Source organism: Paraburkholderia graminis C4D1M (assembly GCF_000172415.1).
Lineage (GTDB): Bacteria > Pseudomonadota > Gammaproteobacteria > Burkholderiales > Burkholderiaceae > Paraburkholderia > Paraburkholderia graminis.
In genome coordinates this window covers 1-57,671 of the sequence record NZ_ABLD01000015.1, presented here as the reverse complement: position 1 = coordinate 57,671, position 57,671 = coordinate 1, and the positions used below count along the sequence as shown (strand labels likewise).

The 57,671-nt window shown below is 60.8% G+C and carries 45 protein-coding genes and 4 pseudogenes (1 of these 49 running past the window's edge); 29 read left to right on the top strand and 20 right to left on the bottom strand.

The genetic code is table 11. From position 1 onward, the window contains the following. From BGRAMDRAFT_RS21750 to BGRAMDRAFT_RS21740, 3 genes are all read right to left on the bottom strand, one after another. Positions 1-222: the beginning of a PhzF family phenazine biosynthesis protein gene (locus BGRAMDRAFT_RS21750; protein WP_006050985.1), read on the bottom strand. It extends 690 nt beyond the left edge of the window; only the first 222 of its 912 coding nucleotides appear in the window; the start codon lies at positions 220-222; its stop codon lies off the left edge, out of view. 86 nt (positions 223-308) lie between these two features. Continuing rightward, positions 309-833: a helix-turn-helix domain-containing protein gene (locus BGRAMDRAFT_RS21745; RefSeq protein ID WP_006050984.1), complete on the bottom strand. Its 525-nt coding sequence runs from the start codon at positions 831-833 to the stop codon at positions 309-311. A 760-nt stretch (positions 834-1,593) separates the two neighbouring features. Continuing rightward, the gene (locus BGRAMDRAFT_RS21740) at positions 1,594-2,415 is read right to left on the bottom strand and encodes an oxidoreductase (RefSeq protein WP_006050983.1); all 822 of its coding nucleotides are present in this window, start codon (positions 2,413-2,415) and stop codon (positions 1,594-1,596) included. Between the two features lie 47 nt (positions 2,416-2,462). Between BGRAMDRAFT_RS21740 and BGRAMDRAFT_RS21735 the strand changes: the two genes are divergently transcribed. Further along, complete coding sequence (locus BGRAMDRAFT_RS21735) at positions 2,463-2,888, top strand: MerR family transcriptional regulator (RefSeq protein WP_198143926.1); 426 nt, start codon at positions 2,463-2,465, stop codon at positions 2,886-2,888. A gap of 442 nt (positions 2,889-3,330) precedes the next feature. On the opposite strand, the gene BGRAMDRAFT_RS21730 is transcribed toward BGRAMDRAFT_RS21735, so the two are convergent. Then, entirely contained in the window at positions 3,331-3,945 is a 615-nt protein-coding gene (locus tag BGRAMDRAFT_RS21730; RefSeq protein WP_006050981.1) for a TetR/AcrR family transcriptional regulator, read from the bottom strand. 178 nt (positions 3,946-4,123) lie between these two features. Here BGRAMDRAFT_RS21730 and BGRAMDRAFT_RS21725 point away from each other — a divergent pair, with 178 nt between their 5' ends. After that, complete coding sequence (locus BGRAMDRAFT_RS21725) at positions 4,124-4,873, top strand: SDR family NAD(P)-dependent oxidoreductase (protein WP_006050980.1); 750 nt, start codon at positions 4,124-4,126, stop codon at positions 4,871-4,873. A gap of 637 nt (positions 4,874-5,510) precedes the next feature. Here BGRAMDRAFT_RS21725 and prpF read toward each other — a convergent pair. Further along, the gene (gene prpF, locus BGRAMDRAFT_RS21720) at positions 5,511-6,674 is read right to left on the bottom strand and encodes a 2-methylaconitate cis-trans isomerase PrpF (protein ID WP_006050979.1); all 1,164 of its coding nucleotides are present in this window, start codon (positions 6,672-6,674) and stop codon (positions 5,511-5,513) included. A gap of 161 nt (positions 6,675-6,835) precedes the next feature. Between prpF and BGRAMDRAFT_RS21715 the strand changes: the two genes are divergently transcribed. The 6 genes from BGRAMDRAFT_RS21715 to BGRAMDRAFT_RS21690 all read left to right on the top strand — a co-directional run bounded on the left by BGRAMDRAFT_RS21715 (position 6,836) and on the right by BGRAMDRAFT_RS21690 (position 15,324). Beyond that, positions 6,836-7,801: a GntR family transcriptional regulator gene (locus BGRAMDRAFT_RS21715; RefSeq protein ID WP_006050978.1), complete on the top strand. Its 966-nt coding sequence runs from the start codon at positions 6,836-6,838 to the stop codon at positions 7,799-7,801. A 99-nt stretch (positions 7,802-7,900) separates the two neighbouring features. Beyond that, the gene (locus BGRAMDRAFT_RS21710; RefSeq protein ID WP_157140639.1) at positions 7,901-8,770 is read left to right on the top strand and encodes an amidohydrolase family protein; all 870 of its coding nucleotides are present in this window, start codon (positions 7,901-7,903) and stop codon (positions 8,768-8,770) included. Positions 8,771-8,820: 50 nt separating this feature from the next. Beyond that, complete coding sequence (acnA, locus tag BGRAMDRAFT_RS21705; protein ID WP_006050976.1) at positions 8,821-11,592, top strand: aconitate hydratase AcnA; 2,772 nt, start codon at positions 8,821-8,823, stop codon at positions 11,590-11,592. A 42-nt stretch (positions 11,593-11,634) separates the two neighbouring features. Further along, positions 11,635-12,861: a porin gene (locus BGRAMDRAFT_RS21700; RefSeq protein ID WP_006050975.1), complete on the top strand. Its 1,227-nt coding sequence runs from the start codon at positions 11,635-11,637 to the stop codon at positions 12,859-12,861. Between the two features lie 45 nt (positions 12,862-12,906). Further along, a complete protein-coding gene (locus BGRAMDRAFT_RS21695) occupies positions 12,907-14,220 on the top strand; it encodes an MFS transporter (RefSeq protein ID WP_006050974.1) in 1,314 nt (437 codons plus the stop codon). Positions 14,221-14,313: 93 nt separating this feature from the next. Further along, entirely contained in the window at positions 14,314-15,324 is a 1,011-nt protein-coding gene (locus BGRAMDRAFT_RS21690; RefSeq protein WP_232292320.1) for a tripartite tricarboxylate transporter substrate-binding protein, read from the top strand. A 60-nt stretch (positions 15,325-15,384) separates the two neighbouring features. On the opposite strand, the pseudogene BGRAMDRAFT_RS33845 reads toward BGRAMDRAFT_RS21690, so the two are convergent. Both BGRAMDRAFT_RS33845 and BGRAMDRAFT_RS21685 read right to left on the bottom strand, forming a co-directional pair. Further along, a pseudogene (locus BGRAMDRAFT_RS33845) lies at positions 15,385-15,621 on the bottom strand (FAD-dependent oxidoreductase); the annotation flags it as partial. A 900-nt stretch (positions 15,622-16,521) separates the two neighbouring features. Then, positions 16,522-18,147, bottom strand: coding sequence for an acyl-CoA synthetase (locus BGRAMDRAFT_RS21685; RefSeq protein ID WP_044021635.1), 1,626 nt, complete (start codon positions 18,145-18,147; stop codon positions 16,522-16,524). A gap of 347 nt (positions 18,148-18,494) precedes the next feature. Here BGRAMDRAFT_RS21685 and nthA point away from each other — a divergent pair, with 347 nt between their 5' ends. From nthA to BGRAMDRAFT_RS21670, 4 genes are read left to right on the top strand one after another with little or no spacing between them, the layout of a single operon-like run. Continuing rightward, a complete protein-coding gene (gene nthA / locus BGRAMDRAFT_RS21680) occupies positions 18,495-19,097 on the top strand; it encodes a nitrile hydratase subunit alpha (protein ID WP_006050970.1) in 603 nt (200 codons plus the stop codon). A 30-nt stretch (positions 19,098-19,127) separates the two neighbouring features. Beyond that, a complete protein-coding gene (gene nthB / locus BGRAMDRAFT_RS21675) occupies positions 19,128-19,655 on the top strand; it encodes a nitrile hydratase subunit beta (RefSeq protein WP_006050969.1) in 528 nt (175 codons plus the stop codon). A gap of 56 nt (positions 19,656-19,711) precedes the next feature. Next, positions 19,712-19,873: a hypothetical protein gene (locus BGRAMDRAFT_RS35495; protein WP_006050968.1), complete on the top strand. Its 162-nt coding sequence runs from the start codon at positions 19,712-19,714 to the stop codon at positions 19,871-19,873. A 46-nt stretch (positions 19,874-19,919) separates the two neighbouring features. Further along, entirely contained in the window at positions 19,920-21,110 is a 1,191-nt protein-coding gene (locus BGRAMDRAFT_RS21670; RefSeq protein ID WP_006050967.1) for a GTP-binding protein, read from the top strand. Between the two features lie 79 nt (positions 21,111-21,189). Here BGRAMDRAFT_RS21670 and BGRAMDRAFT_RS21665 read toward each other — a convergent pair whose 3' ends face one another. Then, on the bottom strand, positions 21,190-22,524 hold the full coding sequence (locus BGRAMDRAFT_RS21665; RefSeq protein WP_006050966.1) for an MFS transporter: 1,335 nt from the start codon (positions 22,522-22,524) through the stop codon (positions 21,190-21,192). 300 nt (positions 22,525-22,824) lie between these two features. Here BGRAMDRAFT_RS21665 and BGRAMDRAFT_RS21660 point away from each other — a divergent pair, with 300 nt between their 5' ends. Then, a complete protein-coding gene (locus BGRAMDRAFT_RS21660) occupies positions 22,825-23,046 on the top strand; it encodes a hypothetical protein (RefSeq protein WP_006050965.1) in 222 nt (73 codons plus the stop codon). Further along, entirely contained in the window at positions 23,043-24,473 is a 1,431-nt protein-coding gene (locus BGRAMDRAFT_RS21655) for an Asp-tRNA(Asn)/Glu-tRNA(Gln) amidotransferase GatCAB subunit A (RefSeq protein WP_006050964.1), read from the top strand. Before BGRAMDRAFT_RS21660 ends, BGRAMDRAFT_RS21655 begins: the two co-directional genes overlap by 4 nt. Positions 24,474-24,524: 51 nt before the next feature. On the opposite strand, the gene BGRAMDRAFT_RS33265 is transcribed toward BGRAMDRAFT_RS21655, so the two are convergent. Next, positions 24,525-25,274, bottom strand: a complete 750-nt coding sequence (locus tag BGRAMDRAFT_RS33265; RefSeq protein WP_006050963.1) for a cupin domain-containing protein — start codon at positions 25,272-25,274, stop codon at positions 24,525-24,527. 285 nt (positions 25,275-25,559) lie between these two features. On the opposite strand from BGRAMDRAFT_RS33265, the gene BGRAMDRAFT_RS21645 reads away from it, so the two are divergent. Together BGRAMDRAFT_RS21645 and BGRAMDRAFT_RS34620 are read left to right on the top strand one after the other, a co-directional pair. After that, positions 25,560-26,498, top strand: a complete 939-nt coding sequence (locus BGRAMDRAFT_RS21645) for a helix-turn-helix domain-containing protein (RefSeq protein ID WP_006050962.1) — start codon at positions 25,560-25,562, stop codon at positions 26,496-26,498. Positions 26,499-26,543: 45 nt separating this feature from the next. Further along, positions 26,544-26,672, top strand: a pseudogene (locus tag BGRAMDRAFT_RS34620) (electron transfer flavoprotein subunit alpha/FixB family protein); the annotation flags it as partial. Between the two features lie 409 nt (positions 26,673-27,081). Here the strand turns inward: BGRAMDRAFT_RS34620 and BGRAMDRAFT_RS21640 are convergent. The 4 genes from BGRAMDRAFT_RS21640 to BGRAMDRAFT_RS21625 form a co-directional block, all read right to left on the bottom strand. After that, positions 27,082-28,386, bottom strand: coding sequence for an MFS transporter (locus BGRAMDRAFT_RS21640; protein WP_006050960.1), 1,305 nt, complete (start codon positions 28,384-28,386; stop codon positions 27,082-27,084). A 94-nt stretch (positions 28,387-28,480) separates the two neighbouring features. Beyond that, positions 28,481-29,332 (bottom strand): shikimate dehydrogenase family protein, encoded by an 852-nt coding sequence (locus tag BGRAMDRAFT_RS21635; protein WP_006050959.1) that lies wholly within the window; start codon positions 29,330-29,332, stop codon positions 28,481-28,483. Next, positions 29,316-30,089: an enoyl-CoA hydratase/isomerase family protein gene (locus BGRAMDRAFT_RS21630; protein ID WP_006050958.1), complete on the bottom strand. Its 774-nt coding sequence runs from the start codon at positions 30,087-30,089 to the stop codon at positions 29,316-29,318. The genes BGRAMDRAFT_RS21635 and BGRAMDRAFT_RS21630 overlap by 17 nt, the downstream gene beginning before the upstream one ends. Positions 30,090-30,134: 45 nt before the next feature. Next, positions 30,135-31,646, bottom strand: a complete 1,512-nt coding sequence (locus tag BGRAMDRAFT_RS21625; RefSeq protein WP_006050957.1) for an acyl CoA:acetate/3-ketoacid CoA transferase — start codon at positions 31,644-31,646, stop codon at positions 30,135-30,137. A 232-nt stretch (positions 31,647-31,878) separates the two neighbouring features. Here BGRAMDRAFT_RS21625 and BGRAMDRAFT_RS21620 point away from each other — a divergent pair, with 232 nt between their 5' ends. From BGRAMDRAFT_RS21620 to BGRAMDRAFT_RS21605, 4 genes are all read left to right on the top strand, one after another. Then, a complete protein-coding gene (locus BGRAMDRAFT_RS21620) occupies positions 31,879-32,565 on the top strand; it encodes a TetR/AcrR family transcriptional regulator (RefSeq protein WP_006050955.1) in 687 nt (228 codons plus the stop codon). A 117-nt stretch (positions 32,566-32,682) separates the two neighbouring features. Beyond that, positions 32,683-33,534 (top strand): 3-ketoacyl-ACP reductase, encoded by an 852-nt coding sequence (locus BGRAMDRAFT_RS21615; protein ID WP_332309990.1) that lies wholly within the window; start codon positions 32,683-32,685, stop codon positions 33,532-33,534. Between the two features lie 16 nt (positions 33,535-33,550). Then, entirely contained in the window at positions 33,551-34,714 is a 1,164-nt protein-coding gene (locus BGRAMDRAFT_RS21610) for a dihydrodipicolinate synthase family protein (RefSeq protein WP_006050953.1), read from the top strand. Positions 34,715-34,767: 53 nt separating this feature from the next. After that, complete coding sequence (locus BGRAMDRAFT_RS21605; RefSeq protein ID WP_006050952.1) at positions 34,768-35,616, top strand: sugar phosphate isomerase/epimerase family protein; 849 nt, start codon at positions 34,768-34,770, stop codon at positions 35,614-35,616. Between the two features lie 1,132 nt (positions 35,617-36,748). On the opposite strand, the gene BGRAMDRAFT_RS35970 is transcribed toward BGRAMDRAFT_RS21605, so the two are convergent. Beyond that, complete coding sequence (locus BGRAMDRAFT_RS35970) at positions 36,749-36,976, bottom strand: helix-turn-helix domain-containing protein (protein ID WP_006050951.1); 228 nt, start codon at positions 36,974-36,976, stop codon at positions 36,749-36,751. A 650-nt stretch (positions 36,977-37,626) separates the two neighbouring features. Here BGRAMDRAFT_RS35970 and BGRAMDRAFT_RS35485 point away from each other — a divergent pair. Continuing rightward, positions 37,627-37,910: pseudogene (locus BGRAMDRAFT_RS35485) on the top strand (Arm DNA-binding domain-containing protein); the annotation flags it as partial. Positions 37,911-38,072: 162 nt separating this feature from the next. Here the strand turns inward: BGRAMDRAFT_RS35485 and BGRAMDRAFT_RS35870 are convergent. After that, positions 38,073-38,246 (bottom strand): hypothetical protein, encoded by a 174-nt coding sequence (locus tag BGRAMDRAFT_RS35870; protein ID WP_374709758.1) that lies wholly within the window; start codon positions 38,244-38,246, stop codon positions 38,073-38,075. A gap of 202 nt (positions 38,247-38,448) precedes the next feature. Here BGRAMDRAFT_RS35870 and BGRAMDRAFT_RS33260 point away from each other — a divergent pair, with 202 nt between their 5' ends. After that, the gene (locus BGRAMDRAFT_RS33260) at positions 38,449-38,688 is read left to right on the top strand and encodes a helix-turn-helix domain-containing protein (RefSeq protein WP_006050950.1); all 240 of its coding nucleotides are present in this window, start codon (positions 38,449-38,451) and stop codon (positions 38,686-38,688) included. 18 nt (positions 38,689-38,706) lie between these two features. Beyond that, positions 38,707-38,817: pseudogene (locus BGRAMDRAFT_RS36140) on the top strand (AraC family transcriptional regulator); the annotation flags it as partial. A gap of 185 nt (positions 38,818-39,002) precedes the next feature. Here BGRAMDRAFT_RS36140 and BGRAMDRAFT_RS21590 read toward each other — a convergent pair. Beyond that, on the bottom strand, positions 39,003-39,914 hold the full coding sequence (locus BGRAMDRAFT_RS21590; protein WP_006050949.1) for a LysR family transcriptional regulator: 912 nt from the start codon (positions 39,912-39,914) through the stop codon (positions 39,003-39,005). A 165-nt stretch (positions 39,915-40,079) separates the two neighbouring features. Here BGRAMDRAFT_RS21590 and BGRAMDRAFT_RS21585 point away from each other — a divergent pair, with 165 nt between their 5' ends. From BGRAMDRAFT_RS21585 to BGRAMDRAFT_RS21575, 3 genes are read left to right on the top strand one after another with little or no spacing between them, the layout of a single operon-like run. Beyond that, entirely contained in the window at positions 40,080-43,526 is a 3,447-nt protein-coding gene (locus BGRAMDRAFT_RS21585; protein WP_044021631.1) for a molybdopterin-dependent oxidoreductase, read from the top strand. 26 nt (positions 43,527-43,552) lie between these two features. Continuing rightward, the gene (lhpI, locus tag BGRAMDRAFT_RS21580) at positions 43,553-44,488 is read left to right on the top strand and encodes a bifunctional Delta(1)-pyrroline-2-carboxylate/Delta(1)-piperideine-2-carboxylate reductase (protein ID WP_006050947.1); all 936 of its coding nucleotides are present in this window, start codon (positions 43,553-43,555) and stop codon (positions 44,486-44,488) included. 24 nt (positions 44,489-44,512) lie between these two features. Beyond that, positions 44,513-45,964, top strand: a complete 1,452-nt coding sequence (locus tag BGRAMDRAFT_RS21575) for a short-chain fatty acid transporter (protein ID WP_006050946.1) — start codon at positions 44,513-44,515, stop codon at positions 45,962-45,964. Between the two features lie 53 nt (positions 45,965-46,017). Here BGRAMDRAFT_RS21575 and BGRAMDRAFT_RS21570 read toward each other — a convergent pair whose 3' ends face one another. The 4 genes from BGRAMDRAFT_RS21570 to BGRAMDRAFT_RS21555 all read right to left on the bottom strand — a co-directional run bounded on the left by BGRAMDRAFT_RS21570 (position 46,018) and on the right by BGRAMDRAFT_RS21555 (position 51,083). Then, positions 46,018-47,580, bottom strand: coding sequence for a DHA2 family efflux MFS transporter permease subunit (locus tag BGRAMDRAFT_RS21570; protein WP_006050945.1), 1,563 nt, complete (start codon positions 47,578-47,580; stop codon positions 46,018-46,020). Positions 47,581-47,611: 31 nt separating this feature from the next. Next, entirely contained in the window at positions 47,612-48,874 is a 1,263-nt protein-coding gene (locus BGRAMDRAFT_RS21565; protein WP_006050944.1) for an EmrA/EmrK family multidrug efflux transporter periplasmic adaptor subunit, read from the bottom strand. 88 nt (positions 48,875-48,962) lie between these two features. Continuing rightward, positions 48,963-50,519: an efflux transporter outer membrane subunit gene (locus tag BGRAMDRAFT_RS21560; RefSeq protein ID WP_006050943.1), complete on the bottom strand. Its 1,557-nt coding sequence runs from the start codon at positions 50,517-50,519 to the stop codon at positions 48,963-48,965. Between the two features lie 48 nt (positions 50,520-50,567). After that, positions 50,568-51,083: a MarR family winged helix-turn-helix transcriptional regulator gene (locus tag BGRAMDRAFT_RS21555; protein WP_006050942.1), complete on the bottom strand. Its 516-nt coding sequence runs from the start codon at positions 51,081-51,083 to the stop codon at positions 50,568-50,570. Between the two features lie 356 nt (positions 51,084-51,439). On the opposite strand from BGRAMDRAFT_RS21555, the gene typA reads away from it, so the two are divergent. The 3 genes from typA to BGRAMDRAFT_RS21540 all read left to right on the top strand — a co-directional run. Continuing rightward, a complete protein-coding gene (typA, locus tag BGRAMDRAFT_RS21550) occupies positions 51,440-53,266 on the top strand; it encodes a translational GTPase TypA (RefSeq protein ID WP_006050941.1) in 1,827 nt (608 codons plus the stop codon). A gap of 392 nt (positions 53,267-53,658) precedes the next feature. After that, on the top strand, positions 53,659-56,520 hold the full coding sequence (locus BGRAMDRAFT_RS21545; RefSeq protein ID WP_006050940.1) for a 2-oxoglutarate dehydrogenase E1 component: 2,862 nt from the start codon (positions 53,659-53,661) through the stop codon (positions 56,518-56,520). Between the two features lie 143 nt (positions 56,521-56,663). Continuing rightward, a partial coding sequence (locus tag BGRAMDRAFT_RS21540; RefSeq protein WP_044021592.1) for a 2-oxo acid dehydrogenase subunit E2 occupies positions 56,664-57,671 on the top strand: 1,008 nt, incomplete at its 3' end.

Here is a 57,671-nt window from a genome sequence, read left to right as displayed (position 1 = left end):
CGACATTTCGTGGTTGGGGACCCGGAAGCGAAACTCGTAGTCGCAGCCGGAACCGGCGGGCGCCGGCAATACGAAGCCGCTTTCATGACCGTAGCGCCGGGCCACTGCCTGCATTTGCGTGTCGGACATGCCGGCGGCGTCGGCCACGATGGGCGCCGGGTTGCCGCCGCCGGGACCGGCGGCGAACACGCTTACGAGTTCGACTATGTGACGTTCTTGCATGACCGTTCAAACCCGTCTGACCGGGAATCTGTTTCCATCCGGTCAGATTACGGAGATCGGCGCGGTGGCGCGCGGCCCTATGGGCCTTACTTCTTGACCGAACGGGCCATGGTCGTGCGCAGAGCCGAAGGTGAATGGCCACCAATGCGTCGCACCGCACGCGCGAGCGCCGCGCCGCTTTCGGACCCAACGCGAAACGCAACTTCGCCTATGGGCAGATCCGTTTCGGCGAGCAGCCGGCAGGCATTCTCGTAGCGCGTGCGTTGCTGGAACTCGCCGATCGACATGCCGGTGCCTTCACGGAACAAGCGCGTGATGTGGCGGCGTGAAATGCCGAAGCGTCCTTCCAGCGTATCGAGCGGGATGGCCTGATCGGCATGGCGAATGACAAACGCCTCGAGATCGGCGACCAGCGCCATGCCATGTTCACGCGGCGAGGTGCCCGACATCGTCTTGCCGGTGACGATCTCGCCGATGCACTGCATCAGCAAGGCCGATGACAAAGCCTGGCGAACGGCTGCGTTGCCATAGTCGCTCAGATCGTTGCGCAGCGAGAGGTCCTGTAAGGCGCGAATGGCTGAGGTTTGACGCGCGAGGATGGGTGTGCGCATGCGCCGGCGGAATTCGCCCGAGCGAGCCGACTTTGGTATCAAGCTTGCGCAGCGCGTCTCCCGTCACGTAGACCGCAAGATGCGTATGGGTAGCGCATCCCGCGCGCGTTTGATGAGCACGCCCAGACGGAACCACGGCGAAACGATCCTCCGACAGCCACGTACCCGCGCGCTGGTCCTCGTGGCAAAGTTCGACTGCGCCGTGGCTGGGCTGGATGAACATGAGGCAATCGTGCCAGTGCCATGGCATCGCATACATACCACCGCCGGTTAGCGCCGCGTGCCCGTCGTCAGCAGCGACGAGCACACGTTTGTCGGCGGGCTGACAAATCTGGTCGAATGAGATCTCAGCATGGTGGCACCTCAAGGAGAACGATGTCCGTCTTCGCTGCCGCATGATACGTGTACTTTAATTCCGGCATCCGACAGCTAACCTGTCCGTCCATGAGGGAGATTGGTCTCTCTCGTTGAACATGTAGGGCGGGCACCGATTCGACTCGGTTGTTGTCGGAGACGCGCCTGCCATCGTTGAGCAAATGCCCAGGTTTTGTGGCGTCGGCCATGCACATGCCGCAGCCAGGGCACTTTGAGTATTGTCGAGGCGTCTGAAAGCAGGGATATTGCGGCCGGAGGCGGAGATTTTCCAGACAGTGTCTGGGTAATCTGCGGCTCTAAAAATTAATCGCGACCGCAAACCATGGCCTTGACCGCCGTAGTTTGACGCGCAAGCTTCGTTCTGCCAGCAAAATTTCCCAGGTCTTTATTTAAGCGCGGACATGATCAGCCAATCAAAGAGACGATCAGGAAGGCACCACTTCAAGAACAACAACGACTTTGCCATATGACCACCGGAATAGCGTACCTTTGGACGCTTTGCCTTCAGCGCAGCAACTACAAGATCGGTGATGACTTTGGGTTCAGGTTGACCAGTTTGATTCGCCAGAGCTTTCGACAGTTTTTTCGAAAGCGAGGAATAGGCATTTCCCGACGAATGCCGCTTTGCTGATTCCAGGGCAATAGTGCTCCATTCCGATTTTATACCCCCCGGTTCGATCACAATGACATCGATGCCAAACGGGCGAACCTCATTGCGCAACGCGTCTGAGTAGCCTTCAAGGGCAAATTTCGAAGCGTGATACCAGCCACCTAGAGGAAGCGCCAGCTTTCCACCGATCGATGAAACGTTGATGATGCGGCCGGCGCGGCGTTCCCGCATGTATGGCAAGCACAGTTGTGTAAGCCGTGCCGGACCGAACAAATTTACTTCGAGTTGTCGGCGTGCAACTTCTAACGGCACGTCTTCGAGCGCACCGTACTCACCAAACCCGGCGTTGTTAACGAGTACATCAATTCGGCCATGATCGCGAATGATTCGATCAACGCATGCCACCAGGTCAGAATCATTGGTAATGTCCATCAAGACCGCTATACCTCCAGCGGCCTCGATGTTGCCCATGCGCACGAGACGCCGCGCCGCGCCGTATACGACATATCCTTCATCGAGCAGGCGCAGTGCAAAGTCGTTCCCCATACCGGAAGAGGCCCCGGTAACGAGAGCGACGGGTTTTTGGATAAGGCCCACTCTGTTCACTCCAATGTGTGAATGAAAATTTCGCTGGTTAGGATAAAGTGTCGAGTAACCCCACAGTCAAGTCCATTGTTATGCTCATAAGCGAGATTTCGAAAATTGCTGGCTTGTCCAAGGATGGCATTCGCCACTACGAGAAGATGGGCCTCTTCCGTTCGACCGCACGCAGCGCAGGGAGCCGCGTCTATCGCGACTACGACCCATCGATACTTGTCACGATCGAGCACATCCGTGACGCACAACGCCTGGGCTTTTCATTAAAAGAGATTGCGCCTCTTCTGAAGGCTTATCTGGATGCTCCTCCAAGCGTGGAGCAAACGATCGAGTTCCTCGACGCAAGGCTTGTTGTCATCCGGGAGAAGATCGCTTCTTTGCAAGAGGTCGAAGCCTTCATCGTCGACAAAATGGGACGATACCGAGCAAAAGATCGAATATACCTAGAGACAAAGACGGAAACGGGTCATTGAGACGAGTGACTGCATTAAGCGCGACGAAATCAGCGCGCATTTAATCCGGGGACAGCGGCCGGGACAGCCGGTGTTTCGACTGTTGAGAAAGCGTCCGGAACCATTCGTACATGAATTTTCGCATTCGGATCACAGATCAACTCGCGGACAGAACAAGCACACGACTTTGCGGTCTATAAACGACAACAAATATTGATTTAACTACCGTCACACAAGCTGGCAGACGTGAGAATGAAACATAGTGGTAGCACAGGCCCTCCATGCAGAACGAATGTCGGCTAGACGCACATATGCCGCATTCTTAAAGAAACGCTAAAAAGCAGGATTATTTTTCGTGGCCGCTCGATAGCTTTTTCCATAGATGCACAGAAGGGATTTGTCGGCTAGTAACTCGCGAGAAAGCGCAAAACTTATCAGTCAGGCGCGCGTACCGGGAATCGCTTCACGCAGCGTATCGAGCGAGCATGAGTTTCACCGCTTCCTCGACAACGTGCTCAACGTCTTTTTTTGTGCCACCGCAGCCAGGTCCAATTAGCTCGGGCCAGAACGACTGGCCGGTGATAACCGCGAGAAATTGATTAGACGCTGTTTCTATATTGTCGATGGCCATCCGGCCAGCTGCGACTTGCGTCTGCAAATAGTCTTCAAGGCGTTTCAAAAAGGGGCCTTTGACCCGGTCATAGACTGTTTGGCCGAGAAAAGGAAATCGCATGGCCTCGGAGATAATCAGGCGATAAATTGCCTGCATGTTTGCTCCGCGCATCAGGAGCGCGTAGCTCACGCCCATTTTTCGCAGGCCTACGGCGGGATTTTCACTCAGGGCGTTATCTGGGCACGGCGGCGGAACGGCCCAGAACTCCTCGACCATGGCTTCAAACAGAGCAGCCTTGGTCGAAAATCGCTTGAAGAGCGTGGCGGTAGATACATCCGCACGTTTCCCGATTTGCTGCAACGACGTGCGCTCATATCCCTGCGCCAGGAACAATTCCATCGCCGCGTGGATAACGGCCGTGCGTTTTTCCTCTTTGATCCTCTCGTGATAACTGCAATCCCTCATGTGCTCTCGGATGCTCGTTTTTGCAGAAGCATAATTGTAAGCCCAACGACATGGTAAGTCACTCAACTTGACACATGACTGAGCTGGCGATATGGTATGGTGAGTCGCTTAACTCACACTGGTGCCGGCATTTCGGATCGCGGGTGTCAGCTCTATGTTTCAATTGAAGAAGGCCTCCATGTCTGCTCCCGTAGTTTTGATCACCGGCGCTTTGACCGGTATCGGCCGCGCCACCGCCTTCGCGTTTGCCGAAAAGGGCGCTCGCCTTGTCGTCTCTGGCCGACGTGACGAACTTGGCCGCAATCTGGTTCACGAGCTCCGGGCCCTCGGCGCCGAGGTCGAGTACGTTCGCGCCGATGTACGCCACGACGATGAAGTAAAGCTGCTGATCGACCAGGCCGTGGCACGCTTTGGCCGCCTTGACGTTGCCGTCAACAACGCCGGCACGGAGGGCACCTTCGGCCCGCTCACATCGCAAACCGCGGAAACCTATGCGGCGACCTTCGAGACCAACGTGCTCGGCACGCTGCTGAGCATGAAGCATGAGTTGCGCGTTATGCTGGCTCAGGGCGCCGGCAGTATCGTGAACGTATCTTCGGTGCTCGGGAAAGTCGGCACGGCCAATGGCGCGATCTACGCGGCGAGCAAGCACGCGGTAGAGGGGCTCACTAAATCAGCGGCGCTCGAAGTCGCCTCTACTGGCGTACGGGTCAACGCGGTAGCGCCAGGCCCCGTCGCTACGGAGTTTCTCGACCGCGTGACTAACGGGTCCAAAGACCGCATGGACTACATGAAGGCCTATGTCCCGGCACGCCGCCTCGGCAGGCCCGAAGAGGTTGCAGCCGCGATCGTCTTCCTGGCATCACCCGGCTGCGCGTTTCTTACCGGCCACTCGCTGTCTATCGATGGCGGGAAGCTCGCGGGATAGTTTGACGTTAAGCAATGCAGGTCATTACTTTAGTTTCGTTCACGCGGCAACTTGCGGCCGTTGGGATCCCGAGTGTTCGCCGGATGACGGACATAGAGCCGGAGTTACGGCGACATTGGTATGTGGGGCGAGCTCTCTTGCGTTTGCTTGCAGTCCAAAGAAAACATCTGAAAGACCTCGCGGGTTACCCGTAAGCGTCGACGCCATATCGTCCTGATTGGTGATTGGTGCCGCCGCTTGTGAGAAGGCTTACCTGGAATCGTGGACGTAGATATTGCAGGCCTTGCCGCGGTCATCCGCGCGGTTATGAACTTGCGCCCACCAGCGGGCCAATGGAACCTCAGCACAGCAATCGCGGCGAGGCCGACGATGTTTTTCCCTCGCACAGGGTCGATGGCGAAAAAACCGACGTCGGCCTCTCCGGTCGCGACGCCCGTCACCGCTTTTTCAGCAGCGTCATATTTGACGCATTAGAGAGGAAGTGACAGTTGCCGGGCGAGTTCGGTGGCAAGGTCCACGGAAATGCCTTGCGGTTCGCCGTTCGATGCCCGGGTACAAGAACAGGATTTCCAAAGTTGATCGCGGCCCGCAGCACACCCGTCGGCGAAGGCGCCGCGCAATACGGTTTGCGCAGAACTCATTGCTTGAACACCGAGGACGGAACGAGCACGCTGCCTTCCATCAGTCGTCGGGCGCTGCGGCTCATCACGGCTTTTGTGACGGTCCAGACGCCATCTGTTTGCTGCGCCTCGGCACCGACCTGCAGGCTGCCCGAAGGATGTCCGAAACGCACTGAACCGGCGGCAGTCGATACAAGACGGTTCACCAGCGTCCCCGGGATAGCCGCGGCTACCGCGATCGCAACGGCGCCCGTACCGGTCATGGCGTGGTGCAGCTTGCCCATCGAGAAAATCCGCGCATTGATGTCGATCGATGAGGTATCGATCGCCTTGCCGCTCGAAGATACATAACCGAGCGGCTTTGCAACGAACGCGAGCTTGGGCGTGTGAGGACGCAATGTGGTGGCTTCCTCCGCCGAGCGCGCAAGTCCCATGCGAACAGCAGCGCTCGAGCGGATGGCCTCGGCTTTTTTCAGCAGTTCGGCGTTGCCGTTCACGTCCGCCTGGAGCTCGTTGCCGTTGAGCCCGAGGGTCGCGGCATCGACGAAGATTGCCGGATTACCCGCGTTTATCATCGTCAGTTCGACCGGACCGACGCCGGGAACGTCGAGCAGGTCCGAGGCGTTGCCGGTAGGGAACATGCCGCCGTCGTCGTCGCCTTCGCCGCTCGGGTCGAGAAATTCGATCTTGACTTCAGCGGCCGGAAACGTCACACCGTCCAGTTCGAAGTCGCCTTCTTCCACGACCGCTCCATCGCGCATGGGCACGTGCGCCACAATCCTGGCATTGATATTGGCTTGCCAGATTCGCACCGTCGCAATGCCGTCACGAGGCGCATCGACGAGACCCTGCGCAATGGCAAACGGGCCCACCGCGGACGTGAGGTTCCCGCAGTTGCCGGACCAGTCCACCACCGGCCGGTCGATCGCGACCTGTCCAAAACGATAATCGACATCGCAGTCGCTTTGCGACGACGGTCCCACGATAACGACCTTGCTGGTGCTGGAAGTGGCGCCGCCCATGCCGTCGATCTGCTGACCGTACGGGTCGGGACTGCCGATCACGCGCAAAAGAAGCCGGTCCCGGAGCGCTTTGTCCGCCGGCAGCCAGTCTTCCCTGAAAAACACGCCCTTGCTGGTGCCTCCTCGCATGTAGACGGCCCGAACCTTCGATTGACTCACGGTGATATCTCCTAAATGCAGTTAGGGCGGCAGCTCAATTTATTGCGTTTGTTTAACAACAAAAGCATAGTAAGTGCAAGTGTGTTGTCGTGCAAGCTTAAAAAGCTACTCGGTCGAACTCCGTAGAGGTATATTCGGCGAGCTTGTTCTGCTTACTTAACATGACTTCAGACCTGACTCACAGCCAACAGAAAGCCCTTCGCGAAATTGTCGGTTACGTCCGTCGCGAGCGGCTTGCAACTGGAACGCACTTGCCGGAATGGACGCTGGCCAGGCTGATCGGCACATCCCGATCTCCGGTCCGGGTCGCGCTCGACCGCCTGGTCCAGGCCGGTGTCATGCGCTACGACAAGAATCGCGGTTACTCGGTCGAGGCCCCATTCGACAATCTGCCGGCGGACCTGCTGGAGCAATTGAATTCCACCGATGACCCGCTTTATTTGCGACTGGCCGACGCGCGGTTTCGCGGGGCGGTGCCTGAGTCGGTGACGGAAGCGGACCTGACGCGGCTGCTTGAGGCGTCTCGAAGCGACGTGCGCAAGGTACTGGTTCGCGCCCACAGCGAGGGCTGGGTTGAGAAGGAGGCGGGTTACGGCTGGCGTTTCCTGCCGATGATCGATTCACTTGACGCCTACGACGACATGTATTCGCTTCGGGCCGCGATTGAGCCCGCCGGCATCCTCAGTCCAAAATTTCGGCCCGTTCTGGAGGAACTGCGCGAATTGCGCCGGGAGCAGCGAGCGATTCTTGATGGCGGCCACGAAGCAATGACGCCCATCGAGCGGTACGAATCCAACGCGCGCCTTCACGAAACGATCGCGGCGTGGTCGGGCAACCGCTTTGCGCTGCAGACACTGCGCCGGCTCGACCAGATGCGGCGTCTCGCCGAATACCGGCAGGCCCGCCAGCAGTTGCCCCGGCGCGCGCTCGCGAAGGAGCATATCGACATCCTGGACGCTATCGAGCGCGGTGATTTTCTCGAGGCGGCGAGCTTGATGCGGCGGCATATTGAAGCGGCGCGCACCAAAAAGGCCGTGCTGGAAGTGTTCGCCCGCAGCGATCCCAGCGATTCCGCGCCAACCGGCCCGACACTGCCCGGCGTTGCGCCAGCCGGGAGTAGCGGGTAAACGATAGTTTCGGCGTCCAACCGTACCCAGCCGCCTTCGGGCGGCTTTTTTTTCGTCCTCGAAAAGAATATTGCGTTTTTGGTTTGACAAACACACACAGTGAAACGTAACCTAATTGCGTTTTCGGCATCAAATAATCAAACAGGCAACAGGGACAACCCGATGTCAGCGACTAGCGTTTTCATTGTCGATACCCACGCGCATGTGTTTCACCGCGGTCTGCCCTTTGTGCCGTCGCGACGTTTTACGCCGGACTACGACGCCTCAATTGATGCCTACATCGCGGAACTGGATGCCAACCGAATTGCAAAGGGCGTTCTCGTCGCCGTCAGCATTCTCGGGAACGACAACGCCTATCTTCTGGAGGGCTTGCGTGCTCATCCGGAACGTCTGCGCGGCGTTGTCGCGATCGATCCCGCGTCCGACCTGCGCCTGTTCGACGAGTTCGAGGCCGCGGGTGTCGTCGGGGTGCGCGTGAACCTGACGGGCAACCTGCCAGTCCCTTCGTTCGCGTCCGGCGCGTGGGCGGAAGCCGTTGCCGAGTGCGTCCGTCGCAATTGGCACATTGAAATCAACGACCGTTGCGCTCGCCTGCACGAGTCTCTCGCTCCGCTGGTTGAGGCGGGAGCAAAGGTAGTCGTCGATCACTTCGGCATGCCCGAGCGTCAACCCGGCATGGAGGACGAAGGCTTCGAGCGGCTGCTGGGTTTTGCGCCGAGCCGGCAAGTTTGGGTGAAGCTGTCCGGCGCCTACCGGACCAGTCCCGAGATTGCGCGCGCAGCCGCACCCCGACTCTGCCAGGCGTTCGGCGCCGGGCGGCTCATGTGGGCGAGCGACTGGCCCTTCACGCAACACGAAGCCTCACAGAGTTACCGCGCGCAAGTCGGCGCCATCGCTGACTGGATTCCCGATGTAGCAGAGCGCGCAACCGTGCTTGGCGAAACGCCTCGCGAGCTCTTCAGGTTCTGAGCCGCAAGCATTTCCCGCAACGACTGCTCCACATACCGCAAGAGAACACCATGACGGCAGACAACACTTCCCGCTTCTCCGATTGCATTCGTCACCTAAACGCTGCGGACGCTTCGTCGCCCAGCTATTTTTCCCTCGAAGCGCTGGCTGCATCGGGGTTCCCGAATCTGGGACGCTTGCCCGTGGTGATTCGGATTCTGCTCGAATCCGTGCTGCGCAATTGCGACGGCGCGAAGGTGCTGGAATCGCACGTTCGCGATCTTGCGTCGTGGTCGCCGAACGCGCCGCGTGAGAAGGAGATTCCATTCGTGGTCGGCCGCGTCCTGCTCCAGGACTTCACTGGCATACCGCTCCTCACCGACCTTGCCGCGATGCGAAGCCAGGCGCTAAAGCGCAATGCCGATCCGAAGGCGGTCGAGCCGCTCGTGCCCGTGCATATGGTCGTCGACCATTCCGTGCAGACCGAGTTTTCGAATGTGCCAAACGCGCTGCGCCGGAATATGGAAGTTGAGTTCGGTCGCAACCGCGAACGCTACGAACTGATGAAGTGGGGCATGCAGGCCTTCGAGACGTTCAAAGTCGTGCCGCCGGGCATCGGCATCTGCCATCAGATCAATCTCGAGTATCTCGCACAGGGGGTCATTGCGAAAGATGGCCTCGTGTTTCCGGACACTCTGGTCGGCACCGACTCGCATACGACCATGATCAACGGCATTGGTGTACTGGGCTGGGGTGTCGGCGGCATCGAGGCGGAGGCGGGCATGCTCGGCCAGCCCGTCTACATGCTGATGCCCGATGTGGTCGGTGTCGAGCTGACCGGTTCACTCGCAGCGGGCGTGAGCGCGACGGACGCGGTGCTTCAGGTCACCGAGACGCTGCGCGCGGCGAAAGTTGTCGGCAAGCTCGTCGAGTTCTTCGGCGAGGGCGCGGCGTCGCTCAGCGCCACCGACCGCGCGACGATTGCCAACATGGCTCCCGAGTACGGGGCCACGAGCGGTTTTTTCCCGGTTGACGACAACACGCTTGCCTACTACCGGAACACGGGCCGAAGCGACGAGCAAGTCGCGCTCATCCGCGATTACTTCACCATACAAGGCTTGTTCGGTGCGCCGAGGACGGGCGATATCGACTATTCGAGCATCATCAGGATTGACTTGCGGGCAATCAGGCCGAGCGTGTCAGGACCGAAGCGCCCCCAGGATCGCGTCGATCTTTCGGCGCTGGGCCGCCGTTTCGACGAAGTCATGGTTCAGGACGTCAAGAGCGGCGGCTATGGCAAGAGTGTCGCCCAGCTAGACGAACGCTACACGGTCACCTCGAAACCGGCGGGCGCACCCGGTCCGCAGGAGCAGTATGAAATCGGTCACGGCGACGTGCTGGTCGCCGCCATTACGTCGTGCACGAACACGTCGAATCCGGAATTGCTGGTCGCCGCCGGTCTCGTTGCGAAGAAAGCACTCGCCCGTGGCCTCAAAGCCAAGCCGTGGGTCAAGACACTGTTCACGCCCGGCTCGCGCGTCGTGACCGCTTATCTCAAGGAGGCGGGCCTCACGGAACCCCTCGAGGCGCTTGGATTCGGCATCGCTGCCTATGGGTGCGGTGCGTGCGTTGGAAACATCGGGCCGCTGGATCCCGCGCTCGAGGAAACTGTCGTGTCCCGGGATCTGGTTTGCAGCGCGGTCCTCTCGGGTAACCGCAACTTCGAAGCACGGATTCACGGCAATCTGCGGGCCAACTTTCTCGCGAGCCCGCCGCTCGTGGTGGCGCTCGCAATCGTGGGCTCAATCCGTGTCGATGTAACGACCGAACCGCTCGGCCTGGACCGCGATGGTCGTCCGGTGATGCTCGCTGATATCTGGCCGACGAACGACGAGATCAAGGAGCTCAGCGTCTACGCCGCGAACTCCGCGCACTATACGCAGCTCTATTCGGACTTCACCGCCGGTCACGATCTTTGGAACGCCATAAAAACCAGCGAAGGCGCTGTCTACGACTGGCCCGAATCGACGTATGCGGCTGAACCCGATTTCTTTGGCGCGCCCCAGTCAGGCGGCGACGGTATTGTGGGCGCACGGGCGCTTGCGATCCTCGGAAACTCCATCACGACCGATCACATCAGTCCCGCCGGCTCGATCGCGAAAAATTCGCCCGCTGGTGAATGGCTCACGGAGCGCGGCGTTCCTCAAAAAGACTTCAACACTTATGGCGCCCGACGCGGCCATTTCGAAGTGATGGTGCGCGGCACTTTTGCCAACGTTCGCCTGAAGAATCTCATGCTGTCCGCAAAAGCCGACGGCTCCGCTGACGAAGGCCCGTACACGGTGCATCGTCCAAGCGGCGAGCGCACCACGATATTCGATGCATCGCGCCGTTACATCACAGCGGGCACGCCTTCGATCATTTTTGCCGGCGAGGAGTACGGCACCGGATCGAGCCGCGACTGGGCTGCGAAGGGCACGCGCCTGCTTGGTGTAAAGGCCGTCGTCGCGCGAAGCTTCGAGCGCATTCATCGCAGCAATCTCGCGGGACTTGGCGTGCTGCCGTTGCAATTCATTGGCGATGACAGTGCTCAGACACTCGGACTCGACGGCACCGAAACCTTCGATATCAAAGGGCTCGACGAAGGCGTAAAGCCCCTTCAGGAAGCGACGCTCGTTGTCACGCGTGCCGACGGAAGCAAGCGTGAAGTGAAGCTGCTCGCGCGCATCGACACGCAGATAGAAGCGACCTATTTCAGCAACGGAGGCATTCTGCCTTACGTGCTAGACAGCCTGCTCGAAAAGTCCGCGACGCGGCAGATGTCGGCGACCTGGCGCTATTGATGTTCAGCAAAACGAATCTACAACAGGAAGAGGAGACAAACGATGTTCAGGAAAATCATGCCGGCAGCCTTGCTGATCCCGTGCCTGACCGCGCAGGCACAAAGCAACGTTACGCTGTACGGCATCATCGATATCGGCGTCAATTATCTGAATAACGCGCAATCCGCCCGGACTGCAACCGGCCTTCGCGGTGGCAAGCAATGGTCGGTGATGGACGGCGGCACTGGCGGGCTTCAGGGAAGCCGCTGGGGCCTGAAAGGCGCCGAAGATCTCGGCGGCGGAATGAAGGCGATCTTCCTGCTCGAAAGCGGTTTTAGCGCAAACAACGGCACGCTCGGCCAAGGCGGGGCCGAGTTCGGACGTCAAGCTTGGGTCGGCATTTCCACCACGCGATACGGCAAAGTTACATTGGGCCGCCAGTATGATGAGGTCGTCGACTTTTATGCGCCGCTGCTCGCCGCGCCGCAATGGGGCGGCTACATGGTGGAGCATCCGAGCGACCTGGACAACGCTTCGAACACCCGCCGCGTCAATAATTCCATCAAGTACACGTCGCCGACGATAGCCGGCTTGACCGTCGCGGGCCTCTACAGCCTCGGTGGCGTGGCCGGGTCCTTCGGCACGAATCGCGTGTGGTCGGTCGGCGCCGGGTACGCGAATGGACCACTTTCCGTCGGCGTGGGCTACCTGAATGCTCACAACCCGAACACGTCGTTCTATGGCACGAATCCAAATGCCGGACCGGCGACTGCCAACAATCTTGGCGGCGCTGGCTCGGCGACCTCGCCCCAGAGCAATCCAATCTATGCCGGCTACGCCTCGGCGAAGAACCTGCAGATTGCGGCGATCTCGGCGGCCTACGCAATCGGGCCCGCAACGCTGGGCGTTGCGTATTCGAATACGCGCTTCCAGGATCTGGGGTCGTCGTCGGGTCCCAATCCCCTCGGATATACCGGCACCGCCTATTTCCATAACATCGAAGCAAGTGCGAAGTGGCAGGTGACGCCCGCTTTCGTGCTTGGGGCCGCGTTCGACTATACGACGGGCAGCGGAGCCGCCGGACGCAACGGCGCGAAGTACGAGTTGTCGAGCCTCGGTGCCGACTACTTTCTGTCGAAGCGCACGGATGTCTACACCGTGGCCGTCTATGAGCACGCGAGCGGCACCGACTCGCTCAACCAGCCTGCAGTCGCGACCATCACCGGCATGACACCATCGTCGACAAACAATCAGGTCGCCGTTCGCGTCGGCATTCGCCACAAGTTCTGAACTGCAATCGCACAGACTGCTATTGAATCTGGCGGGAGACAAGCCATGACATCCGCATCGCATGCACAAGCCGTTCCGTTCGCGTCGACTTCCGACGAAGAACTGGAGCGTCAAGCCGTATCAAAGACCGCGTGGCGGTTGCTTCCGCTTCTGACGCTCGCGTTCATCTTCAATTACATCGATCGCACGAGTGTTGGCTTCGCGGCCCTCAGCATGAATGCGGACCTCGGCCTGAGCGCGACGCAATTCGGCTGGGGGGCGGGCATTCTCTTCGCGGGCTATTGCCTGCTCGAAGTGCCGAGCAACTTGATGCTGTATCGCTATGGGGCGCGCCGCTGGCTTGCACGAATCATGATCACGTGGGGCATAGCGGCGGCTGCGACGTCTCTCGCGATCGGACCAAAGAGCTTCTACTTCGCGCGTTTCGTGCTCGGCGTTGCTGAGGCGGGTTTTTTTCCCGGCGTGACGTTTTATCTCGCGAGCTGGTTTCCGGCCAGATACCGCACCCGCATGCTTGCGTGGTTTATGGTGGGTGTGCCGGTGTCGTCCATTCTCAGCGGTCCGCTCTCTGGCCTTCTGCTCAGCATGCACGGGTTGCTCGGCCTCGCGGGCTGGAAGTGGATGTTCATTTTGCAAGGCCTGCCCGCGTCGATCATCGGGATCATCGTTCTCGTGATGCTGCGCGATACCCCGTCGCAAGCAAGCTGGCTCTCGGATGCGGAACGTCAGGCGCTGATCAGGGCGCTTGCGTCGGAGCATCGCGAGAAAGAGAAGAAGGACCTTCGGGGTGCGCTCAAAGACAAGCGTGTGCTGATTTTGACGGGCATACAGTTTGGCTTCGTCCTTGGTTCCTATGGCATCGGCATCTGGTTGCCGACGATTCTCAAGGCGCACGGCCTGAGCATCTCGGCCATCAGCCTGGTTTCAACGGTTCCGTACATCTTCGCGACAGTTGCCATGCTGACGTGGGCGAGGGCGGTCGACAGAAGTGGCAAAAAGATTCTGAACCTGCTGCTGACCTGTCTTTTCGGCGCGGGAGGCATGATCGTCGCCGCGGTGTTCAGCGGTTTCTGGCCCGCGATGATCGGCATCACGCTCGCCGTCATAGGGGTGACGACAGCGCGCGCCGTGTTCTGGAGTATCCCGACGCGGTTCCTCTCGGGCGCGGCGGCGGCTGGCGGCTTTGCGTTCATCAACTCCGTCGGCACCTTTGGTGGCTTCGCAGGTCCGTTCCTGGTGGGCTGGCTCAAGGACATCACTGGCTCTTTCGCAATGGGCATGCTCGGGATGGCAGCCATGTTGCTCGTGTCCACACTGCTGACCGCGTCGCTCCGTTTTTTTATCAAAGACGAGCGATAGCCGGGCGACTCCGCTGCTGGAATGAAGCAACCCGGGCCGGATGGGTTGTTTAAGCGTACTGCGCTGTTTTTTTGGCTTCTTGAAGAGAATTCCATGAGCAGACACACTCGTCGTCACATCGTCACGAAAATGCTTCCAGCGATGATAATGTCCGGGTTCTGGCCCAGTATTTCCCGATCTTCTACGCCTTCAATGCCCGACTCGACAACCACGGAATCAGGCAATACGACCGCGGCGCCTTTGCGGGTGCTAATCGGATTTTCTCGTCATAGCGCCTCGGACGATCTGCTGCGCGCGATCGAGCCAGAGCTCGCTGCGGCGCTTGGGAGGCCAGTCGCAATCGAACTAAAGCCGGGCGATCTTGGCATAAAGGCTGTGAAGGAGACAATTTCAAGTCGACCAGACGGAGATACGATTTTGGTGGCGACGTTCGGCACGCATGCAATCAATCCGAACATCCGGCCAGATCTCGGTTATGACCCGGTTCGGGATTTCTCGCCTATCTGCCTCGCAACCCGATCGCCGCTGGTTCTGGGAACACGTTTGTCACTCGGGGCAACGGACGTCAAAGAGTTGATCCACCTGGCTTCGCAACGAGAACTGAGCTACGGTAGTTCAGGCGTCGGCAGTGCGCCTTACCTCGCGGCGCTGCTGTTTCAGAAGACCACGGGCGTCAAGATGGTTCATCGTCCTTACGCCGACACCAGGAAGCTCTACGAGGACCTGGAAAGCGGTGCTCTCGATCTCAGTTTCAATAATGCGGCTTCCATGCTGCCTCTGGTGCGCGCCGGGAAGTTGCGGGCTCTGGCTGTGACCACGTCTCAACGATGCGCCGCGTTGCCTGAGGTGCCGACCGTGGCTGAGGCCACCAACAAAGCTTATGCACTCGATAACTGGCTGGGACTAGTGGCGCCGCGCAATACACCGATGCCCGTTGTCATGACCCTCAACCGTGCGATCGTCAAAGCTCTGAATGCTCCGAAAATCAAAGCAGCGCTGGCGATGAACGGGATAGAAGTGGTAGCAAGCACGCCGGATGAGTTTTCCGAATACATTGCGGAAGAAATGGCCAAATGGGGTTGGCTCGGAAATGCGCAAACTTGAAGCCGGTTGAATTCCCTGGACGCAAACTGAACCTGCCACTGTAAAAAGAACGGCATACCGGTGACCATCCTGATCGATGGCCAAAACCGTCGTGGAAGTCATGATCTCGCCACCACGTGCGATCACCTTTTCGGCGAGGCTGTTGGTGAATTTTCCGGGGTCGCCGGTCTCGTCTGTCGGGCAATAGATTGCCCCTGTTATCTTTCCCTTCGCTTCCGAGAGAGACGGTTCGAGTCGCAGCACTTCGTTGGTGTCGAGGACCTTGATCAGTTGGCCATCGCCTTCCAGCAAGCGCATGTGCTTAACCCCAAGCTCAAGGGCCCGCTGCCCGGTTTGCTGCTTGCGCGACGAACCGTTTCAAGTGGCGCTTGTTGCACGATTCATGAGTTTAAGCGATGGCTCGCGATGACACTACGGGGCGGATAACCCATGCTACATATCGTGCGCTATGTGAAACCGCACAGTCGATTCGTAGCAACGTACCCGCCACGATTGTGGCCAGCTAGCAGAGCACAAAGGACCTTCCGCGTCTTATATGGGTTGTTTAGAGATGTACTGTCTTCTTGCAAAAAATCATTTCGGCAAAAGTACACCCCTGAAGTTCCTTGCGCCCTTCGCTGCGGATGCAACACCACCATTGCTGTCGTTGGAATTCGAGGCGCGATATTTTGCCTTCAGACAGATTCGCCCATGCCCGTCGCTAATACCACTCAAGATTATGCGAGCGATAAATGTCGACAGGTCGAGCCTTATCGGATCGGCTCGACCGATGAGCCGCCCGCAATTGGAAATCTGGAATATATGTTTTTCACTTTTTTTTCACAGTCATCGCTCCATCAATCTGGAGCGCTCCCCTGTGACGTTGCCAAAACTCAGCCGACTGCAGATCATGCTGACCTTGGATCGCCAGTAGACGTTGGAGCCGTATGCAGCCGTCAGCGTCTGCAGCGCCGCCATTCACTTTCCTGCTGCAATTGACAAAGGCATGCGTGTCAGCGCTCCGTTCCAGTGCGTCATACGTTTGAAGCGTTGGCGAGCCTCACGGTATTCGACAGGTGGTACGCAGAGTAACTGTTGATTGCGCAAGTGCCGGTGTCAACTGCGATTCGCTTGATGAGCTAGTAGTACCGACGAGGACGGAGTCGGGACGCCGAATTCGAACGCTTGAGGGGCTCTACGCGCCACCAGGTGCTCCGATCAGCAGCTTCCTGGCTCTCTGTTCAGTTTCTCGCGGAGCGCTTTGCGGACGACCTTTCCAGTGGAGGTCATGGGAAGTTCGTCCACGAAATAAACTTTGCGCGGATACTCGTGCGCGGCGAGCTTCGTCCTCACGTGTCTCTGCAATTCGGCCATCAGTGCATCGTCGCCCCGATATGGTGGTTTTAGCACGATAAACGCACACACAATTTCAGTGCGTTGCGGGTCCGGCGCGCCAACCACGGCGACGTATCGCACAGCAGGATGATTTAGCAGCGTATCTTCGATCGAGCCCGGACCGATGCGGTAACCCCCGCTGGTAATGACGTCGTCATCGCGGCCGACGAAATGAAAAAATCCCGCCTCGTCCTGCCACCCGAGATCGCCGGTCACGAGAAAGCCATTGCGGAATTTTAGTCTGGTGCTCTCGTCGTCCGGCCAGTAGCCGAGGAACATGACCGGGTCCGGTCCGGCTATGGCAATCGAGCCGCTTTCGCCGCGCGGCAGCCGCTGACCTTGTTCGCCGATCACCGCGACGTCGTGGCCGGGCACTGCTTGACCGATGGCGCCAGCGCACGGCTCGAACCATCGCGCGCACGAGGACAGCACCATGTTGCATTCCGTTTGTCCGTAAAACTCATTGATCGTGACGCCGAGGGTCGCGCGACCCCACGCGAGCAATTCCTTGCCAAGTGGCTCGCCGCCGCTCGCCACCGATTGCAGCGTCAGCTGGCGTGGCCGGTGGGAGACCGCGCCGCGCATCATCTTGATGGCTGTCGGAGGCAAAAACGTGTGGCTGACCCGATGACGCTCGAGCAGGTCGAAGGCGGCATCACCGTCGAATTTGTCGAAGCGACAGGCGAGCACGGGCACCCCGTGGTGCCAGGCGGGCAGCAATACGTCGAACAGCCCGCCGATCCATGCCCAGTCCGCTGGTGTCCACATCAGCGTTGCGGACTGCGGAAAGCATTGCTGGGACATCTCGACACCCGGCAAATGTCCCAGCAGTACGCGGTGTGCGTGCAACGCGCCCTTCGGTTTGCCGGTGGTGCCGGACGTATAAATGATGATGGCGGGATCGTCCGCAGAAGTAGTGATCTGCGGCTCCGCGTCCGACGCGTTGTCGATGGCCGTCCAGAACGTGGGGTTCGCGCCGTCGATGGAAAACACGAGCCGCAGCGCCGGCAAGCCGTCGCGAATACCGACAAGCTTCGCGGCGCCTTCCTGATCGACGACGATTGCGGACGCGCCCGAATTGGCGAGACGGTATCCGAGCGCCTCGGTGCCGAACAGCGCGAACAGCGGCACCGCAATGCAACCTATCCGGTAAGCCGCCAGATGCGCGATCGCCGCCTCGACCGACTGACGCACGAAGATGGCAACCCGGTCGCCGCGCTGCACGCCTTGTGCCTGCAGCGCATTGCCGAATCGGATGGAGAGGCGCTTCAGATCGTCGAACGTAAAACGTGTTTGAGTGCGGTCCGCATTCTCCACGACCAGCGCGAGACGATTCGATCCATCGGCCCACTTGTCGCACACATCGCGGGCGATGTTGTAGTACGCGGGAATGCGCCAGTTGAAGCTCTGCTTGGCGTCGTCGTACGAATGGCAGTCGGCTGGCAGCATGGCGAGTCGCACCAGGAAGGAGACGCACATGGTATCGACATTCGACGCTGTCGCTTGACCGTGCGAGCCGTTCCTCCTGGCTATCCGTGCCAGCCGGGGGAGCGGCCTGTCGCAAAAGGTATCGGGTTTTCCCGGATTTGTCAGCCCGCCGCGGCGTCGTGATATTGGCTGCCGGATGCAAGCGTCGCTTGTGGCGAGCGGGTTCAAGCAAGGTGACGCAATCAGGCAAGTCGACGTTTTCTAGTTCGGATAGATTCTAGATTCGGACGCAAACGAATGGCTCGGGTTCGCCACGAGCTTTCCCACGAATACGGCCTTCACTTGGCGACGGCCTTCAGGAGTGAGCGATGAATCAACACACGTCGAACCAGCAGGCGACGCCGGATGAGCGGGCCCGTGCGCTGCACAAAGTACTGCTCGACAAAAAATTGATCCCTGACGGTTACATCGAAAGCTTTACGAAGCTGATGGAACACGACTGGGATCCGTCCAACGGCGCGCGAGTGGTGGCACGGGCATGGGTTGACCCCGCGTATCGAAAGCTGCTACTTGAAGACGGCACCGCTGCGTGCGCGCAATTCGGCTATACCGGGCCGCAGGGCGAATACATCGTCGCGCTGGAAAACACGCCGACACTGCAGAACGTCATCGTGTGCAGCCTGTGTTCGTGCACCAACTGGCCGGTGCTTGGCTTGCCGCCCGAGTGGTACAAGAGCTTCGAATATCGCGCGCGTCTGGTGCGCGAAGGGCGTACGGTTCTGCGCGAGCTCGGCGAGGATTTGCCGGACGACGTGATCGTTCAGGTATGGGACACCACCGCCGAGACGCGCTATCTGGTGCTGCCGGTGCGGCCTGAAGGAACCGGGCACATGAGCGAAGAGGAACTGGCCGGGCTGGTCACGAAAGACGTGCTGATCGGCGTCGCTCGTCCGGTCGCGCCGCGCGCCTAACCCTTACTTTTGCAGACCGAGGAGTCGGATATGGACGGCATTCATGATCTTGGCGGCATGCAGGGCTTCGGCCGCGTTGCGCATACGAATAACAGCCTGAGCTACAAACCGGTGTTTCACGAAGATTGGGAACATCTCGCCTATAGCCTGCTTTTTCTCGCGGCCGACGGGATGAAGGTTTTCAGTGTCGACGAACTGCGTCACGCGATCGAGCGGATGAACGCGCGTCATTATTTCGGCTCGCCGTACTACGATCGAATCGTGATCGGCACCGCGACGCTGCTGGTCGAGTACGGCGTCATCACGCAGAAGGAACTCGACGAAATGCTCGGCACGCGTTTCGAACTGGCACGGCCGTACTTTTCTCAAGGACGGCAGACACGTGCGGGCCGCCAGCCGTTCGAAGTTGGCGATACCGTGCGGGTTCGCGACGAATTCGTCCCGGGCCATATCCGCATGCCCGGTTATGTGCGCGGCCGGCACGGCGTGGTTCTGCATCGCACGAAAGAAAAATGGCCGTTCCAGATCGATCGGCCATGGCAAGGAAGCGTTGCATGAGCCGACCTACCACGTGAGATTCAACGCCCGCAAGCTATGGGGCGAAGCCGCGGACGATGGCTTCGTCGGTCGTCGATCTGTTCGAAGGCTATCTCGACAAGGTGGAGCTGCCAGCGGCCCGGAAAGACGCCGCCGGTCTCGCACAGCGGGAAAAACGCACACGTGTAAAACGCGTGGGCGCGCCAGTCAGTCAGACGGTCCCGTTGCGGGCCTTCTGACGTTTGTGGAGACAGGAACCCATGGAAATTTCCCGGACGACTGCCGGTGACCGTGCTGTCGGGATTTCTAGGCGCGGGCAAAACGACGTTGCTCAATTACGTGTTGCGCAATCGCGAGGGGCTGCGCGTGGCAGTCATCGTCAACGATATGAGCGAGATCAATCTCGATGGCGACGCGGCTCAACGCGGCGTCACGTTGAATCGCGCGAACGAAGAACTGATCGAGATGAGCAACGGCTGCATCTGCTGCACGTTGCGCGCCGATCTTCTGCAAACGGTCAGCGAACTGGCGCGGCAACGCCGCTTCGACTATCTGCTGATCGAGTCGACCGGGATATCCGAGCCGTTGCCGGTGGCCGAGACGTTTGCATTTCTTAACGACAAAGGCTTCAGCTTGTCCGAAGAGGCGCGGCTCGACACGATGGTCACGGTCGTGGATGGCGCGAACTTCGCGTCGTTATTCGCGTCGCAGCAGCGGGTAGAGCGCGCGGCGACGGAAGAGAATGACGGCAGCCGCAGTCTCGCGAGTCTGCTTGTCGAGCAAATCGAATTTGCCGACGTGCTCGTGATCAGCAAGGCTGATCTCGCCACGCCCGCGCAACTCGGACGACTGCGCGCGCTGCTGCAACAACTCAATCCGCGCGCAGAGGTGGTAACGATGGAGCACGGCGTCGTTGCTCTCGCCAACATCATCAACACCGGCAAGTTCGATCTCGCTGCGCTCGCCAGGTCGCCCGGCTGGGCGCAAAAGCTCGACGATAGCAACGCGATATCCGAGTCCGATACCTACGGCGTGCGTTCGAGCGTCTATCGCAGCCGCGCGCCGTTCCACCCGGGCCGGCTCGCCGATTTGCTCGAGAGGCCGTGGCGAAACGGCACGCTGCTCCGTTGCAAAGGCTATATGTGGATCGCAAGCCAGTTCGAGGAGATCGGCATGCTCGTGCAAACCGGCGGCGCCTTCAACTGGGCATTCACGGGCCGCTGGTGGAACTTCATCCCGCGTGCCGAGTGGCCGCGCGATGCGTACCGGCGCGACACGATTCTGTCGAGATGGGACGACACGGTGGGCGATTGCCGGCAGGAGATCGTCTTCATCGGCCAGCATGTCGACCCCGTTCAGCTCGAAGCGGCGCTCGACGATTGCCTGCTGACACCAGATGAAATTCTGCAAGGGCCGCACGCGTGGGTCGAACTTCCCGGCGCGCATCGCATCGCGGCGGGCGCGCACGCCGGCTAAGAGACCGGCGAACGGTAACGGCCGACGCCCGTTTTCGCAGGTGCGGGCGTTCGGAAAAAGCCGCCTGCTCACCTGAACGCTACCGGTCCCGATGCGTGGCCCCGCGCTGGCAAACCGCCGCGACGATCGCGACGATGCACAGCGCGGCGACGTAGATGACGGGCGCCATCACGGTAGCCACGCTCGCGAGCGAAATCAGAATCGGCGTGAGGCCGCCAAAGATCGCATAGGCAATGTTGTACGAGAACGAGATGCCGGTGAAACGGATCGCGGCGGGAAACGCGCGGACCATCATCAGCGGAATCGCACCGATCATGCCGACCGCGAAGCCGGTCACCGTATAGGGGCCGAGCCACGCCTGCAACGGCGCGCCGACGTGCAGGCGGCCGTAGAACCAGGTGAAGCAGACGGCCAGTAGCGCAGAGCCGAGCGCCAGCACGAGGCGGGGTCCGATGCGGTCGGACAGCAAGCCTGCAACGACGCAGCCGATCGTCAGCGCGATGGTGGCGACGCTGCTGCCGGCGAGCGTGTCAGCGGGGGGCAGGTGGAAGTTCTTTTGCATCAGCGCCGGCATCATTAGAACGATCACGATGATCACCGCGGACAGCGTCCATGTCAGCGTCATCGACAGTGCCACGCCACGCAGGTGCGAACGCATCACCGTCCTGAGCGGCATGCTGGCGGCGACCGCCTTGCGTGCCTGCAACTCGCGAAATACCGGAGTTTCTTCGAGCCAGCGCCGCAGGAACATCGCCACGATTCCAAATATGCCACCCGCAATGAACGGCAATCGCCACGCGAACGCCAGAATGTCTGTGCGATCGAACGCGGCGTTGGTCGCAGTCGCAACCAGCGAGCCAAGCAGAATGCCCGCGGTGAGGCCGCCCGTCAGCGTGCCGCACGCGAGTCCCACGTGACGGCGGGGCACGTGTTCGGAGACGAACACCCACGCGCCGGGCACTTCACCGCCGACTGCCGCGCCTTGCAGGACGCGCATCAGCAGCAGAAGCAGCGGCGCCGCGAAGCCAATCTGCGCGAACGTGGGCAGCACGCCGATCAGCAACGTGGGTAGCGACATCAGCAGCACGCTCAGGGTGAACATCTTTTTGCGCCCGAGCAGATCGCCGAAATGCGCCATGACGATACCGCCGACCGGTCGCACGAAATAGCCGACCGCGAAGATGCCGAACGTCTGAAACTGCCGCAGCCAGTCGGGAATGCCCGGCGGAAAAAACAGACTGCCAATGACCGAGGTGAAAAACACGAAGATCACGAAGTCGTAGAACTCCAGCGTGCCGCCCAGCGCGGCGAGCGCCAGCGTGCGGTAATCGCGTGCGCCCAGCGGGCGCCCGGCGGCGTGTGACGACGCGCGATCGTCGATGGATACTGGCGGACTTTCGACTTGCGAATGCATTGTGACTCCCTGTAAGTGATCGGGCGCTGGCGGACATGGATGGTGCGTTCGACCACGTCAGTCGGACTGGCAGGAGCGCATCGTAAGAAGCACAAATAGATGACGCTTGGCTTGCAGCGCCAGCGTCATGGTCCGCCTCGGCCACGAGCTGTTGGATGCGCTGGCCCGCGTGTGCGCTGCACGACGCACCCGAATATCAGGCGGCGTCTGGCTCGGGCAGCCAGGTACATAGGCGGCCCGGGTCAAGCGCGATGGCGATGCGTCGCTAGCATGGAATCTTCCAGTCAACGGAAGGCAACCATGAGTCTTGAAGACAGTCCGAGCGAATGCGTATCCGACCTCGCGAAAGCGGCGGGGCTACCGCTTCCCCCTGAGCGTGTGGCGCAGGTCGAGAGCGTGCTCAGCGCCTGGCGCGCGGACGCGCTGCGGCTCGCACAGCGTATGAGCGAGGCGCGCTTCGACAACGTGCTACCCGTTACTGTGTTCTCGCACGGCGCCGGATTGGAAGGAGACACGCCGTGAAGCATGATTTTCTCGACTGGACGCTCACGGAGGCGGCGCAGGCATTGCGTCGCCGCGACGTCACGCCTTCGCAGCTAGTGGAAGCGTCGCTCGAGCGCATCGCCGCGCACGACCCGCTGTTGAAGTCGTTCATTACCGTGTTCGAACAACAGGCGCTCAAGGTGGGAGCCGCGTCCGGTGCGTTGCTCGACGCGGGGCACGATCTCGGCCCTCTGCACGGGATTCCGGTCGCGCTGAAGGACAACATCGCCGTGGCGCATACCCGTACCACGGCAGGCAGCCGCGTGCTCGCGGACTGGCATCCCGCTGAGGATGCGGCCATCGTCACGAAGTTGCGCCAGGCCGGCGCGATCCTGATTGGCAAAACCAACATGCACGAATTTGCATGGGGCGGGACCTCGGCCAATCCGCACTATGGTTTCGTGCGAAATCCATGGGACACGAGTCGCTTTCCGGCGGGTTCGAGCGGCGGTTCGGCGGTCGCGGTGGCCGCACGTTTCTGCTTCGGCGCGATTGGCACCGACACTGGCGGATCGATCCGGTTGCCGTCGGCGGTCAACGGTACGGTCGGCATACGACCAACCTATGGACGCGTGAGCAATCGCGGCATTGTGCCGCTCGCGTGGAGCATGGACACCGCTGGCCCGATGACGCGTACCGTGGAAGATTGCGCGACCCTGTTCGGCGTGATTGCCGGATTCGATCGTGCCGACGCCGGCAGCGCGGCGCAGCCTTGTGGCGATTATCTGCAAACGCTCGCAGACGGCATCCGGCACTTGCGCATCGGTGTGATCCCCAGCTACTTTTTTCATCACCTGCAACCCGCTGTTCACGGTGCTGTGCAGCAGGCGCTCGATACCTTGCGCGAACTGGGTGCGGCCGTCGTGGACGTGCCGATCGACGGAATCGAAGACAATATTTCCGCCCAATTGACTATCGAAGCGGCGGAGCCGAGTGCCTGGCATCAGCGGCATCTGCGCGAGCGGCCGCAGGATTATGGAGACGACGTGCGTACGCTGCTCGAGGTCGGTGAACTGCTGCTCGCGACCCATTACATTCAGGCACAGCGCTATCGCGCGGTGCTGCGGGCCGCGTTTATCGAAGCCTTTCACAAGGTCGACGTGTTTATCTGTCCGACCTTGCCCTTCACGGCCACCCGCGTCGGCGAAACCCGCGTCGTGATCGAAGATGGCGTGGAGGAAGATATGCTCTCGGCGATCATGCAATTCACCGGCATCGCGAGCCTGACAGGGCTGCCCGCGCTGAACGTGCCATGTGGTTTTGACGATGAAGGCCTGCCGGTCGGGATGCAGATCATTGGCCGCCCCTTTGACGAGGCGACGCTGTTCCGTGTCGGACATGCGTTCCAGCAGGCGACTGCATTTCATCGGCGCGCGCCCGAGTTGATCGAAAGTCGCGCTGCGTAAAACCGCCCCGACGCATGTGGCGCGACGCCGCTTGCCTTGTGAAGCGGCGCTCTATTGAACCGGCTGTCCCAACTGGGCGGTTTCAAACGGCACGTAATTGTATTGACCGGTGCCCTGCACAACCAGGAAAAGACACGGGTTGCCGTAGGTGCCCGATACGAAATGCGGCTGCCCGGCGATTGCCCTGCATGTGTCGCCGGGCATCAGCACATACGTCGCGTCGGGATCGCGCGTTTCGACGCGCATCGGTCCCTCGATGCAGAAAAAAGTGTCGTCGATTTCGCTGTGGCTATGCCACGGCACGCAGCGCTTTTCGCCGAGACCCAGAATCAGGCAGCGCAGTCGGTCGGTGCGGGCGAGCACATCGACGCGCGTGTAGCCGGCGGTATAAGCACCGAAGTTCGCATCCACCGTATCGTCGAAAGCGACGGGCGCGATCGCGGGGGCGTCGCGCAGAAAGGGCTCCCGATCGACGTGCGCGACGCTGCCTTCCTGCAAGTCCCAGGGCACGCCGGAGCGGACCACGAGAAACGCCGCATCGACCGACATTGCGCCGAGACGATAAGTGAGATTGGGCGGAAACGTGTACATCTCGCCGGGGGCGAGATCCGCCGCGAACATCGGCCTGTCGATGTCGATTCGCAATCGACCCCTTAGGCATAGTACGACAACTGTCGCATTGGAATGGCTGCGCCATGACGTCACATGCGAAGTCGCGAGGGTATGCGTGCTGACGGATAGTCCGGGCACCGATTCGAGCGTCGTTTCGGTAGCCGGCGAGAAGTCTGTTGAACGGTGCATCGAGAGAAGTCCTGTTGCGACGCCGGTAGTTTTTCAAGGGTCGAGATGAACGATGCCCCGTTGTCGCTGATTGAGCGGATTCGCGCCGCCGCAGCGCAAGCCACAGAGGTGTGTGATGGTAGCTCAACGGCAATACACTGCTTTGACTGGATAGGCCGCCACCTTGGCTCACGGCCGCCAGAGGCGTCGGCGTCGGGCGAACAATGGCGCCGTGCAGTGGAAATTCTGGTTGCCAGAAGATTTCTTTGCCAATAGATTGAAACGATTCTCCTGGAAGCTCACGCCATGGAATCAACGTATTCGACCGCGTCCATAGAGCCGTCTCAACGGTTCGCATACTGGCAAGAGGTCGTGTGCCGGCACTGCATTCCCGCCGCGAGCGTGCCGCTGAGCGGTAATCAGTTCGACGGTAGCCTTCGCGTGCGCACGCTGGGCACACTGATCATCAGCGAATTGATTGCGCCGCAGCATCGCTGGCAACGTGACGGTGCCCATATCCGGACGGGACCCAACGACAGCTTCTGGGTTGGTCTGATGATGAAGGGCGAAGGGCGACTTGCGCAAAGCGGACGCACGGTTGTCCAACGCGAAGGCGACATGGTGTTGTACGACGCGGCACGACCGTTCGAATTCGAACTCGCGGCGGGCACGATTTGCATCGTCGAGGTGCCGCGCAAGGTGCTCGATTTCCGCTTCCCTCTTGCCGATACACTGACGGCGACGTGCATCGGCGCTGACATGCCGATTGGCCATCTGCTCGCGCAGATGATTCGCGAATCCGCCGCGCGCGACCTGTCGGGCAATCAGGGCAGTAGCGGGTCGCTGGTGGGGAGCGCTATCGTCGATATGCTCGCCGCGACGCTGGAGATTCAGGCTGGCCGGCCGGCGCACGTCTCGGCGCACGAGGCGCTGGTGGAAAGGACGAAGGCGTACATTGACCGTCATCTCGACGTGGCGTCGCTCGATGTCGAGCAACTTGCCGCCGCGCAAAGCGTATCGAGCCGGACGCTGACAAGGGCTTTTGCGCAGCAGGGCAGTACGCCGATGAGCTGGTTATGGAGGCGGCGGCTAGAAGCGAGTTACTGTGCCCTGAAAGAAGGACACGCGCGCAACGTAACGGAGGCAGCGCTTCGATTTGGCTTTTCTGATCTTTCACACTTCAGCCGCGCATTCAGGAAAGTCTATGGTATGTCCCCGTTGACGTTGAAGAAACTTCGGTCCTAGCCGCCTCCAAACCGACTTTGGGAAAGAAGCAAAAATCAAGCAACCAAGGTCATCCCCATGCGCGCGACAGGCTTTGACGCGGTGGCCGCGGAAGGCGGCAATGCTCCGGTCGAGAAAATCGAAGCCGGAGCCGATGTGGGCGTTCAGTTTGTCAGCCGCGACGTCACGAAGCTCGTCCCGCAGGAGCCACAGGCGCCCATCTTTTGGCGCGGCTGACTTACGGCTCGTCGGCGACTTTTTGACGTCGTTCCTGCTCTCGTCTCATCGTTTTGATAGCGAGTGGCCTACTCACAACCGTCGACGACGGCCGGGTGCCTATTCGTGACTCGTCGAATCTCACATACGGAGAACTCCAAACACAATTTCCATCAGCGACCCGCGCATTGACGAAAGCCGTGCAACACTTCACAGCCAGAATGGGAAACGCGCGTGCAATTGACCACCGCTTATCGCCCGGCGGTAATGTCCGAACTCAACCGAAGCTGCACCCATACATAACCATCCCACTGGGGGAAGCCGGCCTCTATTCTCGTCAGGACCGGGCGTCGTTCGATCTCTTGGAGGGCGCAACTCGCTTGTTCTGCTACGTGCTTGCTTTCGGCGACAGTTGCGCGATATCGACCGTCTGGTTCGACGAACGGATAACCCGCATGACAACCCACGCGACCAGATAAGCCGAGCCACAGATCACGAAGAGGATGTTGTAGCCCGCGTTGATGTGTCCAAGCGCCTTGAAGTGATCGAGCACAACACCCACTAGCAGCGGAAAGAGCGTTGCGCCAAGCGCGCCCGCCAATCCACCAATACCCACAACCGAACCGACCGCCGCTTTGGGAAACATGTCGGAGGCCGTCGTGAACAGGTTGGCCGACCATCCCTGGTGCGCCGCTGCAGCGAGGCTCAGGAGTGCAACCATCGCCCACATGTCGTTGATCCAAGGAGACAACGCAATCGGCGTGACGAGGAACGCGAGTACAAGCATGGTGGTCTGCCGTGCTTTCGTGACCGGCCAGCCGCGTCGGATGAGCGACGACGATACCCAGCCGCCACCAATGCTGCCGATCGACGTTGCGATATAGACGATGACCAGTGGAAGGCCGAGATTCTTCAGGTCAAGGTGGAAGCGCGCATTAAAGTACGACGGCAACCAGAACAGCATGAACCACCAGATCGGATCAGTGAGCAGCTTGCCAGCGAAAAAGGTCCACGTCGCACGGAGCTTCAGCAGCGACACCCAGCGTACTTTCGCAGGTTCAGCAGTGGACACCGAAGCGGCGTCCTCGCTGATGTATTCCAGCTCCGCCTTCGTGACCTTCCTGTGCTTCAGAGGGGCCTGATACATGACGTACCAGAAGCCGAGCCAAACGAAGCCAGTCAGGCCCGTGACGAAGAAAGCGGCCTCCCAGCCATAGGTCGCGGCGAGCCAGGGGACGACCGCGGGCGCTGCAACGGCGCCAATGCTTGTTCCCGATGTCAGAATACCGACGGCCAGCGCCTGCTCCTTGCGGGGGAACCATTCGGAGACGCTTTTGACGGCACACGGGAAGCTTCCAGATTCGGAAATGCCAAGCAGTGCGCGCATCACACCAAAGCCTAACGTGCTGCGCACGAGTGCATGCCCGCAAGCTGCGATGCTCCACAGCAGGACACATAGGCCGTAGCCGATCTTCACACCGACCTTGTCGACGAGTTTGCCGGAGAGCAGCATCCCGATTGCGTAGCAGGCTGTGAACACAACGACGATGTAACTGTATTGTGTTTCGGTCCAGTTGAACTGCACGGCAAGCGCGGGCTTCAACAGCCCGAGAACCTGGCGGTCGAGGTAGTTAATCGTCGTTGCGAAAAATAGCAGAGCGCAGATGCGCCAACGGTATTTCGAATGTTCCATGGTTTACTCCTGTCTCCTTTGCGAACGCGCCTGATTGCGCATCATCGAGCCGATGTGCCGGTTCTCTAACGTCCTGTGCCGGCAGCAGTTGGCCTCAACTCACTACACCCAAAAACTTCGCTATCTGTTCAACGGAACTGAGAAGAAGGTGCCGCCCGGCATGTGTCCTTAAACCCATCGCAGAAGCCTTCTGCAGAAGAGGCGTTTGCTCCGGCTTCATGATCAGGTCTGCTACGACGGCACTCCTGTTGATATGCGATATGTCGATCGGTATCGAATCCGATGGACTCATGCCGGCCGGCGATGCATTGACGACCAGGTCGTCTGCGCGATTGCCGGTGGCTTCTGCGATTTCGATGTGCACTAGCCCATACCGGCTCCGAAGCTCGACGGCCAGTGCCTCGGCGGCTTTCTCACGAATATCGGCTAGCCTCAACGCGGCAACCTGTGCGGTGCATAGTGCATTCGCGAGCGCGCGGCCCGCTCCGCCAGCCGCGCCGACGAGAAGGACCTGCCGACCCGATACAGACACACCTTGCTGTTCAAGGCCAATGACAAAGCCTTCTCCGTCGAAGTTGTCGCCGAGCCAACCGCCTTCTTCCCGTTTTCGGAGACAGTTCACAGCGCCAATTGCCGCAGCACGTTCTGTCGGTTGCACGTCAGCCAAGGCATAGGCGGCGACCTTGTGAGGCACGGTAATAACCACGCCCGCGAGGTTCTGCAAAGCCGCCAGGCCGGAAACTGCCTGATGCAATCGCTCAGGCGTGACGTGCGCTGGCACCAGCACTGCATGGATGCCTTGCCGCGCGAAAAAGGAATTGAAGAACTGAGGCGACTTCACCTGTGAGATCGGGTCGGCGACAATCGCCACGATTCTGGTGTCGCCATCGATCCAGTCGGGCGAGAAGGCACGGCTGGACGAGGTGAGATCAGCTAAAGTTTGCATGGCGCTTCTCACGGAATGCAGCCACACCTTCCGCAGCGTCGGATGACGCCTTGCAGACTGACGCTGCAAGTTCGTGCGCGTATTCGCGTTGCCCGGTCTCCATCATCCGTATGAGTCTTTTGCCAACGGACAGGGACGTCTTCGAGCGCTTTTGAAGCGTCGTGCAAATGGCGTCCACGCGTGCGGCGAGTTCATCGGCGGCAAGCGCTTCGTTGACGATGCCCCATTGCGCTGCTGTAGCTGCCCCGACGGGCTCGCCCAGCAAGATCAGTTCACGGGTACGCGTGGCGCCGACAAGCTCGGAGAGGCGGGCGCAGCCCATCCAGCCAGGAATCGCACCGACCGCCGCTTCCGGAAACCCGATTCGCGCGTCAACGCTCGCATAGCGGAAGTCGCAGGCCAATGCGAGTTCGAGTCCGCCGCCCAGTGCGCTACCGGCAAGCACAGCGATCGTCGGCTTATCGAGCTCGGCGATCCTGCGAAAGACGCGGTTCCCATCCCGAATGAATCGCGTGCCCATCGTTTGCGGGTCGATGTCGCCCCATTCGTCGATGTCGGCGCCGCTGCAGAAGAATCGTTGACTGTTCGAAGTGAACTTCAGCACGCGCACTTCGTCATTGCGTTCGACGATCGTGACGCAACGCTCGATGTCGTCCAGCATGCCGGTCGTCAGCGCGTTGTGCCGGGCCGTTCGATTGAGCGTAATCGTCGCAACAGCGCCTTCGATGGTGAAGATGACGTCGGAAACTTGCTGCATGAGAAATACCTCTGGATTCGGGTAGGGGCGTGTGTCGTTCGAAGCTCAGTGAGCGATCGCAGCGTCAAAAAGATGCTCATCGACCAACGGGGCAAACTCCATCCGTGCCAGCACGTCCTTGTGCAGATCGATGCCTTTGGCTAACTCGATCAGGCGAACACCAAGCGGATCGAGCTTGAACACTGCCCGTTCAGTGACGTAGAAAACCTCTTTGCCGTCGAGACGGGCCTGAAGGCCGCTGAACGTTACGTGGCGAACCGTCTTGACCGCCTTTGGAACCGACCCCGGCGATACGATCTCAAGCGAGTCGTCGCTCTTTCTTTCAACGCGCAGGCCCTTTGCTTCGAACGCGCCGCAGAAAACAATTTTCTTGGCACCCTGCGCGATGTCCATGAACCCGCCAGGGCCAACCACGGTGTTTCCCAGTTTCGAAACGTTCACGTTTCCCTGCTCATCGAACTCGCCCATACCGAGGAACGTGATATCGATACCGCCGCCGCTGTAGAAGTCGAACTGATCAACGCTTGGCACGATGGCGTCTGCATTGCGCGCGGTGCCGAACATCGCGCCATCGAGCATGGTGCCCCTGTGAATGCCCTGTTCCACCGAGCCCCAGTAGTCGGAGCCGCGCCCTTGTGCCGCGAGTACTGCGGGGATCGCCCCGGGGAAGCCGAATCCGAAATTCGCTGACTGATTCGTGCCGAGTTCCTGCGCCGCACGCTCGGCTACGATCAGCCGCATGCCGTCGGGCATTTCTGCGTCGGGTGTCACGCCGAGCGATTCACCGCTGAGCGTGGCGTCGTAGTCGCTAATTGCGCACTGTCGCTGGGATGGCGTTTCAACGGTGATATCGACCATGACACCCGGCACCCTCACAAGGCGCGCGGGTACGTGACTGTCGGACTTGCCTTTCACCTGCGCGATGACCTTGCCGCCGCTGTTGTGCGCGGCCAGCGCGACGGCGTAAATGTCGAGGTCCGCGGGTTCACGGCGCGTGGAGAGATTTCCGCGATCGTCGGCGGACGACGCCATGACGATGGCAAAGTCGATCTTGATGGGCTTGAAGCGCAGGTACTCGTCGCCGCCGATCTCGATCAGTTCAACGAGGTCTTCAGTGGTGTTCGCATTGAGCTTACCGCCGCCGAGTCGGGGATCGACAAACGTCCTGAGTCCCACGCGGGTGATAACGCCGGGCCGGCCCGCCCCGATTTCGCGGAAAAGAGTGGCGATCACGCCGCCAGGGAAACTGTATCCCTCGATCTCACCCGACTCCGCCAGTGCCTGCATGGCGGACGACCATACCCAGTGACCACCGACAACGCGCTTGACCATGCCTACGTGCGCGAATCGCCCTAGGCCGCTGCCTTGGCCGTCGCCCACCCCCAATGCGTGAACGACCGTGAGATTGCCGGGGTGGCCCGTCCGAAGGAATCGCGCTTCGAGCGCCGCGAGTATCGCGTCGGGTTCAAGCAGCCCGCCGCCCGAGCCCGTAATCGCGATCGTTGCCCCATCGGGTATCGAAGCGGCCACAGCTTCCGCGCTCATCCACTTGTTCACATCGCCTCCTTATCCTTGGCACCCGGTTCGGTGAGTTCATATAAAACCGAACCAGTTCGTTACTTAGAGTGGATCATGTCACAGGCATTCGAGGCCTTCAAGGCCCGCAAAGCGATAATCGGGTTTACGATAGCGGACACTAAGCCCCTGGATGAGTTGCGATCGGGGAATCGCCAATGTCATCGCAGGCGGTTTGCAGCTACCGTTTAATTTTTGAGTTTGAAGAGGCAAGATGCCAACGACGACAGTCGAGGGACGCAGCGAAGCGCCCGTAGCCGCAAAGCTGCCGCAGCGCGCGAAGCGCACGCGTGACCCGATCCAGACGCAGGCAAAGATTATTGCTGCAGCGAAAGCTGAGTTCGCAAAGGTCGGCCTGGGCGGCGCTCGCATCGAGTCGATCGCCGAGAAGGCGGGCGTGAACAAGCGGATGATCTACGAATATTTCAAGGGGAAGGAGGAGCTATTCCAGACCGTTCTTGAAGAAATGTGGACCGACATCCGGACCGAGGAAAGGAAGCTTGCACTTGACCATCTCCCGCCCGCCGAGGCCATCCGCACCCTGATGACCTTCACGTGGGAGTACTACCTGAAACATCCGGAGTTCATGTCGCTGGTCAACAGCGAGAACCTCCATCGGGCGCGGCACGTGAAGAAATCGAGGAGATTCAGCGAGCTGCACCGGGGCTTTATCGACATGCTCCAACAGATCCTGGATCGGGGCGTGGCGTCCGGCGACTTCCGGCCAGGCGTCGACGCGAGCCAGCTACACCTGACCCTGGCCGCGATCGGGTACTACTACCTGACGAACCGGTTCACCGGCGAAGTTATCTTTGGCTTCGATTTCGTTTCTAAAGAGGCGCTTCAAAAACGCCTTGAATTCAATATCGACACGGTGTTTAGCCTCCTGCGGCCGCGCTAACCGCGGCGACATCGCCTTCCTTCGCTTTCCCCAAAATCCCAATCTCGCAGGGTTTTCCGCTTCGCTAAGGGAAAACCCTTTTTTGACTTTGCTTCGTCTCGGGTATTAAATAACGAACTGGATCGTTACTTAAATTTTTCGCGCAATCGGCGACGGATCGACAGGACGACAGTCACGAAATGCCAGGCAGGAGACAGTCATGGAGCAACGCCGGTCGCGCTCGTCACGGGTGCCCGTCGCGGAATCGGTCGAGCCATTGCGCTCGAGTTAGCAGAGGCCGGGTTCAACATCGCGATCACCGACGTCGAGCCGTCGGAGGAACTCGAAGCCACTCACTCCGATATCCGGCGCAACGGCGTCGAATGCGTGGCGCTTACATCGAACCTCGCGGACATCGCGCAACATGACGCGCTGCTTCAGGCTGTCGAGGACTCGTTGGGCAGCGTCACATGCCTGGTCAATAACGCGGGCGTCTCAGTCATGTCGCGCGGAGATCTGCTCGATGTAACGCCCGAGAGCTACGACCGCTGCCTCACCGTCAACACCCGCGGCACCTTCTTCCTGATGCAGGCGTTCGGCCGCCGCGCCGCGAAAGCGCCTCGGGGCACCGTCAATCGCTCGATCATCACGATTACCTCCTCGAACGCAGTCGCAGCCTCGCCCCAACGCGGCGAGTACTGCGTGTCGAAGGCGGGCCTTTCGATGGCGACCACGTTGTTCTCCCTGAGACTGGCTGAGCTTGATATCGGCGTGTTCGAGGTACAGCCGGGCTTGATCGAAACGGAAATGACCGCGCCGTCCAAAGCGCGCTACGACGCGCTCATGGAAAACGGGCTGACTGCCATCAAGCGGTGGGGTACGGCGAAAGAGGTCGCCGTCGCGGTACGCACGCTCGCAACGGGCGGTCTGCCGTTCAGCGTGGGCCAGGCAATCCGCGTCGACGGCGGTCTCCTTGTTTCTAAATACTGAGTTCGAGAGTCAAGTCATGCAAATCAAACTTCCCACGCTGGACGGCACGCTGGTCGACTACCGTCTGACCGGCACCCCGCTGCAAGTCGTCAAGCCGGCTGCTCAGTTCAACCGCATTGCATACTCGGCGGCGCACGTCGTGGCCGATCCTGTGCGTAGCGGCGAACTCGGCCGGCCTTGCGCGATCGACTGGGAGCGGACCATCGAATATCGCCGTTACCTTCTTGAGCAGGGTCTGGGTATCGCAGAGGCAATGGACACCGCACAACGAGGCATGGGACTGTCCTGGGAGTCGGCGAAAGAACTGATCGTCCGTACCCTGAACGAAACGCGCGACATCCCAGGAGCGCTGATCGCATCCGGTTGCGGAACGGATCATTTGCCCGTTAATGACGTGCGTTCGTGCGACGAGGTGATCAAAGCCTATCTGACGCAGATCGAAAGCGTTCAGCGTGCTGGCGGGCAGATCATTCTGATGGCGAGCCGCGCGCTCGCGCGGGTAGCCAAAGACGCGAGCGACTACGTCCATGTGTATCGGGAAGTGCTGTCGGCTTGCGACAAACCGGTCATTCTTCACTGGCTCGGCGAAGCGTTCGATCCGGAACTGGCCGGCTACTGGGGGCACGCCGACTTCGAAAACGCGGCAAAGGTATGTCTCGAAGTCATTGCTGCAAACGAAGCGAAGGTGGACGGCATCAAGATTTCACTGCTGGACGACACGAAGGAGATCGAATTGCGTCGTCGCCTGCCTGCATCCGTGAAGATGTACACCGGCGACGACTTCAACTATCCCAGGCTCATCGCCGGCGACGACGTCGGCTACTCGCATGCGCTGCTCGGCATTTTCGACGCTATCGCGCCCGCCGCGTCGCAGGCACTGGGCGCGCTGGCCGCAGGCGACATGTCGCGCTACGAACAACTGCTCGCGCCGACGGTGCCGTTGTCGCGACACATCTTCCGCGCCCCTACGCAGTACTACAAGACTGGAGTCGTTCTTCTCGCCTATCTGAACGGATTCCAGCCTCACTTCTTCATGTTGGGCGGACATCACGGCACGAGGCCTCCTGTCTACCTGGCAGAGGTATTCCGTCTGGCCGATCAGGCCGAACTGCTGCGCGACCCTGGCCTCGCCGTTTCCCGGATGCAAGGGCTGATGGCGACGCTCGGCTGCGCTGCTTAACGAGCGCGCACGATTCAGGTTTGCGGGATCGGGCTAACTGGTCGAGAAAGAAAATGGATACTTTGCAGGGAAAGCTGCACCGTTGCGCGATCAACACCGCAACGCTGGGGCATCGGGAGCCGTTGAACTTCACCGTCGATCGCATTGCAAGAGCGGGTTTTGGTGGCATCGCCCCTTGGCGACATGAGGTGGAGGCTGCAGATGTATCGCAGATCGCCCGACAGATCCGCGCGCTTGAACTCAACGTAACGGGTTATTGCCGCTCGACTTATTTCCCCGCGCCGACAGCAGAAGAACGGGCAGCGAACATCGAATCAAACATTCGCGCGATCAATGACGCGGCCGAACTGGGGGCCGAATGCTTCGTCATGGTCGTCGGAGGACTACCGGCGGGCAGTCGCGACCTGTCGGCCGCCCGTGAAATGGTCTCTGATGGAATCGCCGCTTTGATGATCGAAGCGAAGAAGGTCGGCGTACGACTCGCGGTCGAACCTCTTCATCCGATGTATGCAGCAGAGCGTTCGGTGATCAACACGATTGGACAGGCGCTGGACCTGTGCCGGCAACTCGACCCGAAAAATGAGGCGCTTGGCATTGCGGTCGACGTCTACCACTGCTGGTGGGACCCGCAACTCGTAGAGTCAGTTTCTGCGGCAGGGAGCGAGGCACGCATTGCCGCATATCACGTGTCCGACTGGCTGACGCCGACCACGGACATGCTTCTTGATCGAGGAATGATGGGTGACGGCGTGATCGATCTGAAAGAGACGCGGAGCCTGGTCGAAAGCGCCGGGTACGTTGGCATGACGGAAGTGGAGATTTTCTCCAAAGATGTCTGGTGGAAAGCGCCACCGGACGAGGTTCTGAGGTGTTGTGCCGACCGGTTGCAAACCGTCTGCTAAATGTCAGCGCTGCAGCAGGACGACAAATTGCCGATACGGCGGTCGGACATGTTAAAGAACCGGTACCCGACGCGTCGAGTCAACTTCCAATTGAGTCGGAAGCACGGCCTGTTCATCGACGTCCGATTTGAGCATCATAGCCGCCGTCTGCGTCGCGAAGCCTGAGTGGCTGCTGCGGGTCGACAAGAGCCCGTGATGCTTTCCCTCAGCAGCCATTCGTCAGCCCGATATTGGTTGACGGCCATTGAATTAGCGCCGCAGGTCCTTCTCCCCACGCCATCAAGATAACTCTTCATATCTTGATGGTTTCATTACTGTGTCAAGCTGGCATCTGGGAACGCGCCTGAAACGAGATCCTCGCTCCGACTTCGGCCAATTGAGCTTTCGGATGCCGACGCGCGTCATGCTGCGCGCGTCGTAGCACACGGCGGCGCCACACGTCGTTCGAATGAATAGAAGGTCGGTCCGGAGGAGGGAACGCTACGTTCCGATTGTCGCGAACTGTCGGACCGCAACGCAAGCGATGCCACAGGGGATTGACGCTCCGCCGCTGCGATTCTTTGTGGCAATTCATCCGGCAGTCCAAAGAAAGTCTGCTTGCATCGCCGGTCTGCGCCGGTGTTTGCTGCAGTTAAGCTCGTGAGAGCGGCACTGTGAGTTTGTTTCGTTCGACGCCGCAGTTCGTGCGTTCTGGCCCGTGAGTCTGAGAAGGGCGCCTCCGCGCGTCGCTTCAATCGGTATTCGCAGTCTGAATGGTTGCAACCGGATGTCGGCTCCTTCCGATGGCGTGGTTTGGGATGTGCGGTTAAGTAGCCCAACGAGACACCGAGCGCTCGCGGCGTCTCGATACCGGATTGCATCTCGTCGTACACCTCGAACTTCTGCATTTCCATGTAGGCATCGGCACAATCCCGATAGTCACGAAAATAATCGACGAGCGTTGCGAACGCTTCATCCGCTTCGCGTGTCAGCAGCGAAAGCTGGCTCGGACAAATCCATCGTGCAGGACTCGGCGAGTTTGGCCAGTTGTTTTCCTGTGGTCAGTGGGGTCGCCGTCAGTGTGACGTTCTCTCGATCGAACTTTTCCTTGCTGCCTTGAGCTCATCTTCCGTCGGAATCGTGAACGGTTTACTCAGGGCGTCGATGTCCTCAAATTCAAAGGCACGGGCGAGCGCACGGCGCGTATCGAGATTGGCGGGCTCACCTTGTCGGCTCGCTGGACCGTGCGGACATTGAGCCCTGAGATGGCGGCCAATTGCTCTTGTGACCACTGACGCATCTCCCGAAATACCTTGATCAGGAGCGCCAGTTCGTTGGGAGTCAACAGGCGGGCGTGCTGGGACTGTTCGGTAGTGTTCATGCGTGCCTCCATCGGTTGGTTGATGTGGCGAGTATGAGCAGCGAGAGAAAAGGGCAACACGACAGTAACCCGACAGCGAGCCGACAACGGTCACTATACGTCGAACGTCGTCTTTCCCAAAAATTTTGAATTCGTGCGTCCCGGCGTACCGCCGTCGCGCTTGTGGGCTGCATCCTGCGCCTCGTGCCCAGTCGCGGCCCTTTGGGTTCATCCCTGATGCGTACAGCCCGGCTTCCCGACCCGGGTCTGCGCGCTTCGCTTGCGTGGCGTATGCGATCGGTTGTCTGTCCAGCCATCTTTCCTGACTCATCCCCTCGTCTGCTGTAGTGTGATGGTATCGAGGAGCGCGTTCGAAAGAGGCTGACGGTATCAGCGACGGTATCGCGCCTACAAATCGTGAAGAGACGGTGAGTGTCCGCGATTTTCAAACAAAGCGGGCGTTGATCCTCCGGTGCGTTCCGACCACAACCGTCAACTGCCGGGCACGATTTCCGGTATTGCTGACGGTATCGACGTCAGCAGAGCCGGTGGGAATCCCGTCCCCACAAGGGGCCGGCCATTAGGTTGACGATCGAGTGGGAATAAATCAGGATCCTCTGCGGAGGTCTGCAGAGGTCTGCAGTGGTCTGCAGAGGTCCATAAGCGCCTGGATTTCCCCGACGCTTACGGACCTCGGCTTGCGGGCGCTCAAGCCGACTGGCAGTATCTACAAGGTGGCCGACCAAAGTGGCCGACCAAAGTGGCCGACCAACGTGGCCTGTATGTGGCCGTTACGTCGTCTGAGGTAGTTAGTTTCCCGTTCGACTATCGCCTGAATGGGCGTCGCGAGACGTTGGTCATAGGTCGCTACGATCCGCGGCTCCCTGCCTGCGGAACGCGTGATGCCGAGGAACTGACTCTCGGTATGTCATTGAGTCTCGCAGAGGCGAGGCTTGGATGGACCCAGCGCCAGCGCGCGCCATTCCTCTCGATCTGATAGACATTCGGGGGGGAGCCGTCTCGAGGAGCCTGCTCTGGGAAGGAGCGTGCCCGGTGCGCACGAACTCTGCCGCCTGATGCCGCTTGTGCTCCCGGAAAGCAGTGCGTGTGAGCGCCACTACGCGTGAAACCATTCGCGGAAACCGCGCAAACATTCTTCAACGATAGGCGCCGCCCGATCAAGCACGACTTGCTCCTGTGCGCAAACCGCGTCTCGCCAGTTTGCCGCCGCGACGATTGCTTCAGCGAGTTCGGCAGCGTCAAGCATGGCCAGATTGACGCCTGCGCCCATTGGCGGCATTACGTGGGCGGCATCGCCTACGAGCGTCAGTCCCGACTTCGCGGGCCATGTCGTCCCAGCAGGAAGACTGCTACGGCAGGTCCTGGCGGTCGGACCTTTGCTCGGAGCGCTGATACAGCGCGTCGCACCGTGCGACCATACCGTCTAGCGGACGCCTGAAGAGGCGCGGGTCGTCTCAGTGCTGATAGACGAAATGCGCGCGGCAGAGCATGAACCACTGCACCTTCCCATACCGGACGACAAGCGCCTGCTGAAGATGGTCAGCATCGTGCTGAAGGATTTGAGCCGGGAACACTCTCTGGAAGCCCTGTCGTCAATGGCCGGCCTGTCGGCTAGAACTGCTCGGCGCCTGTTTTCCGTATCGCTCGGCATATCGTTGGCCGAGTGGCGACAGCAGGCGTTGCTGCTGCGTGCCGTGTATCTGCTCGCGTAGGGCGAGTGCGTCTCGGCGGTCGCGGACGTCTTGGGCTATGCCCGCCCAAGCAGTTTCATCGCGATGTTCCGCAAGGCTTTTGGCGAGACGCCGGGGAGATATGTCAGGGCTGCGGGGCAGGATGCCTGATATTGACGTTCTGGCGAAAGCGTTTACTTTTGCCGGCTCGGCAAGTAGCGGCTTTGGCCTGTCGGCCCAGGAGTCTGCCGTTCCGCTTCACCTGGCTCGTAGGTGTGACGTTCGTGTGTCGGCTTCGGATCAATTCCCGGTCGCGCGCATACCGAACGTCCGCTATGTCCGTCAGGAACGATCGACTATTGGATTGTCTTCTTCCAGGACCGGAAGAGATCTAGCAGCACTTTCGCGGGCGTCGGCAGGATGCTCTTTCGGTGCCAGACGGCGCCGACGTCCATGGTCGGGATCGGAATGCTCAGGTCACGCCTCATAATCCGGCTCCCTTCGAGCGACCACGGACGATAGACGAGGTCCGAAAGAATCGTGACGCCCAACCCGAGCGCGACCATGCTTCGCACGGCTTCTATCGACTTGCTCTGGATACGCACGTGCGGTGCGAGGCCATATTTTCCCCAATACTTGCGAACAGTTCGGACATGCTCGTCCATGTCGAGTAAAAGGTAGTCCTCCTGCGCAATGTCCTGCAGCGTGACCTGTTGTGCATCTTGCAACGGGTGATCCGGATGGGTCCAAAGCCGGCGCATGGAGCGCAGAATCGTTTCGTATTTCAGCTCGTCCACGTTGGCCGTATTGGACACAAGCATCAGACCGATATCAAGCCGATTGTCGACGAGACGTTGCTCGATATCCTCGCGCGCGTCTTCGATGACCTCGACAGTGAGGTGCTCGAAGCGCTGCGAGACGGTAGCAAGCATTGACGGCATCAGGTAAGCCGAGACGGTTTCCGTGACGCCCACCCGAACGTGCCCCGAAATCTGTTCGGGTTCCTCCTGGGCCGCGACCACGGCGCGCCCGACGGACACATTCGCGTTCTGCACATGCCGAAGAAATCGCTCGCCTGCTCGGGTCAGGCGGACGCCCCTTGCGTGGCGCTGCAGCAGCGGCACGCCCACGGTGTCTTCGAGATTCTTCAGCGCGATCGTCATCGACGACTGCGAAACGGCGCAGAGATTGGCAGACCTGGAGATCTGCCCGGTATCAGCCACCGAGATGAAGTACTCGATCTGGCGAAGCGTAATGTGTGTGGCCACGTTGACGTACTCCGCTAGGTTGTGGCGCCGTGCAAACCGACGGCGCGAAGCGACGACCGAACTGAGGTATTGAAAAATTATATATCGCGAGGCAAGAAATATGAATTAGGCAGGGCAATTTCGGCTGCATAGCATCCCGTCATGAAAGGAAACAGTGGAACGATGATGGAGACGCAGGAGAAGAAAGGGTACTGCACGTTATGCCGGTCAAGATGCGGCACGATCAACACGGTCCGCGGCGACGTGTTGCTGAAGGTTCGTCCCGACAACACGCACCCGACCGGCAACGCGATGTGCATGAAAGGCAAGGCCGCGCCGGAACTCGTACACAGCCCCGACCGGGTGTTGTATCCCATGCGCCGCACTGCCCCAAAAGGGGCGGCCGATCCGCGCTGGAAACGGATCAGCTGGGACGAGGCGCTTGACGAGATCGCGACCACGCTCGCGCACGTCAAGCGGGAAAACGGCGCTGAATCGGTGGTGTTCGGCGTGACCACCCCGAGCGGTACGCCGATGAGCGACAGCATCGACTGGGTGGAGCGATTCGTGTGGTCTTTCGGGAGTCCGAATATCTGCTACGCGACCGAGATCTGCAACTGGCACAAGGATTTCGCGCACGTGTTTACGTTCGGCTGCGGCATGCCAACGGCCGATTACCGGAATTCCGACGTCATCGTGCTTTGGGGTACGAATCCAGCCAACACGTGGCTGGCCCAGGCGGACAGTATCGCAGCGGGTCGGCGCAACGGTGCAAAGCTGATTGTCGTTGACCCGAGACCCACGGCGCTTGCGCGCGATGCGGATGTATGGCTGCGCGTGCAGCCAGGCACGGACGGCGCGCTTGCTATGGGAATTGCCCGGCAAATGATCGCGACGGGAAATATCGACGATACATTTGTCCGCGAGTGGACGAATGGCGCGTTCCTGGTTCGTCGTGATAGCGGACATTTTCTGCGTGAGCGCGACATCGATCCGGAGTCGTCGAACAATCGATATGCGGTCTGGAATGGCGCGCTCAATCGACTCGAACTCGTCGGAGAGGAGGCGAGCACGTCGCCGTCCGATCTTTCGATTTCAGGCTCGTATCAGATTCGCGTATTCGACCTGACGGGCCGGGTGATAGAAGTCACGTGTACGCCCGCTTTCGAGTTGTACCGCGGTGCGCTGTCTGATTACACGCCCGAACACGTGAGCAGAATCACCGGTGTCGACGCCTCGGCGATCGAAATCGTGGCGGCGATGCTCAGCCCACGCCAGCGCATTGCCTATCATGCGTGGTCTGGCGTGGGACAACATACGAACGCGACGCAAACGGAGCGGGCGATCGCTACGCTGTATGCACTGACAGGTGCATTCGATACGCAGGGTTCAAACCGCGAGTTGCTGAAGCAGCCAGCAAATCCCCTCAGTAACTACGCCATGCTGAGTCCTCAGCAGCGAACAAAGGCGCTCGGACTTGACGAGCGACCGCTCGGTCCGCCGTCCCAGGGATGGGTGACCGCGCGCGATGTTTATCGTGCGATTCTCGAGTCCAGGCCTTATCGGGTGCGCGCGCTTGTCGCGTTCGGCACCAACATGGTGATGTCGCAAGCCGACAGCGCATTGGCGCGGGACGCGCTGTGCGCACTCGATTTTCATGTCCATTGCGACCTGTTCGAAACGCCATCCGCCCGCTATGCGGATATCCTCCTTCCGGTCAATACGCCCTGGGAACGGGAAGGACTGCGTCTCGGCTTCGAGATCAATGAGCGGGCCGTCGAATTGGTCCAGTTGCGGCAGCGGATGGTGACGCCCCGCGGGGAGAGCCGGGCAGACTACAACATCGTGCTGGATCTGGCGGTCAGGCTCGGGATGGGGGATCAATTCTTCGGTGGCGACGTCGAAAAAGGATGGAACCATGTTCTCGAACCATTGGGTCTCGACGTCGCGACGCTGCGTTCGCATCCCGAGGGCATTTACCGGCCGCTCGAGCAGCAGGAAAAGCAATACGCTTGCGCCACGCCGAATGGCCCGCGAGGCTTTGCGACCGAAACGCGATGCGTCGAGTTCTATTCGGAGAAGCTGCATCGGTACGGTTATCCGGCCGTACCTCACTATGTACCGCCGAGCCGCGGAGAAGTAGCACGCGCAGCTGAGCGTCGACGCTTTCCCTATACGCTCACTTCCTTCAAAAACGGCTACTACTGCCACAGCCAGCATCGTAGCCTGCCAAGCCTTCGTCGCCGTGCCCCTTATCCCGTTGCGGAACTGAGCGCCGATCTGGCGGCCGTGAAGGGCATTGTCGACGGCGACTGGATACGCGTCGCCAGTACAAACGGCACCGCGCGATTCCGTGCGCGAGTGGTCCCCGAACTCGCGCCGGATGTCGTAGTCGCGGAGTATGGCTGGTGGCAGGCATGCGACGAAATCGGCATGGAATCGTCGACGGCACTGGGAAGCGCAAACAGTAACTACAACAGCATCGTGTCCGGCGCCATCGTCGATCCGCTGAGCGGTTCGTCGCCGCTTCGTGCCGTGCCATGCGACGTCACGCTCGACGCGTCGGTCGATCCCGCGCGACGGGCATGGCAAGGATTCCGGGACTTTGTCGTGTCGGCCGTACATGGAGAAGCCGAAGGCGTTCGCACGGTTACGTTCAGCGCAGCCGACGGTGGACCGCTCCCCGACTATCTGCCCGGACAGCATGTGACGATCCATATTCCGGAGCTGTGCGAAGGAGGAACGACGCGTGCCTATTCGCTCACTGGCCATGCGATTGAAAGCGATCGGCGGACATACTCGATCTCCGTGCGCCATCAGCGAGGCCGAAGTGCCGATGGTGAGCAGTTCGAGGGCGTCATGTCCTCGCATATTCATCGCGAGTTGGCAGTTGGACACAGGGTCTTGCTTCAAGCCCCCAGCGGCACCTTCGTCGTACCGCCGGCTTCGAAGCGACCGGTCGTCATATTCGCGGGTGGGATTGGAATAACGCCCTTCATTTCGTGGCTGGAAACGATCGGGGAGCTGGGCACACAAGCGCCTGAATCGCAGCTGTTTTACGCGAATCTCAATAGCTCGACTCATGCGTTCCGGAAACGAATTGCGCAATTGCAGCGTGCGTTGCCAACGCTCAAGGTCGTGAATTGCTATAACCAGCCGCGCGACGAAGTACTCGGACGCGACTTCGAGATGCAGGGCTACCTCACTGCGGAGGTCGTGGACGACGCATTGATACAGCACCGCGCGCGATTTTATTTATGCGGCCCGGAGCCGATGATGAACGCCATCACGGCGGGCCTCGTCGAGCGCGGCGTACCGCCGTTCGATATCTTCAGCGAGGCCTTTCGGTCTCCGTCAAAGCCGGCCCTCGATCCATCACAGCGCTTCGCCGTCGAATTCCGGCGGTCGCAGATCAGTGCTGAATGGGCACCCGAACGGGGAAGCCTGCTCAGCTTCGGCGAGAGCCTCGGCATCAGCATGCCGAGCGGCTGCCGGGTCGGGCAATGCGAGAGCTGTGCCGTCAAGGTCTTGGCGGGCAAGGTGTCGCATATGACGGGGCATGGGCCGGATGAAGCCGATATGTGCCTCGCCTGCCAGGCGATCCCGGCCACTGATATTTCCATTGAAGCGTGAATGACCCACGAGGAGCCCAATCGAGCATGAAATTTTTCGACACGCCAGCGACACGCGAAGCGCTGGACTTCGCCACGCTGATTCCGTCGCTGAAGAAGGCGTTCGTCAAGGGGTGTGAGGTTCCACTCCGGCACTCGCACACGATCAATAGCGGCGACGGCAATAGCGGCACCGTATTGATCATGCCGGCGTGGGAGGCGGACCGATATCTCGGCATCAAGACCGTGAACATTTTCCCCGGTAACCAGGGCCGCGGAATGCCCGGCTTGCACTCGACTTACGTGCTGTACGACGCCAGCACGGGTGAGCCACTCGCGCAGATGGACGGCAATGAAATCACCTCACGCCGGACCGCCGCCGCCTCGGCACTCGCTGCAACCTTTCTGGCGCGCGACGACTCCTCGCACATGGTGCTGTTGGGCGCCGGACGCGTGGCAAGCCTGGTGCCGTCAGCGTATCGAAGCCAGCTCCCAATCACGCATGTCGAGGTCTGGGACATCTATCCGGAATCGGCCGCGCGACTCGTGCAGCAACTGCGAGGCGAAGGTTTCAATGCGGCCGTTGTCGCCAGTCTGCCGGACAGCGTGGCGCGCGCGGATGTCGTGAGCTGCGCGACGCTCGCCACCGAGTCGATCGTACGCGGCTCGTGGTTGAAAGCGGGAACGCATCTCGATCTTATCGGAAGCTTCACGCCGCAGATGCGCGAGGCTGACGACGATTGTTTCCGCCACGCACGCGTGTTTGTCGATACGGACGAGGCACCGCGGAAGTCCGGCGACCTGATTGGGCCGTTGTCGCGCAACGTGATTTCGCCGGCGGACCTGAACGGTACGCTCGCCGCCCTGTGCCGGGGCGACGTCGGTGGGCGATTCGACGGCAGCGAGCGCACGGTATTCAAAGCGGTGGGGACCGCACTCGAAGACCTGGCTGCGGCAGTGCAGGTTTATGAACAGCATGTTTAATCACTCGAAGCGTCGGAGACCATGATGAAGGAATTGAACCGTCAGCAAGACCTGGCAGCCTCGACAGCCGACGATGCAGTCGGACTCGAGCGTATGGCCGCAGCAGTGACCCGTTGGTCGGAAAAGTGGTTTCCCGACGCATACATATTCGCGGCGATCGCGGTTGTCGTCGTCGCGGCCGGCGCGCTGGCGACGGGCGCGCCTGCACAACGTGTGGGCATTGCCTTCGGAGATGGATTCTGGAGCCTGATTCCCTTTACGATGCAGATGGCGATCGTGGCCATTTCAGGCTACGTGGTCGCGGTATCTCCGCCTGCCGCCAAATTGATCGCATGGCTTGCCCGCTTGCCGTCGAACGGCAAGTCTGCGGTGGCATTCGTCGCGCTGGTCAGCATTTCGGCGTCGCTTTTCAACTGGGCGATCAGCCTGATCTTCAGCGGCCTGCTGGTTCGTGCGCTCGCTCGTCGCACCGGGCTCCGTATGGACTATCGAGCGGCGGGTGCCGCCGCCTATCTCGGCATGGGCGCGACCTGGGCGCTGGGATTGAGTTCGTCGGCATCGCAATTGCAGGCGAATCCGGACAGTTTGCCGAAAGCGCTGCTGGCGATCACCGGTGTCATTCCGTTCTCCGAAACGATTTTTCTTCCCCAGTCGTTGCTGATAGTCGCCGCTCTGACCGTCGTATCGCTTTTGATCGCGTATCTCTCTGCGCCGGGCACCGAACGCGCCAAAACCGCGCAGCATCTGGGCATCTCGCTGAACGAGGCGGAACTCGAAGTAGCAGCGCCTTCACGCCCCGGCGACTGGCTCGAGTACAGCCCGTTGATCACAATCCTGATCGTCGCACTCGGCTCTGTTTGGGCATGGCACGAATTCACCGCGAAAAATCCGGTGCTGGCGATCTCGAATCTCAATACCTACAACTTCGTGTTCCTGTTGGCCGGGATGCTGTTGAACTGGCGCCCCCGCCGCTTCCTGAACGCCGTGGCGAAATCGGTGCCGTCCGTGGCTGGCGTGTTGATCCAGTTTCCTCTCTACGGAGGCATTGCGTACATGCTGACGAAAGCCTCCGCGCCGTCGGGACTACCGTTGGCCGATCATCTTTCGCATTTCTTCGTTGCAGTGTCGTCGCATGCGTCGTTTCCGGCGCTGATGGGCATCTACTCTGCCGTCCTTGGATTCTTCGTGCCGTCAGGTGGCGGGAAATGGATCAATGAGGCACCGTACGTGATCGCGGCAGCCAGGGAACTGCAGGTTCATCTGGGCTGGGCGGTAACCGTCTACAACGCGGCGGAGGCGTTGCCGAATTTGATCAACCCTTTCTGGATGCTGCCGTTGCTAGGCGTGCTGGGATTGCGGGCTCGTGACGTGGTGGGCTTCACGTTTACCCAGTTCATCGTGCATCTTCCGCTCGTGATCTTCATGCTGTGGATTCTTGCGGGGACGCTGACCTTCCATCCCCCCGTCATGCCCTGATCCGTCTGTGGCGCCAGCCCGGTGCAGCAGGTTGTCAGTCTGGTCTGCTCGTCTCAATGCGCCGCCGCAGCAGCCGCGCCCGCATCGCCACCGGCTCTTTCCGGCTTCGTGATCCAGATCAGCGCAATCAGCGCGACGAAGATGCCGGCCGAAACGAAGAACAGGTCGTTCACGCCCAATTGCGCGGCCTGTTGCGTCGCCATCGAATTGAAGAGCCCATACGCTTGCGGTTGACTGAAACCGGCCGCGCCCATTTGCCGGATCGACTGATCGAAGACCGGGTTGTAGGCGTTGGCGCGCTCGGTCAACTGCGCATGATGCATGATCGAGCGATGGTCCCACGCCGTCTGAAAGATCGACGTGCCGATGCCGCCGCACATGATCCGCACGAAGTTCGACAAGCCCGAGGCCGCCGGAATCCGGTTGCCCGGCAAGCCCGACAGCGTGATCGACACGAGCGGAATGAAGAACCCGGCCATGCCGATGCCCTGAATCAGCGTGGGCAGCAAGAGCGAGTACGTATCGACGCCGGTCGTGTAGCGCGAGCGCATCCAGAAGCACAGCGCGAACACGAGGAACGACAGGGTCGCGATGTAGCGCGGATCGGTGCGTGGCAATACCTTGCCCGTGATCGGCGACAGCAGCACGGCAAACAGTCCGACGGGCGCCATCACGAGACCGGCGTCGGTCGCCGTGTAGCCGATGTCGGTTTGCAGCCACAGCGGCAATAGCACGAGATTGCCGAAGTAAAGGCCGTAGCCGATCGACAGCGCGACCGTGCCGCCCGTGAAGTTGCGTTTGCTGAAGAGTGAGAGGTCGACCACCGGATGCTCGGCCGTCAATTCCCACACGATAAAAAACGCGAGCGCGATCACGGCGACGAGCGCCAGCACGACGATCGTGGTCGACGAAAACCAGTCGAGGTCCTTGCCCTTGTCGAGCATGACCTGCAACGAGCCGACCCACAAGATCAGCAGGCCGAGGCCGACACCGTCGATCGGCGCCTTTTTCACGACGGAATCGCGGTTGCGGAAGATCATCCACGTCGCCGCGGCGGCGACGGCGCCGACGGGAATGTTGACGTAGAAAATCCACGGCCACGAAATGTTGTCCGAGATCCAGCCGCCGAGAATCGGGCCGGCGACCGGCGCGATCAACGTGGTCATCGCCCACATCGACAGCGCCATCGGCGCCTTCGCGCGCGGATAGCTCGCGAGCAGCAGCGTTTGCGACAGCGGAATCATCGGGCCGGCCACCGCGCCTTGCAGCACGCGCGAGGCGAGCAGGAAGGGCAGCGTCGGCGCGAGGCCGCACATCCATGACGAGATCACGAACAGCACGATCGACGCCATGAAAAGCCGCACTTGCCCGATGCGGTCGGTGAGCCAGCCGGTCAGCGGCACGGAGATCGCGTTGGCGACCGCGAACGACGTGATCACCCACGTGCCCTGATCGGCCGACACGCCGAGGTCGCCGGAAATGGACGGGATGGAGACGTTCGCGATCGACGTGTCGAGCACGTTCATGAAAACGGCGAGCGACACCGCGATGGTGCCGATCACCAGTTGCGCCCCCTCGAGCGGCGGATGAGGGGCTTGCGCCTGAGCCTGAGCCATTCAAAAAGCCTTGTAGGAGTCGCCGCGCGGCTTACATCAGTTTTGCGGCCGCAGCCGCGGGCTTGCCGGTTCCCGACTGCACGGCTTTCTGCGCGCCAGCGTTCGGACCTGCATTTTCCGCGATGATGCGGGCGATTTCGGCGTCGGCTTCGTCGCCGTATTTCGCGAACACGTTCGTCTGATAGACGGTGTTTTGCGCGTTGCCGAGCTGGCCGCCGTTCTCGTCCTTGATGCTGACGTCGGCTTGCATCGACAGGCCGATACGCAGCGGATGCTTTTCAAGCTCCTGCGGATCGAGCGCGATACGCACCGGCAGGCGCTGCACCACCTTGATCCAGTTGCCCGTCGCGTTCTGCGCGGGCAGCAGCGAAAACGCCGAACCCGTGCCCGCCGAGAAGCCGACCACCTTGCCGTGATAGACGACCGACGAACCGTACACGTCGGCGGTCAGTTCGACCGGCTGGCCGATGCGCATGTGCTTGAGCTGCACTTCCTTGAAGTTGGCGTCGACCCAGACGGCGCCGAGCGGCACGATCGCCATGAGCGGCGTGCCCGGCGAGACGCGCTGTCCGACCTGCACCGAGCGTTTCGCGACATAGCCGGTGACCGGTGCCGGCAGCGTGTTGCGCGCATTGTTCAGATACGCGTCGCGGACCTTCGCGGCAGAAGCCTGCACGTTCGGGTGATTCGCGATCGTCGTGTTCGCGGTCAGCGCGCGGTTCGACGCGAGTTGTTGCTGGGCGGCCTCGACGGCGGCCTGGGCGCTCTTCACGGCGTCGCGTGCGTGGGAAATTTCTTCCTGCGACACCGCGCCGGTTTGAGCCACGGTCATGCGGCGCTTCAGGTCGTCCTGAGCACGCGACAGGTCGGACTGGCGCTGGGCGACCTGAGCCTGGTACTGGTTGTCGTCGGCGAAGAGGCCGCGCACCTGGCGCACAGTCTGCGCGAGATTCGCTTCGGCCTGTTCGAGCGCGACGCGGGCGTCGGCCGGATCGAGCACGACGAGCGGGTCGCCGGCCTTGACCGTTTGCGTGTCGTCGGCGTTGACCGCGACGACCGTGCCGGTGACCTGCGGCGTGATCTGCACGACGTTGCCGTTCACGTAGGCGTCGTCGGTGTCTTCGTGAAAGCGCGCCACGAGGAAGTAGTACAGGCCGTAGGCGATGGCGGCGATCAGGATCACGATGACGAGCAGCGTCATCATGCGCTTGCGTTTGCCGTTGTTCGCGGATTGCGCCGGCTTGTTCGGCTGTGCCGGCTGGTTGTTAGCCGCGGGCTGCTGGGGGGTGCTCATTGATGTGCTCCGGGTTCTCTCTAACGTCGTCGTTTATTCGGATGTTCGTGTGTGGTCTGTTGCTGTCGATCCGTTGCGGTCCGCGCTGTTACTTCGCTGCCGCAGCCGTGGTCGTGGCGGTGGCCGCGGTGCCGCTGGCGCTTGCCGCGGCGGCCGGCGCGGCTGCTTGCTGGGGTCCGTCGCCAGGCACCACGAGGCCGGTTTGCGTCGCGTCGAAACCGCCGCCGAGCGCCTTGACGAGACCGATCTGCAGATCGCGGCGGCGCATCTTCAACGTGGTCACGGTCTGTTCGGCGGCGAGGCGGTTCTGGTCCGCGGTCAGCACCTGCAATTGCGGCGACAACCCCGCCTTGTAGCGGATCACGGCGAGCTGATACGCCTTCGTGGATGCGTCGAGCGCGCGCTGTGCGTCGCCCGATTGCTGGTCGATCGAGCGGATCGACGAGACTTGCGTGGCCACATCCGACAAAGCATTGATCAGCGTCTGGTTGTAATTCGCGACGTCCAGGTCGAAGTCGGCGTAACGGCCCTTCAATTGCGAGCGCAGCGCGCCGGCGTCGAAGATCGGCAGATGAACCGCCGGGCCGAACTGTATCTGCCGGCTGCCGGCCTTCAGGAAGCGGCCCCATCCGAACGCGTCGAAGCCGAAAGCGGCGGCGAGATTCACATCGGGGAAAAACTCGGCCTTCGCTTCCTTCACGTCGTGCATCGCCGCCTCGACCTGCCAGCGTGCGGCGACGATGTCCGCGCGGCGCGCGACCAGATCGGCCGGCAGATTGTCGGGCAGGGTCACCGCATTGCCGGCGCCGAGCACAGGTTGCGCGATCTGCAGGCCGCGGTCGGGCCCCTTGCCGAGCAGCGCGCCCAACTGATAGCGCACCACGGTGATCTGGCCGTCGAGGTCCGTCAGGTTCGACTGGCTCGTCGCGATATTGCCGGTCGCGGTCTGGCGTTCGACGTTCGTGTCGAGGCCCGCGGCGACGCGGCCATTCGTGATCCGGCCGATTTCCTGGCGGTTCTCGATCTCGCGCGCGGCGATGTCGCGCAACGCGTAGAGCTGCGCAAGCTGGTTATAGGTGCTCGCCACGGAGGCCGCGAGCGTCACGCGCGCCTGCTGCATGTCCGCCTGGGCCGCCTTTTCCTGCGACACCGCCTGGCCGAGCCGCTGACGGTTCTTGCCCCACAGGTCGAGATCCCACGAGGCGCTCGCCAGCACGTTGTTTTCGCTATACCAGGTGCCGCCGTACGGAGGCGGGTAGAGCGCGTTGCCGGAGAAGAGTTCGCGCGTCCACGAATAGCTGCCGTTGACCTTCGGATAGAGCGCCGAGCGCGAACTTTCGATATACGACGACGCCTTCGCGAGACGCGCCTGCGCCTGCGCGATCGACGGATTGCCTTCCAGCGCTTCGTCAATCAGCTTCGGCAACTGGGGATCGCCAAACTGGTTCGCCCACTCGAGCGACGGCCACTGGCCGCCCTGGCCCGTCAGACTCTGCGTGGACTCGTACTGCTCCGGCGACGAGATCTGCTTGTCGCTTTTGACACCGAAGTAGTTCGCGCACCCCGCGAGGGCGAGCGCTGCCACCGCGGCGGCGACAGCGGCCCGGCGCGGAAACGCGGGCGCGGACAGGGAAAGGGATTTCATCGCTCGACTCTTTGAGTGGAATGTAATGATGGACGCTGCAAGTAATTTTTAAGTCTTGTTGCCGGAGCTGCTTGCCGCATCGCGAGCAAATGCCGTGCATTCGCCGGAATTAATCAGGGCTCGCCGCAGCATGCTCTTTAAGAAGCCCACTTCTTCCGGGGTGAAACCGGAGAGCAGACTATCCAGCACGCTGGTGAAAATCTTCGGCATCTTCGCCGCGATTGCGTGGCCTTCCGGCGTCAGCGCGAGCCGCACGGCGCGCCGGTCTTCGCTGCTGCGCACCCGCGTCAGCAGGCCGCGTTTTTCCAGCCGGTCGATCAGCCGCGTGACGGCGCTTGCGTCGATGCCGTATTCGCGGGCCAGTTCGGCCGCCAGCACGCATTTGCCGCTCGCCACCATGAACAGGATGCTGCCCTGCTGGCTGGTGATGCCCAGTTCGGCCATGCTGCGCTGGGTGACCATGTTCGACATGGTCGACTTCACTCGCGCGAGCAGGTAGCCGACGCTTTCGCCGAGCTGATACTCGCTGATCTCCGGCGCGGGTGTTGAGGACGGCTCCGTCATGATTCTCGTGCGAATGCAATGGTTGACTATGCACGATTATAGGAGCCGGATGATTGACGCGGCAAGGGTTATTACAGCTTAGGCAAGGAATTTTCCGCACTCAAGAAGGAATCGGCGCGTTTTTGCGTAGGCGCAAATGAGGTGGTCTGTCAGTGTTGCGGGCTGCAAATGGCACGCCGCGGCGTCCGCTATTGGTGAATACCAGAAAGCGTCACCATCGCGTGCTATAATGTTGGGTTCCCAAAAGTGCGCTTTGGGCTTGTCGTAATTTTGTCCTCGTATTGCTCTGATAGAAGGGTAAGCGGCAGGGGTAAGCGGCATGAGCAAGCGGCGCACTCAACTGTCTCCAGGTTCCTATGACCCGCGCCCTACGCAACATCGCCATCATTGCCCACGTCGACCACGGCAAGACCACGCTCGTCGACCAGCTCCTCCGTCAGACCGCCACGTTCCGCGACAACCAGCAGGTTGCCGAACGCGTGATGGACTCGAACGACATCGAAAAAGAACGTGGCATCACGATTCTTTCCAAGAACTGCGCCGTCGAATACGAAGGCACGCACATCAACATCGTCGACACGCCGGGACACGCCGACTTCGGCGGTGAAGTGGAGCGCGTGCTGTCGATGGTCGACTCCGTGCTGCTGCTCGTCGACGCCGTCGAAAGGCTCGATGCCGCAACGCGCTTCGTGACCAAAAAGGCGCTGGCGCTCGGCCTGAAGCCGATCGTCGTGATCAACAAGGTTGACCGTCCGGGCGCGCGTATCGACTGGGTGATCAACCAGACGTTCGACCTGTTCGACAAGCTCGGCGCGACCGACGAGCAGCTCGATTTCCCGATCGTCTACGCGTCGGGCCTGAACGGCTATGCCGGCCTCACGCCGGACGTGCGCGAAGGCGACATGCGCCCGCTGTTCGAAGCCGTGCTCAAGCACGTGCCGGTGCGCGCAGCCGACCCGGAAGGCCCGCTGCAATTGCAGATCACGTCGCTCGACTACTCGTCGTACGTCGGCCGTATCGGCGTGGGCCGCATCACGCGTGGCCGCATCAAGCCGGGCATGGCCGTCGCCGTGCGTTCGGGTCCGGACGGCGCGATTCTGAACCGCAAGATCAACCAGGTGCTGTCGTTCAAGGGCCTCGAGCGCGTGCAGGTCGAGTCGGCGGAAGCGGGCGACATCGTGCTGATCAACGGTATCGAGGAAATCGGCATCGGCGTGACCATCTGCTCGCCGGAACAGCCGGAAGCGCTGCCCATGATCACCGTCGACGAACCGACGCTGACCATGAACTTCCTCGTCAATTCGTCGCCGCTGGCTGGCCGTGAAGGAAAGTTCGTCACGAGCCGTCAGATTCGCGACCGCCTGATGAAGGAACTGAACCACAACGTCGCGCTGCGCGTGAAAGAAACCGGCGACGAAACCACGTTCGAAGTGGCGGGCCGCGGCGAGCTGCACCTGACCATTCTCGTGGAAAACATGCGTCGCGAAGGCTATGAGCTGGCCGTGTCGCGTCCGCGCGTGGTGATGCAGGAAATCGACGGCGTGAAGCACGAGCCGTACGAAAACCTGACCGTCGACATGGAAGACGCGCACCAGGGCGGCGTGATGGAAGAGTTGGGCCGCCGCAAGGGCGAAATGCTCGACATGGCGTCGGACGGCCGTGGCCGCACGCGTCTCGAGTATCGTATTTCGGCGCGTGGCCTGATCGGCTTCCAGTCGGAATTCCTGACGCTCACGCGCGGCACGGGCCTGATGAGCCACACGTTCGACTCGTATCAGCCGGTCAAGGAAGGCGCGGTCGGCGAGCGCCGCAACGGCGTGCTGATTTCGCAGGACGACGGCGCCGCAGTCGCTTACGCGCTGTGGAAGCTGCAGGACCGCGGCCGTATGTTCGTGTCGCCGGGCGAGCCGCTGTATGAAGGCATGATCATTGGCATTCATAGCCGTGACAACGACCTGGTCGTGAACCCGATCAAGGGCAAGCAGCTCACCAACGTGCGTTCGTCGGGTACGGACGAAGCCGTGCGCCTCGTGCCGCCGATTCAGATGTCGCTGGAATACGCAGTCGAGTTTATCGACGACGACGAACTGGTCGAGGTCACGCCGCAATCCATCCGTCTGCGCAAGCGCTACCTGAAGGAACACGAGCGCCGCAGCGCAAGCCGTAAGGGCGCGGTGGACTAAGAGCAGCGCGCGCCGGTTACGGCGCCTTTGCTCTGACTGCTGTTCAAAAGCCACCCGAAGCCTTCTTCGGGTGGCTTTTTGTTTTTGCCGCGCCGATAGCGTTATCAGCACTTACCGCCGGTTCGCACTTCGTTTATGCGCGTTTGTCTCCGTTAATCGCAGAAGACTGTTGCGTGCCGCGAAAATCGCCGCGAAGGCCCGTCGTTGCGGGCCCGGGCGGCAATCCGTCTGCTATCTGGACTATCGGTTCTGTGATATGCTCCCCGGGTGCAAGTTTTAGGTCCTTCCAAGCAAGACTTGATTCGCGCAATCCGCTAAACGGTCAGGCCGTGTCGCGGAAGGTTCTGTAACCCGCTATTTCTCGAGAAACTCGAAGAAAGGTGAGCGTAAAAATGATGAAGCAATTCCAGTCGAACTCTTATCTGTTCGGCGGCAATGCTCCGTACGTAGAAGAAATGTACGAAGCATATCTCGACAATCCGGCGTCAGTGCCCGAGAACTGGCGCAGCTATTTCGACGCGTTGCAGAATGTTCCTGCATCGGACGGCAGCAATGCCAACGACGTGGCCCACGGCCCGATCGTCGAATCGTTTGCGCAACGGGCCAAGGCCAATGCCTTCATCCCGCGCACCGCACCCGGCGGCGAAGACCTCGCTACCGCGCGAAAGCAAGTCTATGTGCAGTCCCTCATCGGCGCATATCGCTTCCTCGGCTCGCAATGGGCCAATCTCGATCCCCTGAAGCGCCGCGAACGTCCCGCAATCCCCGAACTCGAACCCGCGTTCTACGACTTCACCGAAGCCGACATGGACCAGGAGTTCAGCGCCACGAATCTGTATTTCGGATTCGAGCGCGCGTCGCTGCGTGAGATCGTCAAGGCACTGCGCGACACGTATTGCGGCACGATCGGCGCCGAGTACATGTACATCAGCGATCCGGAACAGAAGCGCTGGTGGAAGGAAAAGCTGGAGTCGATCCGCTCCACGCCGAACTTCTCGAACGAGAAGAAGAAGCACATCCTGAATCGCCTGACGGCCGCTGAAGGCCTCGAGCGCTTCCTGCACACCAAATACGTCGGCCAGAAGCGCTTTTCGCTGGAAGGCGGCGAGAGCTTCATCGCGTCGATGGACGAAGTCGTGCGTCACGGCGGTGCTCGCGGCGTGCAGGAAATCGTCATCGGCATGGCTCACCGTGGCCGTCTGAACGTGCTGGTCAATACGCTCGGCAAGATGCCGGCTGACCTGTTCGCCGAATTCGAAGGCAAGCACGTCGACGACCTGCCGGCCGGCGACGTGAAGTACCACAAGGGTTTCTCGTCGGACGTCTCGACCGAAGGCGGTCCGGTTCACCTGTCGCTCGCGTTCAACCCGTCGCACCTCGAAATCGTCAACCCGGTGGTCGAAGGTTCGGCGAAGGCGCGTATGGACCGTCGCGGCGACGACAGCGGCCTGCAAGTGCTGCCGGTGCAGATCCACGGCGACGCGGCTTTTGCCGGCCAGGGCGTCGTGATGGAAACGCTGAACCTCGCGCAAACGCGCGGTTACGGCACGCACGGCACGCTGCACATCGTCATCAACAACCAGATCGGTTTCACGACGTCGGACCCGCGCGATTCGCGCTCCACGTTGTACTGCTCGGACGTCGTCAAGATGATCGAGGCGCCGGTGCTGCACGTGAACGGCGACGATCCGGAAGCGGTCGTTCTGGCCACGCAACTGGCTATCGACTTCCGCATGCAGTTCCACAAGGATGTCGTGGTCGACATCGTGTGCTTCCGCAAGCTGGGTCACAACGAGCAGGACACGCCGGCTGTCACGCAGCCGCTGATGTACAAGACCATCGCCAAGCATCCGGGCACCCGCGCGCTGTACGCGGAAAAGCTCGTGCAGCAAGGCGTGATCACGGCAGAAGAAGGCGAGGAATTCGTCAAGGCGTACCGCAAGGCGATGGACGAAGGCCATCACACGGTTGATCCGGTGCTCTCGAACTACAAGAGCAAGTACGCGGTCGACTGGGTGCCGTTCCTGAACCGCAAGTGGACCGACGCAGCCGACACGGCCGTGCCGCTCGCGGAACTGAAGCGCCTCGCCGAGCGCATCACCACGATTCCGGAAAACTTCAAGGTTCACCCGCTGGTCGAGCGCGTCATCAACGACCGTCGCGCGATGGGCCGTGGCGAAGCGAAGCTCGACTGGGGCATGGGCGAGCATCTCGCGTTCGCGTCGCTGGTCGCATCGGGCTACGCTGTGCGTCTGACGGGTCAGGATTCGGGCCGCGGCACGTTCACGCACCGTCACGCGGTGCTGCACGACCAGAACCGCGAGCGCTGGAACGACGGCACGTACGTGCCGCTGCAAAACATCGCCGAAGGTCAGGCGAAGTTCACGGTAATCGACTCGGTGCTGTCGGAAGAAGCGGTGCTCGGCTTCGAATACGGTTACTCGACCGCTGAACCGAACACGTTCGTCGCGTGGGAAGCGCAGTTCGGCGACTTCGTGAACGGCGCGCAAGTCGTGATCGACCAGTTCATCTCGTCGGGCGAAGTAAAGTGGGGCCGCGTGTCGGGTCTCACCATGCTGCTGCCGCACGGCTACGAAGGCCAGGGTCCGGAGCACTCGTCGGCGCGTATCGAGCGTTTCCTGCAACTGTGCGCAGACCACAACATGCAGGTCGTTCAGCCGACCACGCCGGCGCAGATTTTCCACCTGCTGCGCCGTCAGATGATCCGCCTGTTCCGCAAGCCGCTGATCGTCGCCACGCCGAAATCGCTGCTGCGTCACAAGGAAGCGGTGTCGGACCTGTCGGAACTCGCGAAGGGTTCGTTCCAGCCGGTTATCGGCGAAGTGGACGACACCATCGACGCGAAGAAGGTCAAGCGCGTGCTGGCGTGCTCGGGCCGCGTGTACTACGACCTCGTCGCGCATCGCCGCGAAGCGAAGGCGAACGACGTCGCGATCATCCGTATCGAACAGCTCTATCCGTTCGCGCACAAGCAGTTCGAAACGGAAATGAAGAAGTACGACAACGCGACGGAAGTGGTGTGGGTCCAGGACGAGCCGCAGAATCAGGGCCCGTGGTTCTACATCGAGCATCACCTGAAGGAAGGCATGAAGGAAGGACAGAAGCTGGCATACAGCGGCCGTCCGGCTTCGGCTTCGCCGGCAGTGGGCTACTACGCGAAGCACTACGAGCAGCAGAAGGCGCTGGTCGAAGGCGCTTTCGGCCGCCTCAAGAGCGCGTCGATCGCTAAATAAAGAGAACAGACGAACCGGGAAAGCGCAGCGCGCTTTCCCGTGCCGCGTTCTGCAACCCATCAAGGTTGAAGCGCGGCACGCAGGGTTCGCAGGCGGTCGTCGTTCACCGCGCCGTCACCCGATACGTATTCAGGATATTCATAATGGCTATTGTTGAAGTCAAGGTTCCCCAGCTGTCCGAGTCGGTCTCGGAAGCCACCATGCTGCAGTGGAAGAAGAAGCCCGGCGAGGCTGTGGCGCAAGACGAAATTCTCATCGAAATCGAGACCGACAAGGTCGTGCTCGAAGTGCCGGCACCCTCGGCCGGCGTGCTCGCGCAAGTCATCGCGAACGACGGCGACACCGTCACGGCCGATCAGGTCATCGCCAAGATCGACACCGAAGGCAAGGCTGGCGCCGCTGCCGTCGAAGCCGAAGTGAAGCCGGCTCCCGAAGCGTCGCCGGCTCCGGCTCCTGCTGCCGCACCGGCCGCGCAAGCCGCATCCGCAACGGGTGCGAACACCGCTGCTTCGCCGGCTGCCGGCAAGCTGATGGCGGAGAAGGGCCTGTCGTCGGGCGACGTCGCCGGCACGGGCCGCGACGGCCGCATCACCAAGGGCGACGTGCTGACGGCAGGCGCACCCGCCGCCAAGGCCGCTGCACCGGCACCGGCTGCCGCACCGAAGGCCGCCAAGCCGTCGCTGCCGGACGTGAAGGCGCCGGCATCGGCTGATCAATGGCTGAAGGACCGCCCGGAACAACGCGTGCCGATGTCGCGTCTGCGCGCGCGTATCGCCGAGCGTCTGCTCGAGTCGCAGCAAACCAACGCCATTCTGACCACGTTCAACGAAGTGAACATGGCGCCGGTCATGGATCTGCGCAACAAGTACAAGGACAAGTTCGAGAAGGAACATGGCGTGAAGCTCGGCTTCATGTCGTTCTTCGTGAAGGCGGCTGTTCACGCGCTGAAGAAGTTCCCGCTGGTGAACGCGTCCATCGACGGTAACGACATCGTCTATCACGGCTACTTCGACATCGGTATCGCGGTCGGTTCGCCGCGCGGTCTGGTGGTGCCGATCCTGCGCAATGCAGATCAGCTGAGCCTCGCCGACATCGAGAAGAAGATCGCCGAGTTCGGTCAGAAGGCGAAAGACGGCAAGCTGTCCATCGAC

Excerpts from the sequence above, each read along its gene's own strand:
- BGRAMDRAFT_RS21745 (WP_006050984.1), bottom strand. The coding sequence starts at position 833 with ATGCGCACACCCATCCTCGCGCGTCAAACCTCAGCCATTCGCGCCTTA.
- BGRAMDRAFT_RS21730 (WP_006050981.1), bottom strand. The coding sequence starts at position 3,945 with ATGAGGGATTGCAGTTATCACGAGAGGATCAAAGAGGAAAAACGCACG.
- BGRAMDRAFT_RS21725 (WP_006050980.1), top strand. The coding sequence starts at position 4,124 with ATGTCTGCTCCCGTAGTTTTGATCACCGGCGCTTTGACCGGTATCGGC.
- BGRAMDRAFT_RS21715 (WP_006050978.1), top strand. The coding sequence starts at position 6,836 with ATGACTTCAGACCTGACTCACAGCCAACAGAAAGCCCTTCGCGAAATT.
- acnA (WP_006050976.1), top strand. The coding sequence starts at position 8,821 with ATGACGGCAGACAACACTTCCCGCTTCTCCGATTGCATTCGTCACCTA.
- BGRAMDRAFT_RS21700 (WP_006050975.1), top strand. The coding sequence starts at position 11,635 with ATGTTCAGGAAAATCATGCCGGCAGCCTTGCTGATCCCGTGCCTGACC.
- BGRAMDRAFT_RS21695 (WP_006050974.1), top strand. The coding sequence starts at position 12,907 with ATGACATCCGCATCGCATGCACAAGCCGTTCCGTTCGCGTCGACTTCC.
- BGRAMDRAFT_RS21690 (WP_232292320.1), top strand. The coding sequence starts at position 14,314 with ATGAGCAGACACACTCGTCGTCACATCGTCACGAAAATGCTTCCAGCG.
- BGRAMDRAFT_RS21685 (WP_044021635.1), bottom strand. The coding sequence starts at position 18,147 with ATGCTGCCAGCCGACTGCCATTCGTACGACGACGCCAAGCAGAGCTTC.
- nthA (WP_006050970.1), top strand. The coding sequence starts at position 18,495 with ATGAATCAACACACGTCGAACCAGCAGGCGACGCCGGATGAGCGGGCC.
- nthB (WP_006050969.1), top strand. The coding sequence starts at position 19,128 with ATGGACGGCATTCATGATCTTGGCGGCATGCAGGGCTTCGGCCGCGTT.
- BGRAMDRAFT_RS35495 (WP_006050968.1), top strand. The coding sequence starts at position 19,712 with ATGGCTTCGTCGGTCGTCGATCTGTTCGAAGGCTATCTCGACAAGGTG.
- BGRAMDRAFT_RS21665 (WP_006050966.1), bottom strand. The coding sequence starts at position 22,524 with ATGCATTCGCAAGTCGAAAGTCCGCCAGTATCCATCGACGATCGCGCG.
- BGRAMDRAFT_RS21660 (WP_006050965.1), top strand. The coding sequence starts at position 22,825 with ATGAGTCTTGAAGACAGTCCGAGCGAATGCGTATCCGACCTCGCGAAA.
- BGRAMDRAFT_RS33265 (WP_006050963.1), bottom strand. The coding sequence starts at position 25,274 with ATGCACCGTTCAACAGACTTCTCGCCGGCTACCGAAACGACGCTCGAA.
- BGRAMDRAFT_RS21645 (WP_006050962.1), top strand. The coding sequence starts at position 25,560 with ATGGAATCAACGTATTCGACCGCGTCCATAGAGCCGTCTCAACGGTTC.
- BGRAMDRAFT_RS21640 (WP_006050960.1), bottom strand. The coding sequence starts at position 28,386 with ATGGAACATTCGAAATACCGTTGGCGCATCTGCGCTCTGCTATTTTTC.
- BGRAMDRAFT_RS21635 (WP_006050959.1), bottom strand. The coding sequence starts at position 29,332 with ATGCAAACTTTAGCTGATCTCACCTCGTCCAGCCGTGCCTTCTCGCCC.
- BGRAMDRAFT_RS21630 (WP_006050958.1), bottom strand. The coding sequence starts at position 30,089 with ATGCAGCAAGTTTCCGACGTCATCTTCACCATCGAAGGCGCTGTTGCG.
- BGRAMDRAFT_RS21620 (WP_006050955.1), top strand. The coding sequence starts at position 31,879 with ATGCCAACGACGACAGTCGAGGGACGCAGCGAAGCGCCCGTAGCCGCA.
- BGRAMDRAFT_RS21610 (WP_006050953.1), top strand. The coding sequence starts at position 33,551 with ATGCAAATCAAACTTCCCACGCTGGACGGCACGCTGGTCGACTACCGT.
- BGRAMDRAFT_RS21605 (WP_006050952.1), top strand. The coding sequence starts at position 34,768 with ATGGATACTTTGCAGGGAAAGCTGCACCGTTGCGCGATCAACACCGCA.
- BGRAMDRAFT_RS35970 (WP_006050951.1), bottom strand. The coding sequence starts at position 36,976 with ATGAACACTACCGAACAGTCCCAGCACGCCCGCCTGTTGACTCCCAAC.
- BGRAMDRAFT_RS35870 (WP_374709758.1), bottom strand. The coding sequence starts at position 38,246 with ATGGGCGCAGGCGTCAATCTGGCCATGCTTGACGCTGCCGAACTCGCT.
- BGRAMDRAFT_RS33260 (WP_006050950.1), top strand. The coding sequence starts at position 38,449 with ATGCGCGCGGCAGAGCATGAACCACTGCACCTTCCCATACCGGACGAC.
- BGRAMDRAFT_RS21585 (WP_044021631.1), top strand. The coding sequence starts at position 40,080 with ATGGAGACGCAGGAGAAGAAAGGGTACTGCACGTTATGCCGGTCAAGA.
- lhpI (WP_006050947.1), top strand. The coding sequence starts at position 43,553 with ATGAAATTTTTCGACACGCCAGCGACACGCGAAGCGCTGGACTTCGCC.
- BGRAMDRAFT_RS21575 (WP_006050946.1), top strand. The coding sequence starts at position 44,513 with ATGAAGGAATTGAACCGTCAGCAAGACCTGGCAGCCTCGACAGCCGAC.
- BGRAMDRAFT_RS21570 (WP_006050945.1), bottom strand. The coding sequence starts at position 47,580 with ATGGCTCAGGCTCAGGCGCAAGCCCCTCATCCGCCGCTCGAGGGGGCG.
- BGRAMDRAFT_RS21565 (WP_006050944.1), bottom strand. The coding sequence starts at position 48,874 with ATGAGCACCCCCCAGCAGCCCGCGGCTAACAACCAGCCGGCACAGCCG.
- BGRAMDRAFT_RS21560 (WP_006050943.1), bottom strand. The coding sequence starts at position 50,519 with ATGAAATCCCTTTCCCTGTCCGCGCCCGCGTTTCCGCGCCGGGCCGCT.
- BGRAMDRAFT_RS21555 (WP_006050942.1), bottom strand. The coding sequence starts at position 51,083 with ATGACGGAGCCGTCCTCAACACCCGCGCCGGAGATCAGCGAGTATCAG.
- typA (WP_006050941.1), top strand. The coding sequence starts at position 51,440 with ATGACCCGCGCCCTACGCAACATCGCCATCATTGCCCACGTCGACCAC.
- BGRAMDRAFT_RS21545 (WP_006050940.1), top strand. The coding sequence starts at position 53,659 with ATGATGAAGCAATTCCAGTCGAACTCTTATCTGTTCGGCGGCAATGCT.